Here is a 57,671-nt window from a genome sequence, read left to right on the forward strand (position 1 = left end):
CAACCTCGGCATCCAAAAAGGCTGGATCAAATAACCGCAACACGCCCGGAAAAGACACACTTTTCTTTACTTAACCCGACAAAGCAAAAATCCCGAGAGCTGCATTTACTGCAGTTCCTCGGGATTTATCTTGTGTCCGGAGGGGGACTTGAACCCCCACGCCCGTTAATAGGGCACTAGCACCTCAAGCTAGCGCGTCTGCCATTCCGCCACCCGGACCAGGTAGGAAGCACTTCCGTGCTGACCTGTGATACTGTATCCCGACTACATAATGAAACACAAATTGGCAGGTCAGAGGGGCATTAGCGCGCCAAACCTGGGTGTAATTACATCAGCGGTGTTAGCCCCGCATCCGCCTTGGATTCGCACTGAGAATCAGGCCCTGCAGATAGGGAGTCTTGTGAAGTCCCTGCAGCGCGCTCATAAAGTAGGCACACTGGTAGTTATGACTACGAATTCCAACGACACTACAAACGACACTGCAAATGCTCCGGTTTTCCCGGGACCAGATCCGTACGCACCGCTGAAGGATTTGCCAACCTTCGAGCTGTCCTCGCCAGATATCAAGGACGGCGAGAAGATTGCGGATGAATTCCGCGCTCCCTCGAATGTTTCCCCACAACTGGATTGGGCAAATCTGCCGGAGGGCACTAAGTCCATTGCCGTGACCTGCTTCGATCCGGATGCTCCGACCGCTTCGGGCTTCTGGCACTGGGCTGTCTTCAACATTCCAGCGACCGAAAAGGGTCTGCCACAGGGAGCTGGCTCCGAAGACGGCTCTAAGCTGCCAGAAGGAGCTATCCAGCTTGTCGGCGACTCGGGCATGCGTGGTCACTACGGAGCTAACCCACCAGCGCAGCATGCCCCACACCGTTACATGTATGCGGTGCATGCGGTCGACGTCGAGAAGCTTGAAGTTCCGGAAGATGCGACGCCGACCGTGCTTGGCTTCAACCTGTACTTCCACTCGATTGCGCGTGCCATTATCACGCCGTGGTGGGAGAACGTCGGGGAGTAGGGATACGGCGCCCACACGGGCAACTCAACCGACCGGGCACGCTACTCATACAGAAAACCCCGGGGCCAGCGCCTTCATGGCCGCAGGACCCGGGGTCACGTGTTTATTTTTGGGTTAGGAAGCCTCAACCGCTTTTCAGCAGTTAACCACGCCACGGCAGACCACAGCCGACAGCCTCCGAAATGGAATAGAAGCCCTGAGCTCGAATCTGGCGAGCCAACCCTTGGTGGATGTCACGAATCCAGTCTGGACCACCATAGATCAACGGTGTGTAGCCCTGCAGCAGGGAAGCGCCGTTGGCAATCCGCTCCCACGCCTGCTCAGCAGTTTCAATGCCGCCGACGCTGATGAGAACTAGTTTGTCTCCGACGCGCTCGTGCAGCAGCTTCAGCACCTCTAGTGACCGAGCTGCCACAGGAGCACCCGAGACTCCACCGGCTCCCATTTCCGCGACCTCATCCGCGGGCGTACGCAGGCCCTCGCGAGAAATGGTGGTGTTGGTAGCCACAATGCCTGCCAGCCCAAGGTCAACAGCCAGGTCAGCAACAGCGATGACATCATCGTCGGAAAGATCAGGAGCAATCTTGACCAGCACCGGCGAGTCGGTCTCCTCAGTCACCGCTGCCAGAATCGGGCGCAGTGACTCCACTGCCTGAAGGTCGCGCAGACCCGGCGTGTTCGGTGAGGAGACGTTAACAACAACGTAGTCCGCCAAGCCGCCGAGCTGGCTAGCCGATTCTCGATAGTCATCGACGGCCTCTTCCAGCGGAGTCACCTTGGTCTTACCAATGTTGATACCGATGACGTCGTCACTGCGACGCGCCCGCAAGTTCTCCGCTACAGCAGCGGCGCCGGGGTTGTTGAAACCCATGCGGTTCAAAATGGCGCGATCTTCCTTCAGACGGAACAGACGCGGGCGATCGTTGCCCGGCTGCGGCTTGGCAGTCACAGTTCCCAGTTCCGCGTAGCCAAAACCAATTGGCCCCCAGCAATCCGGGGCAATAGCAGCCTTGTCGAAGCCCGCGGCGAGCCCCAGCGGACGCGGGAAGTCCACACCGAACACGGTTTGACGCAGCACAGCATCGTCAACAACGAGTAGCTTGCTCACCGCCCGCTGTAGACTCTCCGACTTCTGCAGCCCCTTCAGGGTCTTCGAGATGGCCTCGTGAATCTGCTCCGGTGGGACCTGGAACATTGCCTTTAGCGCGAGTTGATAGGACTTGGCGCGAAGTTTCGAAGGCATCTACTTAGTCTCTCCCTCGGAGTCGTCTGCTCCCTTGGTGTCACCTGCACCGGTCGGTAGTTTATCGGCTGGTTCCCGAACCGACATCTCCTCACGGATCTTCTCTGCATCCTGCTTGAAATCAGCAATTGCCTTATCGACGTCCGCGGAGTCAAAAATCTGGGCCCCGTCACCGGTAGCCGAGAAGACGCCAATCTGGCCATCCTCGGTGGCAACAATCGACTGTGGATCTGCAACCGTGTTGATGTCCGCGACCTTGACTGGGGTACCCGAGCTGATGTCGTAGCCCGTGAGCTTGTTCACCTTCGTCGAAGTCACCCAGACAATTCCGCGCGATTCATCGACCGCTACCGCCCACGGAGCCTCCGGGGCCGGAGCTGCCTGGTGGAGGCGAATGACGTCAGTAGCAGTGTAAATAAGAAGCTGGTTGCCCTTGGTGTCTGCGGCAGCAATGACATGATCACCGGAAGCTACCTTGCCGACGCCGATGCCCGCACGCAGCGCAGAGCCAGCGCGGGACTCATCGAGCTTGAGCTCATGCACCGAAGTCTCCGGACGGTTGACCTCTAACAGCTTGACGTCCGCGTCATTGTCCGCTTTGGGAATCTCAACGAGCTGCGACCCGTTATTGGCAGCCTTGAAGTCACTGGCCAACTCGCCATCAGCGCCGAACACATCGACGACATTGCTATCCGCATGGGCACCGATGATGCGGCCGCCTTCCAGGCCAACTGCGGCGGAGTAGTTGGTGCCACGGCCGACAACGGCCGTTTCCGTAGCCTGGTCAGTAATGACGTGGATGCCATCTTCACACGGCAGCAGAGCGTTAGGGCCGCCCGGCGCGAGCTCACCACACTTCGCGTCCAGCTTCATTGATCGCTCAATTGGGTTATTCAGCGGACCGGCAAAGATCTTGTCCCCGGCCTTCAGGACAACTCGGTCGCCGACAAGCACGGCATCAGTAACGCCCTCATCAATCTTCTTGGCCTTCCCGATAGCAGTATCGGGAGCAGCGGGTGAAGCGGCCGGCACTGGCGTGGCGTTGCCCATTCCGGCATCGATGTCTCCTTCCACATCGGAGGAGCACCCTGCCAGGACCACTGCGCTAGCGGAAAGCCCCGCTAGAAGGGAGGTTATGACACGTCGACGACTGTTTTCACTCACGCTATAGAAACTACCACCCCGGCCTGATTACTTTGTGGACGCCTCCAGCCGTGGGAAGTTCTCGCATTCGTTGCGCCTTATAAGCCTTTATAAGAATGCGGTTACTGATTACAGCGTGACGTCGTCAAGCGCGTTGCAAATCTGCGGTGGCAGCGTGAGTTGTTCGGCGGTGAGGTTTTCGCGTAGCTGAGCGCGGTCTCGAGCGCCAACGAGAATCGAGGTGACGCCCGGCCGATCGCGTGCCCAGGAAATCGCTGCGACGGCAGCACTGACGCCGAGCCCCTTGGCTGCGGTGGTCAGCGCGCCTGCAACCGTGACGCCGCGTGTGTCGAGATAGTCCTGTACCTCTGCGTCGGCGTGTTCGGAAGCAGCGCGGGAGTCCTCGGGAATGATGTGCTGGTATTTGGCGGTCAAAACACCTTGGGCCAGTGGGGCGCCACCGATAAAGCCGAGCCCCAAATGCTCACAGGCGGGCAGCAGTTCTGCCTCAGGGCTTCGCTGGAGCAGCGAGTACTCATGCTGTGCGAACACCGGAGCGATTCGATCCGCGGCGGCATGCGTCACCGCTGCCTGCCATCCGCTGTATCCACGCAGTCCGGCGTAACGTACTTTCCCCGTGCGCACAGCCCATTCCAGGGTGTCGGCGACCTCTTCCGGTGGGGTCAGCCCATCCCAGTAGCCGGGCGACCACAGATCAATGTGTTCGACGCCGAGGCGTCCGAGCGTATCGTCGAGGTCCTTTTGCAGTGTCTTACGCGAGCAGTCCACGCGCCTGCCGACGGGCCGCTCGGGGTGTATGCCAGATGCGACCGAGAGAACCAATTCATCGGCGACACCGCGCTTTGCGATGACTGCACCCAGCATGTCGGCAACAGTGTCGCCGCCGTGGAGTGGGGAAGCGTCGACAAGGTTGCCTCCGGCGTCGAGGAAGTCCGTCAGGATGCGTCCGGCCTCGTCTTGCCTGGTACCCGCACCCCAGGTGGCCGTACCCAGCCCCAAGGCGGAGACGCGTAAACCGCTGTTGCCCAGAATTCGTTGTTGCACGATTTTTACTTTAGGACACCCGTGTGCGGTCGCGGGAAAAGTTCCGCGGGAGAGGTCTCGCTATCGCCGCACCGAAACCTCGCTATAGCCACAACACAAACCGGACGAGTAGCCTATACACCCGTGACTATCATGACGACACTAAGCGCCTCAGCGGATACCGCTGCCGATACCGCCGGCACCGGCATGACCTGGGCGCAGACGATCATCCTGTCCGTAGTGCAAGGTCTGACGGAATTTCTCCCGGTGAGTTCCTCGGGGCACCTTCGGATTGTCTCCGAGCTGCTGTGGGGCCAGGACGCCGGTGCATCCTTCACCGCTGTGGTGCAGCTTGGCACCGAATTGGCTGTGTTGGTGTTCTTCGCCAAGGACATCTGGCAGATCCTCACTGGCTGGTTTGCCGGTCTGTTCAATAAGGAAGCCCGCGGTTTCAACTACCGCATGGGTTGGATGGTGATTGTCGGTACGCTGCCGATTGCCATCATCGGTGTGCTGGGGAAGGACCTCATCCGCGATAACCTGCGCAATCTCTGGATTACAGCCGCTGTGTTGGTGCTTTTCTCCTTTGTCTTTATCGCCGCAGAGAAGTTCGGCCGTCGTGAGCGCAACTATGAAGAGCTGACCATGCGAGATGCCATCGTCATGGGTTTCGCGCAGTGCCTGGCGCTCATTCCGGGTGTGTCGCGCTCGGGCGGTACGGTGTCTGCCGGCCTGTTCTTGCACTTGGACCGAGAGGTTGCAACGCGCTTTTCCTTCCTGCTGGCTATCCCCGCTGTTTTCGCTGCTGGAATTTTTTCGCTTCCAGACGCGTTTGACCCTGCGGCGGGACAGGCCGCTAGTGGTGCGCAATTGGCCATCGGTACGCTGATTGCCTTCGTCGTCGGCTATGCGTCTATCGCATGGCTGCTGAAGTTTGTGTCGAACCACTCCTTCGCTTGGTTCGCCGCGTACCGCATCCCGGTCGGTTTGATTGTTATGGTGTTGCTCGGCTTCGGCACGATCAACGCTGTTTAGTGAGGTAGTGAGTATTTAATGCATTCGTGGCCCCAACCACAGGTTCCCAGTCTCGGCGATGCGCGTTTCGATGTGTTCAACCGCGCCAGCAATACAGGTAAGGCGCATTCGCTTGACGACGAAAACTCAACATCGGTACCCCTACGCCTCTACGACACCGCGGATCAGAAGGTCTCCCAGGTGGAAGCGGGACCGGAGGCGACCATGTACGTGTGTGGCATCACACCCTATGACGCCACGCACCTGGGGCACGCAGCAACCTACCTCACCTTTGATCTGATTTACCGTCAGCTGCTGGACAATGGACACTCGGTGCATTACGTGCAGAACATCACCGATGTCGATGACCCGTTGTTCGAACGTGCGGAGCGCGATGGGGTGGACTGGCGCGAGCTGGGCACCTCGCAGATTGATTTGTTTCGCTCGGATATGGAAAACCTGTCGGTGATTCCACCGCGCGACTATATCGGCGCCATTGAGTCCGTGGGCGAGGTCGTGGAAATGGTCGAGAAGCTGCTGGAGAATGGCTCGGCCTACCAGCTCACCGATGACGAGTACCCGGATGTGTACTTCCGCAAGAGTGCCACTGAGAACTTTGGTTACGAGTCCAATTACTCGGCAGAGCAGATGGCGGAGTTCTTTGCGGAGCGCGGTGGCGACCCGGATCGCCCGGGCAAGGAGGACCCACTGGACGCGCTGGTGTGGCGTGCCGCTCGCCCCGGGGAGCCAAGCTGGGAGGCTCCTTTTGGTGCGGGCCGGCCGGGTTGGCACATTGAGTGCTCGGCGATTGCCACCAACCGCTTGGGTAAGAGCTTCGACATTCAGGGCGGTGGCTCGGATCTCGCGTTCCCGCACCACGAGTTCTCGGCGGCTCACGCTGAAGCCGCTACTGGCTGTGCACGTATGGCGCGCCATTATGTTCACGCTGGCATGATTGCGCTCGATGGCGTGAAGATGTCCAAGTCGCTGGGTAACCTGGTGTTTGTCTCCAAGCTGGTGGCCGCCGGCGTCGACCCGAGTGCTATTCGTATTGGCGTGTTCGCCAGCCATTACCGCTCTGATCGCGATTGGTCGGACGAGGTGCTGGAGGCGGCCAAGGCACGTCACGAGGCCTGGCGTGCGGCTTGCACAGCTACAAAGACTGCCACCGATGAGAAGGCTGTGAGCGCAGCAGCGGCACTGGTTGCCGATGTGCGCGCAAGCCTGGCCAATGACCTGGATACGCCGGCTGCTCTGGCCGCTATCGATGCCTGGGCTGCGGAGTGGTCCTCGGATACCAGCAACAAGGCAGATGCTGGCACAGTAACCGGCGCAGCGGGTGCCGGAGAATTCGTTGCCGCCGCGCTGGACGCGCTGCTTGGCGTTAAAATTTGAGCATGAGCAACTCAGATCTGTCTGCTGTCGAAGTAACGCAAGAGAACATCGATAAGCTAGTTGCCGATTTGCGCATGTTTGCCACCGGCAGCTACCTGCAGCCCGAGGAACGCGAGTTCTGGGAGCCACTTTTTGACGAATCGGTAGCCGACCAGGTCGGGGAAGCCCTCCGTGAGGCCGCCGCTGGTATCGATCAGGCGGCGGAACTGGCCGTCGATAAGCGAGAAGAAGCCGCAACGCAGGCGGTAGAGAACTGCCTACAGCGCGTGACTGCGATTGAGCATGAGCACGGTGGCTCGATTTTTGATGAGGAGCTCGACGAGATTCTCGCGATTATCAATTCCGCAACGAAGGCTGTCGGTTTGGACCTGCCTGCGGTGAAGGCGGAAAGCTACTTTGAGATCGAATAACCAGCCCGATTAACGGCGCGGTTATGAAAGTAGACTAAGGTGTCTATTCATGACTGATCGCCACTCTTCCGAGTTCCTCACCGCACTGCACAGCCGTGTACTCATTGGCGATGGCGCCATGGGTACCCAGCTGCAGTCTTTTGACCTCGACGTTGACGCGGACTTCCTCGGCTACGAGGGCTGTAATGAGATTCTCAATGACACTCGTCCCGACATCATCGAGACGATTCACCGGCGTTATTTCGAGGCCGGCGCCGACCTGGTGGAAACCAATACCTTCGGCTGCAACTTCCCGAACCTCGCGGATTACGACATTGAAGACCGTATCCAGGAGCTAGCGCACAAGGGCACCGCAATCGCCCGCAAGGTCGCTGACGAAATGGGGCCGGGGCGCGAGGGTATGCGACGCTTTGTCCTCGGTTCGCTGGGCCCGGGCACGAAGCTGCCATCGTTGGGGCACGCTCCGTACGCTCAGCTTCGCGACGCATACACGGAGGCCGGACTCGGCATGATTTCCGGTGGCGCGGATGCGTTTTTGATTGAGACCTGTCAGGACTTGCTGCAGGTAAAGGCGGCCGTCAACGGTGTCAAGGCCGCCATGCGACAGGCTGACAAAAAGATTCCGATCGTCGTCCACGTGACCGTCGAGACCACAGGCACCATGCTGATGGGCTCGGAGATTGGTGCAGCCCTGGCAGCGCTGCAGCCGCTGGGGATCGACATGATTGGTCTGAACTGTGCAACGGGTCCGGACGAGATGAGCGAGCACCTGCGCTACCTGTCCAACTTCGCCTCCATTCCTGTATCGGTGATGCCGAATGCGGGCCTGCCAGTGCTGGGTAAGAACGGTGCGACCTACCCGCTGACCGCACCAGAGCTAGCCACAGCGCTGCGCGGCTTTGTTGAAGAGTTTGGCCTGGCGATGGTCGGTGGCTGCTGTGGTACCACACCGGAGCATGTTTCCGCTGTGCGCGATGCTATTACCGGTGCAGGCGCCTACGCCGAGCAGGGCCCTGCTGTTCAGGCAGCACGCCCATCGACGGATCCGAATGCAAAGCCAATCGATGAGGTCGCTTCTCTGTACTCGGCAACCCCGCTGACGCAGACAACCGGCATCACCATGATTGGTGAGCGCACCAACGCCAACGGTTCCAAGGCTTTCCGCGAGGCCATGCTGGCCGGCGACTGGGAGAAGTGCCTAAACACCGCCCGCGGTCAGGTCACCGATGGCGCACACATGATCGACCTGTGTGTGGACTACGTGGGGCGCGACGGTCGCGATGACATGGCAACCCTGGCATCGCAGATCGCCACCTCGGTGACGTTGCCGGTCATGCTGGACTCCACGGAACCGGAAGTTTTGAAGACTGGCCTGGAGCACCTCGGTGGTCGCTGCGCGGTCAACTCTGTGAACTTTGAAGACGGCGATGGCCCGGACTCGCGCTACCAGCGCATTATGCGCCAGGTTGTTGAGCACGGTGCTGCCGTGGTCGCTTTGACTATCGACGAAGAAGGTCAGGCGCGTACAAAGGACAAGAAGATTGAGATTGCCGAGCGTCTCATCGCCGACATCACCGGCACGTGGGGACTGCGCGAGCAGGACATTATTGTCGACTGTCTGACTTTCCCGATTTCCACTGGCCAGGAGGAAACTCGCCGCGACGGCATCGAAACCATCGAAGCCATCCGCGAACTTAAGCGTCGCCACCCGAACGTGCACACCACGCTCGGTCTGTCCAACATTTCCTTCGGTCTGAACCCGGCGGCTCGCCAGGTACTCAACTCGGTGTTCCTCAACGAGTGCATCGAGGCCGGTCTGGACTCCGCCATTGCCCACAGCTCCAAGATCTTGCCGATGAACAAGATCGACGACAAGCAGCGCGAAGTCGCTCTCGATATGGTGTACGACCGCCGTCGTGAAGCGGGGCACCCCGACGGGGAGTATGACCCACTGCAGGTATTCATGGAGCTCTTCGAAGGAGTCTCCGCCGCTGACGCGAAGGACGCCCGGGCCGAAAAGCTCGCCGCCATGCCGCTGTTCGACCGCCTGGCGCAGCGCATCATCGACGGTGAGCGCACGGGTATCGAGGCTGACCTCGATGAGGGCATGAAGGAAAAGGAACCGCTGGCGATTGTCAACGAGGACCTGCTGCGTGGCATGCAGACCGTTGGTGACCTGTTCGGTTCCGGCCAGATGCAGCTGCCATTCGTGCTGCAGTCGGCCGAGACGATGAAGGCCGCGGTGGGCTACCTCGAGGGCTTTATGGATGCCGAGGATGCCACGGGCTCCAAGGGCTCGATTGTGCTGGCCACGGTGAAGGGCGATGTCCACGACATCGGCAAGAACCTGGTGGAGATTATTCTTTCCAACAACGGCTACACCGTGCATAACCTGGGCATTAAGCAGCCAATCGCTACGATTCTGTCCGCCGCCAAGGAACTGGATGTCGACGCCATCGGCATGTCCGGCCTGCTGGTGAAGTCCACTGTGGTGATGAAGGACAACCTGCTGGAGATCAACTCCGCCGGCGATGCCACCCGCTTCCCAGTACTGCTCGGCGGCGCCGCGCTGACGCGTAGCTACGTGGAAGACGACCTGTCCGAGCTCTACCACGGCGATGTCTACTACGGCAGGGATGCCTTCGAAGGACTGCGCATCATGGACGAGCTGATGGCAGCTAAGAAGGGCCTCGGCCCAGACGAGAATTCGCCAGAGGCCATTGCTGCCCGCGAGAAGAAGGAAGCTCGCCGCGCCCGCCGTGAGCGCTCCAAGCGCATCGCCGCGCAGCGCGCCGCCAAGGCTGCTGCTGAAGCCCCCGAGGTGCCGGAGCGTTCCGATGTCGCCGCTGATGTCCCCGTTGCGACACCGCCGTTCTGGGGAACCCGCATTGTCAAGGGCCTGCCCCTCGACGACTACCTGACCACCCTCGACGAACGCGCTCTGTTCATGGGGCAGTGGGGACTGCGCGGCACCCGCGGCGACGAGGGGCCGAGTTACGAGGAACTGGTCGAATCCGATGGTCGTCCACGCCTGCGCGCATGGCTGCAGCGCCTGCGCGCCGAGAACATCCTCCAGCATGCGGCTGTCGTCTATGGCTACTTCCCAGCAGTTTCTGAGGGCGATACCGTACACGTACTGCCGCTACCTGCGGAAGGGGAGCAGCCCGACCCCGCGGCAGAGCCAGTGGTGTCCTGGACCTTCCCGCGCCAGCAGCGTGGTCGCTTCCTATGCATTGCTGACTTCATTCGCTCGCGCGAAGATGCCATCGCCGCAGGACAGACCGACGTCATGCCGTTCCAGCTGGTGACCATGGGACAGCCCATCGCTGACTTCGCCAACGATATTTACGCCAAGAACGAATACCGCGACTACCTGGAGGTTCACGGTATCGGCGTGCAGCTCACCGAGGCGCTGGCCGAGTACTGGCACCAGCGCATTCGCTCCGAGCTCGCGTTCTCCGACGGCACAAGTGTTGGCGCGGAAGACTCCGACGATACCCAGGACTTCTTTGACCTGAAGTACCGCGGCGCTCGTTACTCCTTCGGCTATGGTTCCTGTCCGGATCTGACCTTCCGTCAGGGCATGATTGACCTGCTGCAGCCGGAGCGCATCGGCGTGGAGCTCTCTGAGGAGCTCCAGCTGCACCCAGAGCAGTCCACCGATGCGTTCGTGCTCTACCACCCGGAAGCGAAGTACTTTAACGTGTAGCTTCGCGTTATCCCTGCGGTCGCACCAGCAAGGTCTGCATGCTGCGGCCGATGGGGCCGTGCACATCGTAGAGCTCGCCCGCGGTCATGCCGATTCCGTCCGGCCCAATGGAACCGCGGGCGGCGATGCCCACCCAGCCGCCGTCTTCCGACTGCAACTCCGATTCCGCCGACTTCTCCGAGGCGCCGAGCTGGGGGAGTCGGTGCAGGTGAACCACTAAGTCGGTATTCATAAACGCCCACTGGTGCGGGCTCAGCGTGGCCCCGATACCGTTGGCGGTATCAGCTACCTGCATGACTCGCTCCACCGCAGTCGGCTCCTCCCCGAGCACGATTGGGTACTGCGCGCGAACCCAGTGAATTTGCGTCTCGGCCAGCTCTTCCGTCGCGCCGGCGCGGGCTTCAATTGATTCGATGTAGCCGCCACTCCAATCGTCGGTAAGCGGAATGTACTCGGCGCTGCATTCCTCGGGCCCGGGCACCTGCTTGTCGAATGCACGCTCAATATCCCGCGTATCCGCAGTGGCCATCATCCATGCGGACGCGGTGGCAACTGGTCGCCAGGCACCCTTGACGTCGGCAAGCAATTCGGCTTCGACCTTGGCGATCTGCCGCCCCGGGCGCGAGACCCATGAGCGCGCGCGGAGCTCCGTGTAGGGTACAGCCGACAACAGATCCACGGCGATGCGAGTAATACGCATTCCCTCGCTTTCCAGACGCCGGCGCTCCAACATACGTGTCAGCAGCGCCGACGGCGGCGCACCGTGTTGAAACGGCCCCCACGCCCCGTAAGTGAAGCTGGTGGGCATGAAGCGCTCGTAGCTGAGCTCGCCTTCGGCGACCGCGCCTAACGGAATAAAGTATGCCTCGGGCTGGTCGATTGCCTGGGCGAGCGAATCTTCAGTGGTTGTCATAGCGAGTCGATGCCTTTCATTCGCGCGGGACACGTTCATGCGGTGGTTTCATGTAACACCGCAATATACTTTCCTTCCTGAAACTCTAAACCTTTATCCGACGGTTTTGCTGACATAATCGCTAAAAGCTTGCGTGCCTGGCATAGTCGCATGGTGTGAAAGCAATTTTGTGGGACATGGACGGCAGCCTCATCAACACGGAACCTCTGTGGGAGATTGCCACGTACGACCTCTCGGAATTCGTAGGCCGTCGCCTGACTCCGGAGTTGCGCATGCAGTGCGTCGGCAACACGCTCTGGGACACGCTGTCGATTTGTGCTGATCATGCGGGACGCACGCTTGACGACGAGCTGTTTGCCTCGGGCTCCCAATTCGTCGAAGGTCGCTTCACAGAATTGGTTCTAGAACATGGGGTGGAGTGGCGCCCGGGTGTGCCGGAGATTTTGGACCAGGCCCGGGCTGCTGACATTCCGGTGGTGTTGGTGACCAATACCCGTCGGCACGTGGCGCAACCCTGCATTGATGTCATGGGGGAGCAGCACTTCGCGGCGACAGTGTGTAGCGATGAGGTGGCCAACGGCAAACCGGCACCGGATCCGTACTTGCGTGGCGCAGAGCTAGCCGGATTTGCGCCAGAGGACTGCCTGGCTATCGAAGATTCCTCAACGGGGGTGCGCTCTGCACTCGCTGCGGGATGCACGGTGGTGTGGAATCCAATGCCGGATGTGAGCGTTTCGCAGGCTGATGTGGGGACGTTAGTACCCCCGGCGCGCTTCATTTCGGGCAATTTGGATACCTCGAATTTGGGCTTATTGCGGGCTGCTTTCGCGGGCGAGTAGACGACATGGAACAATAGACCGGGTGAAGAACTTTGATGACCTGTTTGCAGAGCTGAAGGAAAAAGCACAGTCGCGCCCCGAGGGATCGGGCACAGTCAAGGCGCTGGACGCTGGTGTGCATTTCCAGGGCAAGAAAATTGTCGAAGAGGCCGGTGAGGTCTGGCTTGCAGCTGAGCACGAATCTGACGAAGCCCTCGCAGAGGAGATTTCGCAGCTGTTGTACTGGCTGCAGGTGGTCATGGTCGGTCGCGGGCTGAGCCCCGAGGATGTTTACAAGTACCTGTAGGAGAAATCAACACCATGCTGCGTATTGCCGTGCCCAACAAGGGATCGCTGTCCGAGGCGGCAGTCGAAATCCTGAAGGAAGCTGGCTACCCGGGTCGAGGCGACTCCAAGAGCCTGACCATCCACGACGAAGCCAACGACATTGAGTTTTTCTTCCTCCGCCCGAAGGATATTCCTATCTACGTTGGCAACGGCCATCTGGATTTGGGCATCACCGGCCGCGACCTGGCCGCTGACTCGCTGGCTCCGGTCGATGAGGTTCTGAATCTGGGCTTCGGCGCCTCGACCTTCCGCTACGCCGCTCCGGCCGATGAGGAGTGGACCGTAGAAGCTCTGGAGGGCAAGCGCATTGCCACCTCGTACCCGAATCTGGTGCGCGAGGATCTGAAGGCTCGTGGCATTAACGCCACCGTCATTCGCCTTGATGGTGCAGTGGAGATTTCCATCCGCTTGGGAGTTGCCGACGTGATCGCCGATGTTGTCTCCACCGGTCGTACCCTGCGCAAGCAGGGATTGAAGCCATTCGGCGATGTTTTGGTCAGCTCTGAGGCAGTTGTTGTCGGACGCAAGGGTGTAGAGGTCACCGAGGAGCAGCAGGTGTTCCTGCGTCGCATGACCGGCATTCTGCATGCCAAGACGTACTTGATGATTGACTACAACATCCGTGCGTCCGCGCTGGAAGAGGCATCCAAGCTCACCCCGGGGCTGTCCGGCCCGACCGTGTCGCCGCTGGCTAACGAGGATTGGGTAGCAGTTCGCGCGCTAGTTCCGAAGGCAGAGGCCAACCCGCTCATGGACGCACTGGCAAAGATTGGTGCCGAGGCGATCTTGGCTTCGAATATCCGTATCGCGCGTATTTAGTGGAGACGTGACCTGCTCGAGGGGTGAGGGGGCGTGCCGTCTCAAGTAGGGGCCCATTTCGAGATGGATCCCCATCTCGAGCGGGGAACTGACCAATGCATTTTCACTCCCACCTACGTCGACGTAAGTAGTAGGCTTGGCACTGAGCATGCGCACGGCGTTAGCCGTACTGACATAGTCCCCTTATGCCGGAAAAGCGGCAGTTGCGCCAGCGCTGTAGTTTTGACGGTGTAACCGCAGCGCCACGAATTGTGGTTCATAAGACTGCGCCTACGAGAAGGGATTGCTTCCACATGTCCGCAACACGTACCGAGGTCGACCTGCTTGGCTCTATGGAGGTTCCGGCAGAGGCTTACTACGGCATCCACACCCTGCGCGCAATCGACAACTACCAAATCTCAGCCAAGACCATCAACGACGTGCCCGAATTCATTCGTGGCATGGTGATGGTAAAGAAGGCCACGGCCATTGCCAACCAGCGCGTCCACACGCTGCCCAGCGATGTTGCAGACATCATTGTCGCCGCATGTGATGAAATCCTGGAAAAGGGACGCTGCATGGATCAGTTTCCAATCGATGTCTTCCAGGGTGGCGCTGGCACCAGTCTCAACATGAACACCAACGAGGTCATCGCTAACCTCGCTCTGGAACTGCTCGGTCTGGAAAAGGGCCGATACGACGTCATTCACCCCAACGATGATGTCAACCAGTGCCAGTCAACCAACGATGCCTACCCAACAGGTTTCCGTCTTGCTATCCACATGTCGCTGCTGAGCTTGCAGAAGCACTTCGACTCCCTGGTTGAGGCTCTACACGCCAAGGGTGATGAATTCAACGACATCATCACAATGGGGCGCACGCAGCTGCAGGATGCCGTTCCAATGACCCTGGGACAGGCTTTCCACGCATTTGCCCACAACCTTGAGGAAGAGCAGGAGTCCATCGCAACTGCGTCGGCACGCCTGCTGCAAATCAACCTGGGAGCAACCGCTATCGGTACCGGTGTAAATGCGCCGGCAGGCTACCGCGAGGCCGTGACCCAGGCGCTGCGTGAGGTCAGTGGCTTTAAGGTGACCTCTGCGAAGGACCTAATCGAAGCCACCAGCGATACCGGCGCCTACGTCAGCGTGCATGCATCCCTGAAGCGCGCGGCCATGAAGATTTCCAAGATGTGCAACGACCTGCGCCTGCTGGCATCGGGTCCACGAGCCGGACTGAATGAAATCAACCTTCCGGAGCGCGCCGCTGGGTCTTCGATTATGCCGGCAAAGGTTAACCCGGTAATCCCAGAGGTCGCGAACCAGGCCTGCTTCAAGGTCTTCGGCAACGACGTGACCCTGACCTGGGCAGCCGAGGCTGGCCAGTTGCAGCTAAACGTGATGGAGCCTGTCATCGGCGCATGCCTCTTCGAGTCGATTGAACTGCTGCGCAGTGCTACCGACACTCTGCGCGACAAGTGCATTACCGGCATCACCGCTAACCCGGAAGTTTGCCGCGGCTATGTGGAAAACTCCATCGGTATCGTGACCTACCTGAATCCGGTCATTGGCCACCACGAGGGCGATATGATTGGCAAGGAAGCCGCTCGCACTGGCCGCTCCGTCCGGGACATTGTCCTCGAACGCGGGCTGATGGACGAGAAGGAGCTCAACCAGGTCCTGAGCACCGAGAACCTCATGCACCCGGAATACCGGGGGAAGCGCTACGTGGCAGGGGAGTCTCGCCTCGACGATTTGTCCTAAGCGGCAACAAGTCTAACGAGTGACTTTTCGGAGATACACATGTTAGTTGCCGTCCAAATCTCTATCGTTCTAGCAGCGATCCTCCTTGGCGCGCGTCTTGGTTCAATTGCTATCGGGTTCGCCGGTGGGCTGGGCGTTTTGGCGCTGGGCATCACCGGGGTTCCGGTCACCAAAGACGACATTCCGTTCGATGTCATCGGCATCATTATGTCGGTAATCGCGGCAATTGCCGCTATGCAGAAGGCCGGAGGCATGGACTATCTCGTCCACATTGCCGAACGGTTGCTGCGCAAGAATCCGCGTCACATCACCTACTGGGCCCCGGTTGTCACCTACCTGATGACACTGCTCGCCGGCACCGGCCACACCGCATTTTCCACCCTCCCAGTTATCGCCGAAGTATCCAAGGAGGGAGGCGTTCGCCCGTCCCGCCCGCTGTCCGTGGCGGTCATCGCATCTCAGTTGGCGATTACGGCATCACCCATTTCAGCGGCTGTGGTGCTGATGGCTTCGCTCATGGAACCCCGCGGCGTTGGTTATCTCACACTCCTGGCGATTGTCATTCCTTCGACGTTCCTCGCCATCCTTCCGACCGCCTTTGTCACGAATCACCTAGGCAAAGAGCTTGACGACGATCCGGAGTATCAAAGCCGCTTGGAAAAGGGGTTAGTCTCCAAGCCACGTGGCCAGATGAGCAAATACGTGCCAACCAAGTCGGCCAAGTGGTCCGTGGCGATTTTCCTACTCTCGATTCTCGCGGTGATGGTCTATGCGACCATCAGCACTGAACAGGTCGGCCTCATCGCTGACCCCACGCTCCCACGAAACGAGGCGATCATGTCAATCATGTTGACCGCTGCCACCGTTATCGTGCTGGCCTGCAAGTTGGACGCGGCAACCATTTTGAACACACCGGTGTTCAAATCGGGCATGTCCGCCAGCGTCTGCGTTCTCGGTGTGGCGTGGCTGGGAACCACAATTATCAACCACTACATCGACGACATTAAGGCCGCGTCCGGCAGCCTACTGACCACAATGCCGTGGATGCTGGCAATCGTGCTCTTCTTCGCGGCCGCTTTGCTGTACTCGCAGGCGGCCACGGCAAAGGCCATCATGCCCGCTGCACTCGCGGTGGGAGTTTCTCCCATCACTGCGATTGCTTCCTTTGCAGCGACTTCCGCGCTATTCGTACTGCCTACTTACCCGACGCTTCTTGCCGCGGTGGAGATGGACGACACTGGCACAACCCGAATTGGCAAATACGTGTTTAACCACTCGTTCATCATCCCAGGCATCTTATGTATTGCCCTGTCCGTCGCGTTTGGATTCGCCTTCGGCAGCGCACTGCTGTAGTGGTGGGCTACCTAAAACACCGCATAGAGAAACTGACTAGGTTTATGACAAAATCGAAGCTCTGAATTCCATTCACCTGTCATAAACCTAGTCAGTAACTTTTACTGGCACCGTTACCGCCGACGGTGGCACCCCGCGAAAGCTAAGTTCGCCGCGAGAGCCACCCCATCCGCAGCTTTTACTCAGTGCCGCCATCGCCGACAGCACCCGGCCAACCGGGGTACTCCGGTGTGACCCCGCCATAGGCAGGGCACATCTCCTGGAAAGAACACCACCCGCAGAGCTTGGACTTCTTCGGTACAAAGTCACCGTTTTCACCGTCGCGCACGATCGCCGACCACAAGTCGGCAATCTCCGCTTGGAAGGCCTCTAATTCTGTCGCGTTGGGACTCAGCACCAGATCATCGGCAACCTTCAGGTACATCAACCGCAGCTGTTCCGGGATACGACCGGTGAGCCGCCACCACACCAGCGCGTAAAACCGCATCTGGAAGAGTGCCTCATCCTGGAAGCGAGGAGAGGGCTTCTTGCCCGTCTTGTAGTCGACAATCCGAACCTCACCGGTCGGGGCAATATCGACGCGGTCGATAAAACCACGAAGTGGCACCGACAACGGCACAGTCTGATCTGCATCCGGATCGATAACCAGCTGAACGAATTTTTCCATCTCGGCCGCATCGAAGCCCATGGGGTTTTCCATCATGAAATAGCCCTTGAGCAGGCCGCGGCATTCGACCAGGAAGTCGTAGTAATCATCCTCCGGAACTAGCTCAATCAGTTCCTCGTCCTTTGCACGCATGTCCTCCCAGGTCGGCTTCAGCCGTTTCACCGCTGCGGGGTAAGTGCGTTCTTCACGGGGCCAGGCATGCATCTGTTCGAGCACAGCATGCACCAACGTGCCCTTGACCTGCGCGACAGTCGACGGCTCCGGAATCTTGTCAATCGCACGGAACCGGTACTTCAGCGGGCACTGGCGGTAGTCATTAGCTCTCGACGGCGACAGCGCCAACTTAGAGCGGCGGGAAGGTTGAACTGCTGACTTAGAACTTTGGGCATTGTCGGGCATACTAGCCAGGTTAGAGTACCGCCCGGATTTGGCTGCACCCGACATGACCCGACCCAACCAAACCGAACCAGACCCAACCCGACACAACCCGACCCAACCCGACCCAACCAAACCCCAAAAGGAGCCCACACACCTATGGCATTGAGCGGACCATTCCAAGTCGGCGACCGAGTCCAGCTGACTGACTCGAAGAATCGCCACTTCACCGTCATCCTCGAGGAGGGTGGCAAGTTCTTCACCCATCGCGGCACCATCCTCCACGACGACCTCATCGGCGCCAAGGAAGGCACCACCGTCACCTCCGGCGAAGGCACCGTCTACCTGGCGATGCGTCACTTGCTGGTCGATTACGTCCTGTCCATGCCGCGCGGTGCTGCGGTGATTTACCCGAAGGATGCTGCACAGATCATCGTCGAGGGCGACATCTTCCCAGGTGCGCGCGTGTTGGAGGCCGGCGCTGGCTCCGGCGCGCTCAGCCTCAACCTGCTCCGCGCCATCGGCGCTGACGGGCAGCTTATTTCCTACGAGGTCCGCGAGGATCACATCGAGCACGCGGAACGCAACGTTGTCGACTTCATGGGTCACAAGCCCGACAACTGGGACTTGCGCCTGGGCGATCTCAACGAGGCCTCCGTCGAGTCGCTCGGCGGCCCGGTCGACCGAGTCATTTTGGACATGCTCGCTCCATGGGAATGCCTGGACACCGTCTCGAAGGTGCTTCAGCCTGGCGGCGTGCTCATGGTCTATGTCGCCACCGTTCCGCAGCTAATGAAGGTCATGGAGGGCATCCGCGCGCAGAAGTGCTTCACCGAACCACGCGCCTGGGAATCCCTGGTCCGCGACTGGAATGTTCAGGATCTCTCCGTCCGCCCGGCGCACCGTATGCAGGCACATACCGCATTCCTGGTGTGGGCACGCAGGCTTGCCGACGGCACGGTGCCTCCGCGCCCACAGCGACGAAATCAAAAGAAACTCTAGACCCGCCGCTACGCGCTGGGAGGTGTAGCCGTCGTAAAGCGTGATGCGACACACGGTCTAAATCGACCAAGCAACAACGGCATCTGGCCCTATGGGTAATCTGGGATACATGACAACGCCGTCTGACAAAATCCGTGATCTTGAGCAGAAGAACTACAACCTCGGCATTCGAAATAATCGCCTGGTTGAGCTGTTGCGGGACTCCCGTAACAAGCTAGAGCTACTGCGCCAAGACATGGAGGACATGCTGGAGCCGCCTAGCACGTACGGTATTTTCCTTAAGCCGGGGCCGGAGAAAGGCACCGCAGAGGTTTTTACCGGAAATCGACGGATGCGCCTGCGGGTGCAGCCGGAGATTAATGAGCGGGCGCTTCGGCCGGGCGCACAGGTGCGTCTGAATGAGGGCTCGATAATCGTGGAGGACTGCGGTTATCCGGAAAGCGGCGACATCGCCAATGTTCGTGAGGTGCTGCCGGATCGGGAGCGCATTTTGGCCTCGGATACTCACGGCGAGGAATTCGTGGTGTCTCTGGCGGGGGATCTGTCGCCGAAGCCGGGGGACTCGGTGATGATTGACCGCAAGTCGGGCTATGCGTTTGAGGTCATTCCGAAGTCCGAGGTGGAAAACCTGGTGCTGGAAGAGGTACCGGATGTCACCTACACGGATATCGGTGGTTTGGACAGCCAGATTGAGCAGATTCACGACGCCGTGGAGATGCCGTTCCTGCAGCCAGAACTGTTTGAGCAGTACAACCTGCGTCCGCCGAAGGGTGTGCTGCTCTACGGCCCTCCCGGCAATGGTAAGACGCTGATTGCCAAGGCTGTGGCTAATTCGTTGGCACGCAAGATTGCGCTATCCCGAGGCAAGAGCGAGGCGGAGGCGCAGCGGGCGCAATCGTACTTCTTGAATGTCAAGGGCCCGGAGCTGCTGAACAAGTTCGTGGGTGAGACCGAGCGTCAGATTCGCCTGATTTTTGACCGCGCTCGCGACATTGCCGAGGATGGCAAACCGGTTATTGTCTTCTTCGATGAGATGGACTCGATTTTCCGCACTCGTGGTTCGGGTATCTCCTCGGATATGGAAAACACAGTGGTCCCGCAGCTGCTCAGTGAACTTGACGGTGTGGAGGGGCTGGAAAACGTCATCGTGATTGGTGCCACCAACCGCGAGGAGATGATTGACCCGGCAATTCTGCGCCCGGGACGCCTGGATGTGAAGATCCGCATTGAGCGCCCGAATGAGACTGCGGCGAAGGATATCTTCCGCAAGTACTTGACTCCAGAGCTGCCGTATAACGCAGCCGAGGTGGAAGCGCGCGGTGGGGCGGAGCAGAATGTCGCACACCTCATTGACCAGGTTGTTGAGCGGATGTACGCCAAGACGGAAGAAAACGAGTACGTGCGGATCCGCTATGCCGATGGCACCAGCGAGGTTATGTACTACCGCGATTTCAACTCCGGCGCGATGATTTCCAACATCGTCGACCGTGCGAAGAAGTCCGCCATCAAGTCGGTTATCGCTGGCGGCGAGGCTGGTATTAGCTTGGATCACCTGCTGTCCGCAGTGGCGGAGGAGTTCGCGCAGAACGAGGACCTGCCAAACACCTCGAACCCGGATGAGTGGGCTCGCATCTCCGGTCGTCCAGCGGCGCGCGTTGCCTCTGTCGAGGTGATTCGTCATGGCTAATTCCGCCGCCAGTTCTGCACAGCCGAACCGCTTCTTCGGCACTGAGATTGAGTACGGCATTTCCAGCCCGGACAACCCGGATGTCAGCCCGATTCTCACCTCCACGCAGGCCGTGCTGGCTTTCGCGCACGAGCAGGAGGAGGGCCTGTCGGGGCGCATCCGCTGGGACTACGCACCGGAGTCGCCACTGCGTGACAGCCGCGGCTTTGACCTGCGCCGCTACCACCAGCCGCCGATTGTTGACCCCAACGCCGTCGGCGCTGCAAACCTGCTGGTGCAAAATGGTGCTCGCTTCTACGTCGATCACGCGCACCCGGAGTACTCCTCACCGGAAACGGCAACTGCCCGCGAGGTGGTTATCGCTGACCGCGCAGGTGACAAGATTATGCTGCGCGCAGCTCAGCTTGCCGCCGAAGCCACCGATGCCGAGGGCAATCCAGGTCCGACGCTGAAGCTCTACCGCAACAACGTCGATGGCAAGGGCGCCTCGTATGGCGCCCACGAGAACTACCTTTTCTCCCGAGAAACTGAGTTCGATGACATTGTCGCCGGTCTGACGCCGTTTTTCGTCACTCGCCAGGTGTTCACGGGCGCTGGTCGCGTAGGTCTGGGGCAAACGGGGCAGGAGTCGGGTTTCCAGATTTCGCAGCGCGCGGACTACATCGAGACTGAGGTCTCGCTGGAGACCACTTTGAACCGCGGCATCATCAACACCCGCGATGAACCACACGCCGACTCCAATCGCTTCCGCCGCCTGCACGTCATCATCGGGGATGCCAACATGAGTGAGGTCGCCACCTTCCTCAAGCTGGGCACCACAGGTTTGGTCATCGACGCCATCGAGGACGGCGTGCGTTTCGACGACCTGCAGCTCCGCAACCCCGTCGAGGCCGTCCATAAGGTCTCCCGAGACCTGACTTGCACCGAGAAGCTGCAGCTGGCAGACCATGTCACGTGGATGTCCGCAGTGGAAATGCAGTACGAGTACCTGCGTCGCGTGGAGAGCTACGACCAGCAGGGCGACGTCGTCAAGCTCTGGCGTGAAGTGCTCGACGTGCTTTCCGACGACCCCCGCAAGGCAGCCCACCTGCTGGATTGGGTGGCGAAGTACAACCTCATGGAGGGCCTGCGTACCCGCCTGGGCGCGGGCTGGGACCACCCGAAGTTGGCGTTGATTGATATTCAGTACTCGGATATCGATCCGGCTCGTGGGCTGTACCATGCGCTGGTGCGCCGTGGTTCGATGCGCACGCTCGTGACAGAGGAAGAAGTCGACCGCGCGGTTGAATACGCGCCGGAATCCACACGTGCGTATGTGCGCGGTGGCATTCTGCGCCGCTTTGGCAAAGATGTCGTCGCGGGCAGTTGGACCAGCTTGGTGGTGGACACCGCGGGGGTGTATCGGCGCACTCGTGACGTGGAGTCGCCTGGAATTACGCTGGCCTACATTACGCTGGATGAAGTTGACCGTTTCACTGCCGCAGAATGCGGTGACGTGTTGGAGTCTGCGGAGACAGTGGCCGAGGTGGTCGAGCATCTGCGTACGCTCGGGGCTATCCGCGAACAATAGGCACGCATAGTGCAGCAATAGGCAGTAATACTCAATAGTTTTTCTTGAAGGAGCAATATCATGGCTGGTAACACTCAGGTTTTCGGCGGCGGTTCCGGCGGAGGCGACGAGGAAGAGTTCGGCGAGGTCGCTGGCGGCGGTCAGGCTCAGGAGCACGTTGCAGCTGCTGACGACCTGCTGGATGAAATTGATGGTCTGCTGGAGAACAACGCCGAGGAGTTCGTGCGCTCGTATGTACAGAAGGGTGGCCAGTAAAAAGTGACTGACCAGCAGGTAGGGCAGCAGGAGCCGGAAACAACGCCGACACCGGTACCGGCGCAGGCGTTGACCCGACGCATCACCGGCATTGAGACCGAGTTCGGCATCACTCTGACGCTGGATGGCTCGCGCCGCCTGGGGCCGGATGAGATTGCCCGCTACATGTTCCGCCCGGTGATCGCTAAGTACGGGGCAACCAACATTTTCACCCCCAATGCTGGTCGTATGTACCTCGATGTCGGAAGCCACCCGGAGTACGCCACTGCTGAGTGCGATTCGGTCTCGCAGCTGGTCGCGTACGACCGCTCGGGCGAGGTCATCTTGAACGAGCTCGCCGAGAAAGCCGAGGCAGAGCTTGCCGACGAGGGCATCGGTGGCAAGGTCTACCTGCTGAAGAACAACGTTGATACCGTCGGTAACTCCTACGGTTGTCACGAAAACTACCTGGTTGGTCGTGAACTGGGACTGAAGTCCCTGTCCAAGCTACTGTTACCTTTCTTGGTTACGCGACAGCTCATTTGTGGTGCGGGGAAGATTTTCCTGCCGTACCCAACCTCGCCGTATCACAACGATCCGATTCAGTACTGCTTCTCACAGCGCGCGGATCATGTGTGGGAGGGGGTCTCCAGTGCAACGACACGCTCCCGGCCGATTATTAACACTCGCGACGAGCCACACGCGGACTCCAACCGATTCCGCCGCCTGCACGTCATCGTGGGCGACTCCAACATGAGTGAGACGACGACTGCACTCAAAATTGGCTCCACTCAGCTGGTCCTGGAAATGATTGAAGCCGGCGTGAAGTTGCCGGACTTCGAGGTCGCCAACGAGATCAAGTCCATCCGTGCGGTGAGCCGCGATATGACTGGCAAGGCCGAGATTCCACTGCGCAGTGGCAAAACTGCCACCGCGCTGCAGATTCAGCGCGAGTTCCTGGACGCTGCGACGGAGTGGCTGAAGGTCCGCGAAGAAAACATGGTCAACGAGGACAAGGGCATTGCCGGTGCCGGCACGTCGAACGAAGAAATGAGCCGCATTGTCGAGCTGTGGGGTCGCGCGCTCGATGCCGTGGAAACCGGTGACTGGTCTCTCATTGAGCACGACATTGACTGGGCCATTAAGTACTCGCTCATGAAGCGCTACCTGGACCGCGGTCTAACGCTGGAGGACCCCAAGCTTCATCAGATCGACTTGGCCTACCACGACATCCGTCCCGGCCGCGGCATCTTCCGCGCGCTGGAAGCCCGTGGTATTGCCTCGCGGTGGATTACCGATGAGCAGGTCGCTGAGGCGGTCCGCATCGCACCGCCAACTACTCGTGCGAAGCTGCGCGGTGATTTCCTCGTTGCAGCTGAAGACTCCAGTTTGAAGACCGTAGCGGACTGGACACACCTGAAGATTTCCGGCGACGATCCCATCTCCACCATGCTCGGCGACCCCTTTGCCACGGAAAACGATGAGGTCAATGAGATGATCGAGATTCTGACGGCCGCGAAGAAGACCTCGGATACGGATCCGGAAAACTAGTTCCGCCCCCGGAAACTGCCCCAGGAAAAGGAGCCCCACAGTCGTGTCTGTCCCACCGGTATCGGAAAGCCCCGGATCCGCTGCAATCAGTGAGAACCAACGCCAGGTTCAACTGCTGTTGGCGCTTGCCGACGACACCGGGTGGGTCAGCGAGTCGTGGATCTCCAAACATGTCGAGGGTTACTCCCGTGTTTCCGAGGATTCCCGGGCTCGTTATTTACGTGCGGACACCGCAGCACTCCTGGCAGCCGGGGTCCCGGTGGAGGTTTCGTCGTCAAGCGCGGGCGATAAGGTCAAGCGTCTGCGACTGAATAGACTACGGTGGCCCCAGCACGACCCCGAGTTCACTGAAGCGGAGGCTTCGGTGGTTTTCCAGGCGGCGAATGCGGCGTTTGGTTCGGAGGAGCTGAGCTCGACGGCTGTGGCGGCGTGGCGGAAGCTCGCATCGTTTGCGCAGCGCAGCGCCATTGCGAAGCCGGATGAGTCGGTGGTGGTGGCCGATGCGGTGGATATGAGTCGAGTGGATTTCAGCACACTGCTGACTGCAATGACCTCGCCGCGCCGGACAGTGGAGATGTGGTACTCCCGCCAGTACGGCGTGGATGATGAACTGCGCATGCTGGAGCCGTGGGGTCTGATTAACCTGCGCGGGCGCTTTTATGTGTTGGGCTTTGATCCGCAGCGTGAGGCGGCGCGTATGTTCCGGCTCAGCCGTATCCGCGATGTGTCGGATACAGGGACGTCGGCGACCCAGCCAATGCCCGATGGTGACTTGCAACAGATTGCGGAAAACATGTTGCACCGCGGTGGCAAGACCTATCAGGCGGTTGTTCGTATCGCTCCGAATACCTGCGCTGATGTGGTGATGAAAGCGACCGCGTTGGGGGATGGGCGCTACGAGCTGCCAGCGGCACCTGTGAGTGAGATTGTGTCCACAGGTTTGAGTTACGCACCGGATTTGATTGTGGAATCACCTGAAGAGGCACGGTCGGAGATTATTGCTCGGTTGGAGCAGGTACTCGCTCGCCATGGCGGATCGAATGGTGCGAAGAACGCTTTGGAGGGCAACTAATGACAGTGCATGCAGCCCGGGAACTTGACGCGAATGTCAGTGTCGACGAGTTGTTGGCGGTCGTACCGTATTTTTCGCAGCACCGTTCAATGACAGAGGCCGCTACCGAGCTGGCCATTCCTTTCGCCCGAATTCGGGCAATAGTGGAGCAGATTGCCGACATCGACCAGCCGGGACTCCTCGGAGTGCGGGCTTTTGAAGTTGATTACCGCAACAGCTTTGACGTCCGCATTCGCCCTCAGGCAACGGTGCTCAGCCAGCCACGTGCGCTCACAGCCGAAGAGACCGCGACCTTGCTGCTCATCCTGGAAACCATCGAGGACTCCGCGGCCGCCATTTCCTCCGAGGCCGCGCAGACGGCTGCGACGAAACTACGCAGTGCTCTGGGAACAAACGTCCCCATTATTGACTCGACCGCCGCGGAGGATGGCAAGGCCTTTTCCTTTTCTGAGCAGATTTACTCCGCGCTGCATCAGCGCAAGGTGTTGAAGGTGCGCTACCGGAATGCCTCGGGGCAAGTTACAGTCCGTGAGCTTGACTGTGTCAACGTTTATACAGTTGAATCCACTACGTACCTCCGCGCTGTGGACCGTGCGCAGGAAGACCGTCGCCAGAAGAGCTTCCGCGTCGACCGCCTGGAGGCCGCCGAGGTCCTCGACACTCCCGCCGGTTTCCACCGCCCAGAGCCTGTCGATATCCGTGATCCCCACGCCTTTGGTGCGGAAACGGGAACGTCCGAATGGGCAAGTGTGCTTATCGACGCCGACGCCACCTGGATCGCAGACTATGAACCGGTCTTCTTTACTGAAGATGAGGGAGAAGAAGAGGATACCGAACTGGTCTCTGACCAAGGCTTAGGGCAGTCGGAATTTGTCGCTGACGTGCCGATGTCCGACTTGGCCGCAACAGTCTCCTTTGTGCTCCGCCGTTCACCGAGCGTAACGGTCGCTGAGCCCTTAAAATTGAAAAACGCCGTTGTTGCGCGAGCCCGCGAAGCTTTGGCAGAGTATGGTCGAAACGACAAGGCTTAAATCAAAGCTTAAATCGCGCACGATGTGGCAACTTGCCACTTGTATTTGTATTCATTTGAAAGGTCTCTAAGCGGATGCCGAACCTAGGTCCCTGGGAAATCATCATTATCCTGGTCGTTCTTGTCTTGCTCTTTGGTGCAAAGAAGTTGCCAGATGCCGCTCGTTCGCTCGGCCGCTCCATGCGTATCTTCAAGTCCGAGGTCAAGGAAATGCGCAACGATGACGCGCAGCAGGAGCAGGCTGCAATCCAGCAGGCTCCGCAGGCCCAGCCACAGCAGCCGTACCAGCCGCAGCAGCAGTACCAGCAGCCGGCACCTCAGGCTCAGCCGCAGCAGCAGTACCAGCCGCAGCCTGGCCAGAACAACCCTGGCCAGCCGCAGCAGTAGTAGAAGGCCGGTTGAAGCGTGACTTCAGCTACATCCACATCACGTCCTCGGAAGCGCCAGCGTAAGCGCAATCCCGAGGGCGTGATGACTATTGTCGAGCACATTCAAGAGCTCCGGCGTCGCCTCGTTCTCGCCCTCGCTGGTATTGCCGTCGGCACTGTTGTGGGCTTTATCTGGTATCAGACCGCCTTTACCATTGGCCAGTTCCGCATACCGTTTACCTCGGTCAATGTTGGCCCTGTGCACTTTAAGTCCCTGGGTGAGTTGCTCAAGGATCCGTACTGTCAGCTTCCACCCGAGATGCGTCTCGGCGGCGGCGAAGGTGCGGAGTGTCGTCTGCTGGCGACCAGCCCGTTTGAAATGTTCATGCTGCGTCTGAAGGTCGGTGCGCTGGCCGGTCTGGTGATGTCGTCGCCATGGTGGCTCTACCAGATTTGGGCCTACATCACTCCCGGCTTGGTTCGGAAGGAACGCCGCACCACGCGCAGAGTTGTGACTGCCGCCGCGCTGCTGTTTGTCATGGGTTCCGTCCTGGCCTACTACGTTGTCGCCATCGGTCTGGAGTTCTTGCTCCAGATTGGTGAAGAGACGCAAATTTCTGCACTCACCGGTTCGCAATACTTCGGTTTCCTCTTGGCGCTCATCGTCTGCTTTGGCGTGAGCTTTGAGGTTCCGCTTTTCCTGGTCATGTTGAACATGGCCGGTGTCGTTACCTACGAGAGCATCAAGGACAAGCGCAGCATCATCATTATGTCGCTGTTCATCTTTGCGGCTTTCATGACTCCGGGGCAGGAACCAATATCTATGGTCGCAATGGCGACGTCACTGACATTGTTGGTGGAAATCGCAATCCAGATTTGTCGTCTCCATGACCGTCGTAAAGCAAATGAGCGACCTGATTGGTTGGACGTCGATGACGAGCAAGGCTCCGGACCCATTACAGCGTCCGGCCCGATTGGCTCCGCCGGCGGTATCGGTGATGTGGGCGGCATTGACGCCCCGACTTCAGTAAGTGTGCCGACGTCGATTCAGCCGGGCGGCATGCCGACGGCATCAGCGGCCCCGACGACCTCCCCGGTCTCTGGCCCGACGCCAGTGAACGCGCCGACGCCGACGCGGGCATCCCAGGTGCGCCCGACTCGCAATTCTCGTCCACCACGGCCACGGGGCATGATTCCGGAGACTCCGATGCCGACGCAGGACTTGCGAAATCGTCCGACGAGCGACTTTGATGATGTTCTCTAGCGCGGTTTATGACACTCTAGAGGCATGACTCTTCTCGGCGATTTCGTCAGCCAACAGGATTTCGATCTTGACGACTTTCAGCTCCGCGCCTGCCAATCAATTGAGGCAGGGCGGGGCGTTGTCGTCTGTGCACCCACCGGCGCGGGCAAGACTATTGTTGGCGAATTCGCTATTTATGCAGCTCTTGAGCGTGGCGGCAAGTGCTTTTACACCACACCTATCAAGGCGTTGAGCAACCAGAAGTACCACGACCTAGTCGAGGACTACGGCGAAGACCGCGTGGGCCTGCTCACTGGCGACACTTCGATTAACGGCGACGCAGACATCGTGGTGATGACCACCGAGGTGCTGCGCAATATGATTTACGCGATCTCGCCGACGCTGAAGAAGCTCACGCATGTGGTTATGGATGAGATTCACTACCTCGCTGACCGCGAGCGCGGCGCTGTCTGGGAAGAGGTTATTTTGAACCTCGACCAATCCGTGGCCGTCATCGGTTTGTCGGCGACGGTGTCCAACTCCGAGGAGTTCGGTCGCTGGCTTTCCACGGTGCGCGGGCACACGGACGTTATTGTCACGGACCTGCGCCCGGTTCCGCTGCATCAGCACATGCTGGTGGGAAACCGGCTCTATCCACTCTTCGAGGCGAAGTCGGACAAGGTCAATCAGGACCTGCTGGAGGCGTGCCGTCGTGCCGAGTTCGGCTACGGGGACGCCGGCTCCAGGGAGCGTTACCAGTACAAAAAGCACAAGGGGGGTGGCCGCTCGTATAGCTGGGGTGATAAGGGGCAGCGCAAATTCCGCCCGCCGAAGCGCGGCGATGTTATCCGCATGCTCGGCTCCATGAACATGCTGCCCGCGATCGTTTTCATCTTCTCCCGCGCGGGCTGCGAAGGCGCGCTGGCGCAGGTCGGTGCTACGCGCGCAGAGCTCACCGACCGGGATGAGCAGGAGCGCATCGCCAAGATTATCGATGACGGTGTTGCACACATTCCGAAGGAAGATCTGCAGGTTCTCGGTTTCCTGCGCTGGCGCCGCATTCTCATCCGTGGTTTTGCGGCGCACCATGCGGGCATGCTGCCGGCGTTCCGGCACATTGTGGAAGAGCTCTTTAACGAAGGCCTGGTCAAGGTTGTCTTCGCCACCGAGACGCTTGCGCTGGGCATCAACATGCCTGCCCGCACGGTCGTGCTGGAGAAGCTGGTCAAGTTCAACGGCGAAGCACATGTGGATCTCACGCCGGGGCAGTACACGCAGATGACCGGTCGCGCTGGCCGCCGCGGTATCGACACTGTCGGCAACGCAGTGGTGCAGTGGGCCCCGGCAATGGATCCGAAGGCTGTCGCAGGGCTGGCATCTACGCGCACATATCCGCTGATTTCCACCTTCGCGCCGAGCTACAACATGAGCGTCAACCTCCTGCAGACGCTCGGCTACGAAGGCTCGAAGCGCGTCATGGAGCGCTCATTCGCCCAGTTCCAGGCGGATGGCGACATTGTCGGAGTCGCCGCCGAACTGTCCAAGGCCAAGCAGGAAGCCGCGGCCCTGCGTGCGGAATTGCTCGGCAGGGGAGCCGATGCGCACGCTGAAGGGGCGGAGGCTGAGGGGTCGTCGTCAAGCGAGGAAGGCAGTTCGCGTGACGACGAGCGCCTAACCCAGATGCTTGAATACCTGGATTTGCGCGCGAAGCTGACCCAGGAGGAGAAGAACGCCAAGCGTCGCAATATTGAAGACCGCCACACAGAAACAGTGACCGCGCTGCGCAGACTCCGTCGAGGCGAGGTTATTCCGCTGCCGAAGGGTAAGAAGGTGCAGTTGGCGGTGGTGTACCGGGAGGACCATTCGAAGTCGAATCCACGTCCCGGTGTCATCAGTGTCGGCGGGTTCGTGGGGCGTGTGGAGCCGCATATCTTCCCAGCGGCGCCGCAGACGGTCGGCGCGATTAAGCTGCCTCGGGATGCGGACCGGCATCCGCGACGTGCGCTCGGAATTGTGCGCGCAGAGATTGGCCGCAAGGGGCTAAAGGGACCAAAGAGGCTGAAGCGTCGCACTGGTGGCAACTCGCCGGCGGTGAGGAAGTTGCGCCAGGAGCTGCGCGAGCATCCGCTACATGGCGATCCTGCGGTGGAGACGATGGCTCGTCACGCCGATACGCTGCGGCAGGCCGAGGCGCATGTGGCCAAGCTGCAAAAGCGCGTCGATTCCGCCTCGGATACATTGGCGCGCACATTCGACCGCATGCTGCAGTTGCTAACACAAATGGACTACGTGGAATGGCCGGAGGGCGCGGAGCCGACAATTACCGAGGAAGGCCTTCGGCTGGCGCAGATTCACAACGGCTCGGATTTGCTGGTGGCCACGTGTCTGCGCCGCGGTATTTGGGATGACCTGGACCCCGCGGAACTGGCCGGTGCGGTGTCGAGCTTGGTCTTTGAAAACCGCAAGGCCAGTCAAGGCAGTGACGAGGTGCCTACCGAGCCGCTGGCCAAGGCGCTGGGGAACACCTACCGCATCTGGGAGGAACTGTCGGAGGATGAGCGCCGTTACCGGCTGCCGGTAACGGACTTGCCGGATATGGCTTTTGCTACGGCAATTCATCAGTGGACTGCGGGTGCACCGCTGGGGTACTGCCTGCAAGCCGCCGCCGAGAGTGGCGCGGAGCTGACCCCGGGCGACTTTGTCCGCTGGTGCCGTCAGGTCATTGACCTGCTGCAGCAGATCAAGAAGACGGGCTACTCCACGGACATTCGCGACAAGTCCGCCGAGGCTATTCAGGCAATTCGCAGGGGCGTAGTGGCGCTGAACAATTAGTTGCCGGTTACGTTGGTCAGCCGAAGCCTCGTCGCCCCGAGGCCACTCAACCGGCGACGGGCACAGGCCGACGGGTACAGTTGGCAACTATGAGCAACGGTATCTTTAGCTTTGGCATCTATCAGCAGCGTCTGGATCGCACTGCGGAGCTACTCCGCAGCCGCGATGCGGACGCTGCAGTCTTTGGAACCGGCGCTGACCTGCAGTATCTCATTGGTTCTGCGGTCACTTCGCATGAACGCCTGACGGCGCTGGTGGTCACTGCATCCGGCACTACCACACTGGTACTGCCCGCCGTGGAGCGCGGGGATCTGCCGCTGTGCGCTATCGGTGATCTCAACGCCGATGTGGTGTTGTGGGAAGACGGAGAGAATCCGCACCGCATTGTCGCCGACTTGGTGGGCCACGTGGGCACCCTCGCAGTGGGCGCTTCGTTGACCGCTGACCACTTGATTCCCATTCAGGATCTCACTGGAGCCAAGACTGTATTGGCCGGAGACCTTCTGAAGGAACTGTTCATGCGCAAGGACGCCGCTGAGATTGATCAGCTGCGCGAGGCCGGCGCCGCTATTGACCGCGTTCACGCTCGTGTGCCGGGTATGCTGCGCGCAGGTCGCACTGAGCGCGAGGTCGCCGATGAGATTTCGGCTGCCATCCTGGAGGAGGGGCACGTCGCCATTGACTTCGTCATCGTCGGCTCCGCTGAAAATGGTGCGAATCCGCACCACGATTTCTCCGACCGCGTCATCGAGGAAGGCGACGTGGTGGTCGTCGATATCGGAGGCACCTTGCCGCTTGGCTACCACTCCGATTGCACGCGCACCTATGTCGTCGGCAAGCCGGGGGAGAAGGAAGCTGCAGCGTGGGCGGCTCTGCGCAAGGCGCAGGAAGCTGCCGTGGCGGCGGTGCGCCCCGGTGTGACGGCTGCAGAGATCGATGCGATTGCGCGTAATAGCCTCACCGCTGCGGGCTACGGCGAGTACTTCATTCACCGCACTGGTCATGGCATTGGCCTGTCCACGCATGAAGAGCCGTTCATTATGGCTGGCAATGAGCTCAAGCTCGAGCCTGGCATGGCGTTTTCGGTGGAGCCGGGTGTGTACCTGCCGGGTGAGTTCGGTATGCGGCTGGAAGACATCATCGTTGTCACCGAAGACGGCGGAGAATCGGTCAATAATGGTCCGCACGATTTAATTACCGTCTAATCGAGGTTTAGAGGAAAGGTATTTTCTAGCGCATGGGACACGTACTCGTTCTTGGTGCCACCAGCGAGATCGGCGGGGAAGTTGCCGCGCGACTGGCCAACCACAACACCTTCACGCTCGCTGCGCGCCGCACTGAGGCGCTCGACGGCATTGCCGGTCGGCTCATCGACTCCGGTGCCGTCGCGGTGCACCGCATCCACTTTGATGCCGATGACATCGCGGCACACCGCCAGTTCGTCGAGCACGCCTGGCAGCACGGTCCCATCGACACGGTGATTGTCGCGTTCGGTATCCTCGGTGATCAACGGAAGTGTGAGGAGTCCGGCGAGGCTGCTGCGGCAGTCATTCATACCGACTTCACAGCACAGGCATCGATTCTCACTGAGATTGTCGCGCGCATGGAGTCCGACATCGCCTCCGGCACGCTGCCTGTGCGCGATAAGGTCGCGGGCCGCATCATGGCCTTTTCCTCTATCGCAGGTGCCCGCGTGCGCCGCGCCAACTACGTCTACGGTTCGGCGAAGGCCGGTCTCGATGGTTTCCTCCAGGGCATGCAGGACCGCCTGCACGGGAGCCATATTCAGCTGACGATTGTCCGGCCGGGCTTCGTCATCGGCCGCATGACCGAAGGCATGAGGCCAGCGCCGATGTCCTCGCGCCCCGCCGAGGTCGCGGAGGCCGCCGTCACTGCTTTCGACGGTCGGAAGCCCCACGTCTGGGTGCCGCGTAAATTGGCATTGCTCGCACGCGCCACACATCTGACTCCGCGCTGGATTTGGCGCAAGATGCCCCGATGAGCCCAAAGCTTCGCGTCGTCGGCATCGGCTGCGACGGGTACCCTGGCCTATCCGCCCGCGCTGTCGAGGCGTTGTCGTCGGCTCGCCGCATCATTGGCTCTCCCCGTCAGCTCCATTTGCTTGCCGACGTCAACCTGGACGCCGACCTCTCACCTTGGCCAGGTGGCTTCTGGAAGGATTGGCGGGCCACCCTGGCAGATATTGACCCCGCAGTCGATGTCATCCTCGCCAGTGGCGATCCCATGTTCCACGGTGTCGGCGCGTCCCTGGTCCGGGAGCTCGGCCGTGGCGCCGTGGAGGTTATTCCAGCGCCATCGTCAGCCTCGTTGGCCTGCGCCTACCTCGGCTGGCCCTTGCATGACACTCCGGTGATTTCGCTGGTGACAGGGAAACCGGGGCTACCTGGTGCCGCGCGTGTGGTACCGGTAGCGGATTCGATGCGGCCCTTCCTGGTGCTGTGCCGAAACGCGGACTCAGTAAAAGAGGTCGCTACGGTTTTAGCCGACCGCCCAGACACCAAGCTCACCGCGCTGACCAATCTCGGCGGCACGGAAGCTACAGGGCTGCCGGAGTCCGTTTCCGAAGGCACGGTGGCGAACCCACCGGTTGCAGCTGGCAACCTCACGGTGCTGGCGGTGGAGCCGTCGGGAAGCGCGCGCGGCTGGCTGCGCGACGGTGACTTTGATTCGGACGGTCAGCTGACGAAGGCGCCGATTCGCCAAATGACGGTCGCTGCGTTGGATCCGCGGCCGGGAGCTCTGCTGTGGGATGTCGGCGGTGGCACGGGGTCGATTGGCATTGAGTGGGCTCGGCACGGCGGACGTGCGGAAATTTTCGAGCGCGATGCTGTTCGTGCAGAGCGAATTGCTAAGAATGTGGCGGCTCTGTCTGGCAATGTGACCGTCCACCACGGAGCGGCACCAGCGGTGTTGGCAGACTCGAATCTTCGCCCAGATGCCATTTTCATCGGCGGAGGTCTCACTGCTGACGGAATGATTGAAACCTGTTGGCAACGCCTTGCCCCGGGAGGCACCATCGTCGCAAACACCGTGACGCTGGAGTCGGAGGCTCTGCTGTGGCAGGCACGTCGCGACTATGGCGGGGATGTCACCCGGATTTCCGTGGAGCGCGCAGGTGCAGTCGGCAGTTTCACTGCGTGGCGCCCTGCGTTGCCGGTGGTGCAGTGGGTGGCGGAGAAGCCAGTAGAGCCTGCGCTACCATAGACGTAATTTCTCTGTCTAGAAAATATTGAGGACTCTGTAACTCACAATGACTGTGTATTTCATCGGTGCAGGCCCGGGGGCAGCGGATTTGCTGACGCTGCGCGCGGACCGGCTTATTCGTTCCTGCCCAGTGTGCCTTTACGCGGGATCGATTGTCCCGCCTGAGGTGCTGGAACACTGCCCCGAAGGCGCAGAGATCATCAACACCGCGCGAATGCCGCTGGATACCATCATCGAAACCATTCAGGCAGCGCATGCGGCGGGCAAGGATGTCGCACGCCTGCAGTCCGGCGACCCGTCGGTGTGGTCGGCGCTGGCAGAACAGGTCCGTCGTCTCAGCGAGCTCGGCATTGACTACGAAATCGTTCCGGGTGTGCCGGCATTTTCCGCGGCTGCGGCCGCTCTCGGCCACGAGCTCACGGTGCCAACTGTTGGCCAGTCGGTGGTGCTGACTCGTATCTCCGGGCGCGCTTCCAAGATGCCGGAGGGCGAGACCCTGGAGAACTTCGGCCGCACGGGCGCAACTCTGTGCATTCACTTGGCCGCCCACGACATCGATCGTGTGGTCGAGGAGCTCACCCCGCATTATGGTGAGCACGGTCCGGTGGCAGTCGTGGCTTTCGCATCCCGTCCGGAACAGGTTATTCTCCGCGGCACGCTGTCTGATATCGCGCAGCAGGTCAAGGATGCAGGTGTGACTCGTACCGCTGTCATCATTGTCGGCAAGGTGCTCACCGCCGAGGCGTTCCCGGATAGCTACCTCTACAGCGATGATCGTCCACGCGATGAGCACGGACGGACCATCCCATGCGTGCACTAATTCTGGGTGGGACTGCTGAAGCCCGCGCCCTGGCCAAGCGCCTAGTGGGCGAGGGCTGGTTTGTCACCTCTTCACTGGCCGGTCGCGTTTCCAACCCCAAGCTGCCCGTCGGCAATGTCCGTATCGGCGGTTTTGGCGGTCCCGCAGGACTGACTCGATGGCTAATCTCCGATGCCACGGAAGTCATCATCGATGCCACGCATCCGTATGCAGAACAGATCAGCGAATCTGCTGCTGAAGCTGCCCGCGCTACCGGTCTTCCGCTTGTTGCGCTGCATCGCCCTGCGTGGGAGAAGCAGCCAGGCGACAACTGGATTGAGGTGTCCTCCATGCAGGAGGCCGCGGACGTTGTTGCCGACCGTTTCTACAGCCCGTTTCTCACTATTGGCCGTCAGCAGCTTGCTCCATTTGCCGGTGACTCCAACGGCCGTTACCTCATTCGCTGTGTGGAACAGCCCGCGCCGCCGCTGCCGAAGAATCGGAAGATTATTCTCAGCCGTGGGCCTTACGATGTCGCAGCGGAGCGCAAGCTCATGCGGGATTACGCCGTGGACTGCGTAGTGACCAAAAACTCCGGTGGTGCTGCTACCTACGCCAAGATTGAGGCCGCCCGCGACCTGAAGAAGCCGGTCGTTATCGTGCAGCGCCCACAGCTGCCCGGCGCGGATATCGCCACCGTCGCCACAACGGTGGATGAGGCGTACAACGCCGTCATCCGCCGGGCGTAGCGGCTAATTCTAGTGTGAACTAACTTATCGCACCGGCTGCCACTCTGTTTGCTCAGTGGGTACCTGCTCGATTCCACCAGAAGGACTCAATATCAGCCATGCGATAAACATAGCGATTGTCAGAAAAACAGAAATTAATGTGAAAGTAATCCACCGTCGACGATATTCATCCTCGGCTTTTTTGGCCTCGAACAGGCCATAAATTCCAGTTAGAAATGGAATTGGAAACGCGATATAAACGCCAGCCACAAACAGAATGACTGCAAGAATCTGAAATCCCCAGTCAATCAATCCCGGCGCTCTTTTATTATTAGCACCTTTCGCTTGCATTATATTCTCCAGATGGTCGAATAGTCGCTGAGATACAGACCGTCCTTTGACCTGCCCCAATGCCGTCAACCACAATGGACTGCTCAAAGTTCTCCGAAGTTCGCACGAACCAACCTGCCCCTACAGCATACGAAGCTGGATTCGAGGCCGAACCCCTATACGACCATGTAGGAGTACTGGTTTCCCCACCGTGATCGAGAACTTTGACATTCTTAATCTTTTTACCTGGGGTTCCGCAGATTTCAACAGTCTGCCAGTAAGTATATAGGGTGTTACCCATAACAGCCTTTTGCTCAAACCGGGCACCATCCTTTCGGCAGTAGTCAGCCCCTCCCTGTGCAAAAGGCTTCGTTGAAAGATTCGACGGCTGTGGCAATCGTTTTACAATCAACTCACCCGGAGTTGTATAGGCTCTCAGAAGGCTTTTTTGGTGGTTATCTAACTCCGCCATCGTAAGGCGGCCTTCATCAATCGCCCTATAAAGTGATTCAGCCTGAGCTGCCACGGGACGTGCAGGTTCCTCAGCGCTAGCAACGGGTGAAAAGATGATACCCGCTAAAATAAGGGCAGATTCCACTAGAAGAACTTTTTTCCTATCACCTAAACCTCCTTTTATGTCTGTGATCGCCCCGAGCATAACACTGTAATTGAGCTACGCTCAGAAATATCATCCGATTAAATAAGCAATCTCCGCCGAGAAAGGGGTAGACAAAAGTGGTAGGAATTTGGGCCAAAGGAACCATATTTGCGACTGGATACTAAATCTCGATTCAGCAATTCCACTTTTCAAATTGCCGCGGCCAGCGTAAATAATCTTCCTTTCAATTCACGCACCGGTATCTAATAGCGACGATGTGCGCTGGAAAACGCCAAAACTAACGCAGCAACTCGCCAGTTCCACTGGTGCCGCCCTCACCGTAGTGACGTGCGGTGTAGACCCGAGTGGTCTTGCCGGCCCGATACGCCTTCGTCGACGACGAACCAATAATCACCATGGTCCGCATATCGACGACATCCGGGTCGAACTCCGCCAACGTGGTCACGGTAACGTTTTCCTGCTCCGAGCCGACTGCCCGCGCGACAATCACAGGCGTTGTCGGCTCGCGGTATTCCAAAGCCAAGGCACGCAGCTCTCGGATCTGCCATCTCCGCGACTTGGATGCCGGGTTGTAGACAGCAAACGCCATGTCTGCTCCCGCTACGGCACGCACTCGCTTAACGACGACCTCCCAGGGCTTCAACCTGTCGGAGAGACTAAGCATCGCAAAGTCATGGCCAAGGGGAGCACCCACTCGACCTGCGACAGCCTGAGCCGCAGTCATGCCTGGCACGACTCGAACTGGAATGTCTCGCCACATATCGTCGTCAGCGACTTCCAGTACTGCGGCCGCCATGGCGAAGACTCCCGGGTCACCGGAGCTGACAACCGCGACGCGGCCGCCACGTTTGGCAATATCCAGGGCCATAGTGGCTCGTTCTGCCTCTACGCGGTTGTCAGAGAGGTGGCGGTGTTGCCCGGCGCGCTCGGGGACTCGGTTGATGTAGGTGGAGTAGCCCACCAGATCCGTGGCCCGGGCCAGTTCCTCGGTGACTTCTGGGGTGGTCCAGCGCTCCGCACCCGGGCCAAGGCCGACGACCACAACTTCGCCGACAGCTGGGATGGCCGGTTCAGTTGCCGTAACGGTGACTGCATCGGCCGCCGCATCATCAGCTGGCGAAGGCAACCCAGAAACACTGCGCTCGGTGCCGTAGACAGCGGAAGGCACGACGGCTACTGCAAAGTACGGAACTTTCTCCGGGTCTGCATCGGCCAGCGGGTAGCTGGTGTGCTCATTCATGGTGGCTCGCTCGACAACATAGGCGCGCTCGAGCATGCCAGCGGCCTGCAACGCTGTACGAACCTTCTCAACGTTTTTCCCCAGCTTCATAATGACTACACAGTCTGAGGCGTCAAGAACCGCAGCGATGCGCTCGGAATCTGCGGTGGCCGGGACAACGCTGACGATTTCGGTAGCCTCGCCGAGCGGCTGGCCAATCTCTGCTGCCGCCGCAGTAATGCTGGCCACTCCGGGGACAATCTCAGTGGGGAAGTCCTCGCTGAGGGCGTGATGCAGATGCTGGTACGAGCTATAGAGCATCGGGTCACCGAGCGAAAGCACCGCAACGCTTCGTCCCTCGGCCAAGTGCTTGTGCAGGCGAGCAGTGGCCTCTGCATAGAAACCGGCGAGCTGCTCGCGGTAGTCGGCCGGGCGCCCGGTGGTCACCGGGTATTGCAATTGCTCTTCCACGGCAGCGTCGTCACGCGCGTCAATCAGTTCGGCGGCGATTGAACGCGCCGTGGAACGTCCGTGAGTGCCGGCATGGTAGGCGATGACATCAGCTGTGCGGATGATGTCGGCACCGCGGAGTGTTATGAGACCTGCGTCGCCGGGGCCGAGTCCGACGCCGTAGAGATGACCAGGCTGAGCGCTGTAGGAGCCGGACATGATTTAGATGATCTCCTTTGCGGTGGCGATGGCATTGAGGGCAGCACAGGTGATAGCCGAGCCACCGCGACGGCCGGTGACGGTGATGTACTTCAGCTCCGGGTTTTCTGCACCGGAGTCGATAGTGGCCTGCTTGGATTCCGCGGCACCGACGAAGCCGACCGGCATGGCCAAAATTGCAGCCGGCATGGGGAAGGAGCCTTCATTGATGCGGTTGAGCAGGTGAAAGAGAGCGGTGGGAGCGTTGCCGATGGCGACGACCGCGCCCTCTAGGCGAGGCTTCCACAGTTCCACGGCAGCAGCAGTACGAGTAGTGCCGAGTTCTTGAGCCAGCTCGGGGACGCGCTCATCACGCAGCAGGCAGATGACTTCGTTGTCAGCAGGTAGGCGCTTGCGGGTAATGCCCGAGGCGATCATGTTGACATCGGTGAAGATAGGAGCGCCTTCCTCGAGAGCCTGGCGAGCTGCGCGCACAGCTCCCGTGGAAAAGACGATGTCCTTGGCCAGGTCGGTCTGACCTGCTGCGTGAATCATTCGGACAGCGACGGTTTCCTCATCGGCGTCGAAGCGGGAAAGATCACTTTCTTCGCGAATGATGGCAAATGAGTTGCGGTAAATATCCGCACCATCAGTGTTGTACTCAAAGCGCTTCATAGGCTTAAAGCCTAGTCCACAGCAGTGACTTCGTATTCTCCGTCCCCGGTGGCGAGATAGTCGAAGTAACCGCCCTTGGGCTTGCCGCAGCGGCGCTCACAACCGGAGAAGTGCACGCGCCCTTCCGGAAGACGACCATCAGCAATTGCATGAGCAGCATCGCCGCGGGTGTCGGCCAGTGACTTCTCGCACCCAGGGCGACCGGTACACGCACTGACACGCAACCATGTGGACTTACGATCGAAGATCAGACCATTCGGCGCCAGTACCTTGACAACCTGCTCGGCGACTTCCTCCTCCAAATCGTGGAGGATTAGTGAGTACCACGGCGTGATGTGAACTGGAACCTGCGTATGCGAAATCGCACGGGCCAGACGCGCCGGAAGGACACCAAAACGCAGGCCCGCAGCCAAGCTGACCAGTCCATCCGGCTGGTCAATCCAACCAATCTGGCGAGATAGCCCCGCGGTGGCATCAAAGTTCTCAGCCGGAGTCGGCTGCTGGCGACGGACTCGCGCGCCCAATTCCTCGATTACGGCATCAGCAACGAGCTCGGCCGCATTGGCTTCGGCGATGCGCCAGGCTGAACCACGGCTGTCATTCCACACTTTCGCTGTGGTGATGAGAGCCTCCACGACGTCGTCACGCGAGACGACAATCCCCGAGGTCGCGCCACCAATGATGAGTTCGAACGTGCTCTCATCGTGTGCGACAACGCCGAAGTCGGGGCGCTCACCGAGCACGTCACCGCGGCCGTCGTCGAAAGCCATGAGTGTGCGACCTGGCAGTGTTGCCAGCGACGGCTCCGCGATGAGAGCCTTGTCGAACTCTTGAACCAGGTCACGCACATCAGCTTTACCGCCGACGCGACCGGACAGCGGCGACTGAAGAACGTTGCGTACGCGGTCGTGGCTGGTGGAGGGAACCAGCTTCTCTTCTTCCGCGGCATCGGCGAATGCGCCGGTGTTGGTGATGCCACGGATCTGAACATTGCCGCGGGAGGTGAAGTGAATATCACCGTCGCCGAAATTCTCGGCCAAATCGGCGAGTACGGCGAAGCCCGGCGCGGGGAGAAAGCCTCCGGGGAAGCGCAGACGACCAATTGCGCCATCAGCTGCGATATGAACCTTGCGGCTGCCGGGGCAACCGTCCTGACGAGTGCGGGTTCCTTGATCAGATGCAGTCATACTCTCAAGAATACGCAAACACACACAGAGCTGAGCCCCCGAAAACAGGGGCACATTATCCAGCCCCTTTCCAGCCCAACGAAACCATCCTGAAGTGGAGTTTTCATACCCCTCCGCGAAAAACATACAAATTCTTCACTGAAAATCCACCGATTTACCTTTTTAAAACCTTATTGTTTTCATAACCTAACTTCCTCTGAATTAAGGGAAGTTTTCATTGGGTTTTCAATCTGGGGTTATTCAGGAGATTTCATGCCACATCACGACGCTGAAGCACTCACACACGAGGCACACGACACCGTCGGCACCGGCCGTGCCTCGACACAGACACGCTCTGCTTCACGACGAAACCGTCGCACAATCCGAACGGGAATCGGGGTAGCGCTAGCAGGTCTTATGACCATCGGCCTGGCTACACCTGCAAACGCACAACCACTAAACATCCCGAGCCTATCGGATAGTGGGCTGGCGGATAAGGTCTCGTCGTCAAGCGCAAACCGCGAACTGCCTGGTTTCGGCCATGTACCGAACCCGAATATGGAGAGGCTACTCGGCATCGAGAAAGACGATGAGGAGTCTGGTCGCGAGGGCGCAGGCAGGCAGCTGACCCCGGAACAGGCTCGCGTGGCCGCAGCCTCTCCGCTGAATTCTCTGCCGCTGACCCCGTCGCGCACGGCAAATGCCGGCACGCTGGTCAGCAGCGAGGATGCCGAGATGATGGTGAACGACAAGCTGTGGAATGTGGATGCCAAGCGTATTCACTACAACTCCACGGATTCCCTCGGCAATCCCAGTGTGGACACAGCCCTTGTGGTGACGCCGAAGTCGGAGTGGAAGGGCAGCGGTCCGCGTCCGGTCGTCGCAATCGCGCCGGGCACGCAGGGTGGCGCGGAAAAGTGCGACCCCTCGGTATCCTCGCAGACCGGCCTAAAGATTGAGTTCGGTCCGTTGGACATTATTGCTCCATACGAGACGATCCCGATGGTCGCGAACTTGAAGCGAGGCGCGACTGTGGTGATGATCGACCACCACCGCAATGCCCAGGGTAATCAGGACTATGTCGACAACATTGCCTCGGCACAGTCGCTGTTTGATGCCGTGTCTGCCTCACATGAGCTCGGCGTGGATAAGAATGCCCCCGTGGGAATCTATGGCTACTCCCAGGGTGGCTCCGCAGCCGCTGCAGCTGCTGAACGTGCAAGTGTCTACGCTCCTGAGCTCAACGTCGCCGCATCTGCCGCCGGCGGCCCGCCGTCCGATCTCGCAAACGTCCTCGACCAGATTGATGGCACTACGCTGACCGCCGCGATTGCACTGGCAATCAATTCTGTCCTGGATAAGGACCCTGAGCTGCGCCGAGTCCTCAAGGAAGAAATCAGCCCCGAAGGCAAAGAACTGCTGGACAACGTGGGCAACTACTGCGCGGGTGGCTTGGGGTTCCATCACTCCTTTGAAACCACTGACCAGTACACGACTAGCGGTGAGTCACTCAGCGAGATGATTAAGCGCTACGAGCCGGTACAGAAGGAACTCGCACGCCAGCGCGTCGGCAACTTCGTCCCCAATGCGCCGGTGTACCTCTACTCGGGTGAGCATGATGACATCATCCCCATCAACCAGGTTCGCAAGCTGCGCGATGCCTGGCTGAATCTCGGCTTCACCGACCTGGAGTACGTCGAAAACACGACTTCACCGGTGCTACCGAAGACGGGCATTAACCATATCGTTCCGATGCTCGCGGAACTGACTAATGCCACGGACTTCCTCTGGTCTCACTTCCCAGATCAGCCGGCGGAGCAGTCGCTGGAACTCTAGCAATAGACGCTGCAGTAGAGTGATGGAGAAATCCACTGCCATGCCGCTGACGAGAAGCTCGGTGAAAATCCGCACGGTCGCGCCACTGTCACAGTCAGACCTCGTCATCGGTTAGAAGGCAGACTCCCGCCGACCGGGGACGCGTTGCTCCCCAGGAAGTGAATGACTACACCGTGATTCTGCTGCTGTCGACCTCGGATACCGACCTTCTGTCCGCCCGCGCGGCCGCTCAGGCCAACCCGGAGGTGTCCTACCGTTGGGCAAACCCGGCGCGTCTGCTCGACGATGATTTGCCCACGCTTGCCGACGGCGCCGATGTCGTCATCATCCGACTTCTCGGTGGCCGCCGCGCCTGGGAATCCGGCATTGACTACTTTGTGAACTCCGGTATTCCCACCGTCCTCGTCTCGGGCGAGCAGGCACCCGATGCCGAACTCACCGAGTACTCGACAGTTCCCGCAAACGTCGCCACGCAAACGCACATCTACCTGGCGGAAGGCGGCGCGAAAAACCTCGCACAGCTGCACAATTTCCTGTCGGACACGCTGCTTCTGACCGGTCTTGGCTTTGAAGAGCCCACTCGCACGCCGGCCTGGGGTTTCCTGGAGCGCGACTCCAAGGTGGCCACGGAAGATTCGCGTGGCACCGTCGGCATTATCTATTACCGCGCCCAGCACCTGGCGGGAAATACGCACTACATTGAGGCGCTCGCTGACGCAGTCGAGGCTCGTGGCTACGTCGCCAAGCCCATCTTCGCCGCGTCCCTGCGCACCGCCAGCGATGAACTGCTGGCAGAGTTGGCTTCCTGCGACGCGCTTATCACCACGGTGCTCGCCGCTGGCGGCAACCGCCCGGCGCTCGCGCAGGCCGGTCAGGACGACGACGGTTGGGATGTCGCCGCACTCGCAGACCTGAACATCCCCATCATCCAGGGGTTGGCTCTGACATCCTCCAAGGCGGCGTGGGAAGACAACGACGAGGGCCTGTCACCGCTGGACGTCGCAACGCAGGTCGCCGTCCCCGAATTCGACGGCCGCATCATCTCGGTCGCGTTCTCGTTTAAGGAAATCGACTCCGACGAGCTCATTTCCTACGTTCCAGATCTCGAGCGTTGCGACCGCCTCGCCGGCATCGCCACCCGTTACGCCGCACTTCGCCACATCGACAACGCTGACAAGCGCGTCGCCGTCATGCTCTCTGCGTACCCGACCAAGCACGCCCGCATCGGCAACGCCGTCGGCCTGGACACACCAGCATCCACGTTAAAGGTGCTACACGCGCTTGCCGACGCCGGATACAACCTCGGCGACACCACCAAAATCCCCGGATACGCCACCGCCGAGGATGGCGCCGATGAACCAGATGCGTTCATGCACGCCATCATCGAGGCCGGCGGCCAGGACCCGGACTGGCTGACCGAAGAGGTTATGGAGGCAGCCGAACTCCGCCTGCCCGCTGCCACCTACGAGAAGTTCTTCGCTACCTTGCCGGAAGAACTTCGCTCCGACATGCAGGACAAGTGGGGTGCCGCGCCGGGCACCCTGTACGTCCACCCGGATACCCAGGACATCTACATTGCGGGCCTGACCTTCGGCAATGTCGTGGTCATGGTGCAGCCACCGCGCGGTTTCGGTGACAACCCGGTGGGTATCTACCACGACCCGGATCTGCCGCCGACGCACCATTATCTGGCTTGCTACCGCTTCCTGTCGCTGTCGCAGGCGCAGGGCGGTTTCGGCGCTGATGCCGTGGTTCACATGGGCAAGCACGGCAACCTGGAGTGGCTGCCGGGCAAGACCGTCGGCCTTTCCGCTTCTTGCGGCCCGGATGCTGCCATCGGCGAGCTGCCAATGATCTACCCCTTCTTGGTCAACGACCCGGGCGAAGGCACACAGGCCAAACGCCGTGCTCACGCCACGCTTGTCGACCACCTCATTCCGCCGATGGCCCGCGCCGAATCCTACGGCGACATCACCCGTCTGGAACAGCTTCTCGACGAGCACCAGAACATCTCCGCCATGGATCCGGCCAAGCTGCCGGCCATCCGCCAGGAGATTTGGACGCTGCTGACTGCCGCGAAGATGGACCGCGACCTCGGCTGGGACGAGCGCCCGGACGAGGAGGTCTTCGATGACATGCTCATGCATGTCGACGGCTGGCTCTGCGAGATTAAGGATGTCGCCATCCGCGGTGGCCTCCACGTGCTCAGCCAGGCCCCGGAAGACGAATCCCTGATCGGCACTGTGACCACCATGTTGCGCGCCCGCCAGCTGTGGGGCGGCAAGCAGACCCTGCCGGGCCTGCGCGAAGCTCTCGGCCTGGCCGAGGACGGCACCGATGAACGCCACGCTGTGGACTCTATCGATGCACTGGCTACGGCACTGGTAACCGCCGTGGTGAAGAATTCAGACCAACCAGTGGCACAGATCGCGGCTGATGTGCTCGGCTCCGAGGAATTTGTCGATATCGCGGCACCTAATGGCCTGGATCAGGTTGTCGAGCTACTGCAGTTCACCCGCGACGAAATTCTCCCGCGCCTGGCCGCTACCAGCGAGGAGATCCCGCGTATTCTTTCCGCTCTCGATGGCGAATTTGTTCCAGCTGGCCCCTCCGGTTCACCACTGCGTGGCCTGGTCAATGTACTGCCGACTGCCCGCAACTTCTACTCGGTTGACCCCAAGGCGGTGCCGTCGCGCCTGGCTTGGGAAACCGGTGTCAACCTCGCCGATGGCCTGATTGAACGCTACCGCGCCGACCACGGCGAGTACCCGAAGTCGGTTGGCTTGTCGGTATGGGGCACTTCCGCCATGCGTACCTCGGGCGATGACATCGCCGAGGTGCTCGCGTTGATTGGTGTGCATCCGGTGTGGGATGACGCATCTCGCCGTATTGTCGGCCTTGAGCCGATTCCGCTGGAGGAGCTGGGCCGACCGCGCATTGACGTGACCGTCCGTATTTCCGGCTTCTTCCGTGATGCGTTTCCGCATGTTATCGACCTTTTGGATGACGCGTTTCAGCTCGTCGTCAAGCTTGATGAATCCGATGAAGACAACTACGTGCGCGCCCATGCGAAGGCCGACCAGCAGGAGCGCCCGCGCCGTATCTTCGGTTCCAAGCCGGGCACCTATGGAGCTGGCCTGCTGCAACTTATCGATTCCGGTTCCTGGCGCGATGACGCGGACCTGGCGAAGGTCTACACAACCTGGGGCGGCTACGCCTATGGCCGCGGCGTCGACGGGGAAGAGGCCGCTGACGACATGAAGACGGCCTACCGCCGTATTCAGGTTGCCGCGAAGAATGCCGATACCCGTGAGCACGATATCGCCGACTCCGATGACTACTTCCAGTTCCACGGCGGCATGATCGCCACGGTCCGTGCACTGACGGGTTCCGCTCCAGAAGCGTATGTGGGAGATTCCACGCGCCCGGACGCCGTGCGCACCCGCACCCTGCACGAGGAGACGCGACGCGTCTTCCGTGCCCGCGTGGTCAACCCACGCTGGATGCAGGCAATGCGTAACCACGGCTACAAGGGTGCCTTCGAAATGGCCGCAACCGTCGACTACCTCTTCGGTTACGACGCGACGGCGCAGGTCATGGATGACTGGATGTACGAAACGCTTACCGACGAGTACGTTGCGAACCCGGAAAACCGCGAGTTCTTTGAACAGTCGAATCCGTGGGCTTTGCACGATATTTCCGAGCGCCTGATGGAGGCCGCCGAGCGCGGTATGTGGGAAAACCCCGACCAGGAACGCATGGATCTGCTGCGCCAGACCTACCTGGATACAGAGGGCGACTTGGAGGAGCGCGCTGACCGGTAGGCGAATGATAGGCGACCGCTAGTTGTACTGACCGGGGACGTTAGTTGACTTGCGTGGCATCGCCCGGGCTCTGTATCCTCGGCCGCATGTACTCAGGCATCGCCTCGATGAAGCTGCGTTCCGTCCGCTGACGGCGGCGGGACCCCTTATGACCTCTCGTCTGCCGTCCTGGCCATCTGCCGGGCGGCCGCTTCGTGGTGCCCGGCTCCATGACGAGCTGAAAGTACGCAATGCCAACCACAGAACCTTTACGATCATGTGCCTGGATCGGGACATCCCAAGGGCCCGCTGCACACATCCGCGCTGAATCACTCCACCTGACACTCGGCGACAGGCCGCTGCTGAGTGGGACTGACGTCACCGTCTCCACCGGGTCGCGACTGGCGATCGTCGGCGACAACGGCCGGGGCAAGACCACCTTGCTCCATATACTGGCGGGGATCTTGAAACCCGACTCGGGAGTGGTGACCCGGGTGGGTTCCCTCGTCCTGGTCAAGCAGGACATGGCCACCGAGGGCGATCGCACGGTCGGTGACCTCATTGCCGAGGCGACCGCCCCATCCAGGGCCGCTCTGCAGGCCCTCGACGTGGCTACCGCGGCGCTGGCCGCGGGCGATGACGCGGCCGACGCTTATTCCGCCGCACTCGAGGCGGCCACGCGGCTGGACGCCTGGGATGCAGACCGCCGTGTTGACATCGCCCTGGCGGGCCTGAACGCCTGTAGCGACCGCGATCGGGTCCTGTCGACCTTGTCGGTCGGCCAGCGGTACCGGGTACGGCTGGCGGTCGCCCTCGGATCGACCCCTGACCTGTTGCTGCTGGACGAGCCCACCAACCACCTGGACGCTGCAGGGCTGTCCTTCCTGACTGAGCGCCTGCGGGACCACCCCGGTGGCCTGGCCTTAGTCAGCCACGACCGCGCCCTGCTGCGCGACGTGGCGACCAGCTTCCTGGACCTCGACCCGACCCGCGATGGCCTTCCGCGCACCTACGCGGGCGGTTACGAGGGCTGGATCGAAGGGCGGCAACGAGAACGGGCCGCCTGGGAGCAAGACCATGCCGCCCAGGTCGCCCGGCATCAGGAACTGACCCGCGCCGCCGCCGACGCACGCTCCCGCCTGTCCCAGGGTGGATGGAGACCTGAAAAGGGCACAGGCAAGCACCAACGTGCCACACGCGCTGCTGGAGTGGTCCAAGCCTTCAACCGACGTATCGAAGACCTGAAAAGTCATGAAATCGGCGTCCCGGCGCCGCCACTGCGTCTTGCGTGGCCCGCCTCGGCAACCCGTGCCGGACAGAGCATCATGAACGCCACCCAGGTTACTGTGAAGGGCCGATTGGACGCTCCGGTTTCGGTCGACGTGAACGGCGGTGACCGGTTGGTGGTCACCGGACCGAACGGCGCGGGAAAATCCACCCTGTTGGCACTTCTCGCAGGGCGGCTGGCCCCCACCACGGGACATGTGCGAGTTAATCCGAGAGCGCGCATCGCTCTGCTGTCCCAAGAGGTCCCCGACTGGGACCGCTCCAGCCCCGCACACGAGGTCTATGAGGCCTACCTGGCGAAGCTAGGCCGTCGAGCTCAGGCGCCGTCCCTCGGCTCGCTCGGGCTGCTCGAAGCCTCCGCAACCGGCACGCCGGTGGGGCGCTTGTCGCAAGGACAGCAACGCCGTCTCCACCTGGCCATGTGTCTGGCCCAGGATCCAGACCTGCTGCTCCTGGACGAGCCCACCAACCATCTGTCATCGAGCCTCGTCGACGACATCACCACCGAGCTGCTGCAGACCTCCTGCGCGGTGATCGTTGCCACGCATGACCGTCAGATGCTCCACGACCTGGCCGACTGGCCCCACCTGAACCTTGACCTGAAGGACATGCCATGAACCCGCTTCACCCCTTGACCATCCCCACGTACCGTCAGCTGTTCGCAGCGATGGTGCTGACCATCTTCGCCCAGGGTGCCTGGGCCCTCTACCTTGCCATGCAGACCCTCGACCTGGGCGCCACGCCAGCCGCCCTGTCGGGTGTCGTAGTCTGGAGCGGCATTGGCCTGCTTGCAGGATCCCTCCCAGCTGGCGTAATCGCAGACCGGTTCCCCAATAAGTCCGTCATCGTGAGCGTGCTCACCCTGAACCTCACCATCGCGACCGCGACGTCCACGGCAGCAATCCTCGACATTGTCACCTTCTGGATGCTCGCGGTCTCCGCGTTCATCATTGGCACTTCAACCGCATTCTTCTTCCCCGCCTACACGGCGCTGGTGCCAGTCCTGGTGGACGGCGACGACTTAATGGCCGTCAACGGCCTCGAAGGCGCCGCCCGCCCGTTGGTCGGACAGGCAATTGCGCCCGCCGCCGTCGGAGCGGTCATCGGTGCCAGCATGCCCGCCGCGGGCGGGTACCTCATCGCCGGCGCGCTCGGACTCGCCCTGATCGCCGCCCTGCGGCTTCCTGCCCCTTGCTCAGCCGAGACCGACGCCGAAGCTCCGGCCACCTCTGCGCTGCGGGACCTGCTCGACGGGTTCGGCTACGTCGCCCGCACGCGCTGGGTTCGCTCCAGCGTGCTGTTGGCGGCCGCCATGGGCCTGGCCGTGACCGGTCCGCTGGAAGTTCTCCTGCCCGCGGTCATACGCTCGACCCATGACAACGGTCCGGCTGTGTACGGAGTCGTCCTCGGAGTTCTGGGCGTCGGCGGCCTGGTGGGTTCCCTCGTCGCCGGCTCATGGCCCACCCCCTCACACTTCCTGCCCGTAATGGTCGGCGCATGGGTACTCGGCTGCCTTCCACTGGCCATCCCCGCACTCACCAACAATCCGTGGATCATCAGCGCCGGACTGGCGGTCTACGGTGCGTCGATCGGAGTCGGGATGGTCATCTGGGGCACGGTCCTGCAGGAACACGTACCGCTGGAGATGCTCGGCCGAGTCGCCAGCCTCGACTTCTTCATCTCCATCGCCTTCATGCCACTGTCCATCGCACTCACCGGACTCCTCAGCCGACACATCGCCGCTGCCAGCTTGTTCATCGCCGCCGGACTCGTGCCGCTCGCCACGACGATCCTCCTTGCAGTCCTGGGGCAACTCCGAACGCCGCGGACGACGCCCGTCGCAGCAGGTGAGGAGTGATGCACGCCAACGCCACCCTGACACCTCGCCACCGGCTCAAGGTGGCCCAGCTCGTCGTCGACGACGGTTGGCCCATCAGCGAAGTCGCCGCCCGCTTCCAGGTCTCCTGGCCGACCGTGAAGAGGTGGGTCGACCGCTATCGCGCCGGCGAGTCGATGCAGGATCGCTCGTCCCGGCCGAAGACCTCACCGAACAAGACGGACAAGGCGACGACGAAGCGGTGCGTCAGCCTGCGGATACGGCTGCGTGAGGGCCCCGTGCAGCTCGCCGCCCGACTCGGCATCGCGCCCTCGACCGTCCACCGCATCTTGGCCGGTGCCCGACTGAACCGGCTCTCCTACATGGACCGCGAGACTGGCGAACCGATCCGCCGGTACGAACACCCCCACCCCGGCTCCCTGGTCCACGTGGACGTGAAGAAGCTCGGGAACATCCCCGACGGCGGCGGCTGGCGCTACGTCGGCCGCCGCCAGGGCGACCACAACCGAACGGCGACACCGGGTAAGCCGAAGAGCAAGTGGCACAACCCCAGGCTCGGGTACGCGTTCGTGCACACCGTCATTGACGACCACTCCCGCGTCGCGTACACCGAGGTCCACGACGACGAGACCGCCGTCACCGCGGTCGGGGTCCTGCATCGGGCTGTGGCGTGGTTTGCCGATCGCGGCGTCGCCGTGGAGCGGGTGCTGTCCGACAACGGTGGCGCCTATCGCTCGCACCTGTGGCGGGACACCTGCGAGGCCCTCTCGATCACCCCGAAGCGGACGCGTCCGTACCGGCCGCAGACCAACGGCAAGGTAGAGCGCTTCCACCGGACCATGGCCGACGGGTGGGCCTACGCCCGCTGCTACACCAGCGAGCAAGAACGACGCGACGCCCTGCCGGATTGGCTGCACCAGTACAACCAGCACCGCCCGCACACGGCCTGCGACAACCAGCCGCCGTTCTCACGATTGATCAACGTCCCCGAGCAGTACAGCTAGTCGTCGTCTAACCGGCCGATAGCCGTAACCACTTGCTCATCTAGTGGCGGTTACACTGGGGAACTATGAGCAAGTGGTTCACAATTATTTACCTCATCGCCGAGATTGCGGCCTTTATCGCACTCGGTGAATGGATCGGCTACGGCTGGACCGTCCTATTGGTTTTGGGCCTGTTCATTGTGGGGTTGGTCTTCGCCGCCATCGAGTTCAAGCGCATCTACCAGAAGTTATTGCTGGATACTTCTCGTACTCTTACCGAGTACGGACAGAAGCATCCAGAGGAGGCAATCAAGCGCTCGGCAAAGGGCGCGGGACACTTTGTGGCTGACTCGGCAATTCTGTTGGTTGGCTCTTGGCTGATTGCCCTGCCGGGCGTCGTCACCACCGTTGTTGGTTTCCTCATGGTGCTACCGCCGACTCGCTGGCTGATTCGTAAGAGCGGATCGGTGGCGCTGCTCAACGGACTCCGCAACTTCAGTGACCGCAGCATGATGGTGGTCTCTCAGTACGGCATGAACCCCGGTGCTCCAGGAACTGGCGCTGGTGCTGGCGGTTTTTCGGGTTTCCCTGGATTCTCTGGTGGTTTCCCGGGTGCGGATGGCAAGGCTTTCCCACAGGATAAAATCGTCCCACCGGCACCGGACAACGCCTGGGATGATGACCAGGACGACAGCGACAAGCGCTAACTCAAAAACTCGCAAACGTAGAGAGTTCTCTTATACAAGTGCACACTAACCGCCAAGCGCGCTCCAGCGAGCACGGGAACGTCGCTCAGAAAGACGCTTCGAAAGACATTCCGGAGAATCCGAATCGCTGGCAGGCGCGCTTTCGCGCGCTTACCCCACTAAAGCAGCGCCTCGTTCTCGCCTTCATTGCAATCCTCGCTGGTGGATTGCAGTTCTTAAGCTATGCGCCCATGAGCTGGTGGTGGACGGCCTGGATCGGCCTCGCCCTGCTCATTTTTGCCTACTTCTGCGCGGCCGATTGGAAATCCAGCGTAGTGGTGGGCTTCAGCTGGGCAACAGCGACGGCACTTTTCTCACTGCCGTGGATCGGCTCCTTCGTCGGCATTGGCCCCTACGTGGCGCTCTCAATTGTGCTGGGCCTGCTCACAATTCCGGCGGCGCTTGCGATGTGGCTGATTGCGCAATCCAGTTTCCCCCTCGCGCTGAAGCTCCCTGGCATGGCCGCTGCGCTCGTGGCAGGGGAGGCGCTGCTAGCCCGCTGGCCTTTCGGAGGCTTCCCCTGGCTCCGCGTTGCCTGGGGGCAGGTCGACGGCCCGCTGGCCCCAGCAGTGGCAATCGGCAGCACTGCATTGGTCACTTTCCTCGCTGCTTGCGTTGGTGCGGGACTGGTCGCGCTCACGCTACGTTCCTATGCAACCTCCGCTGCGCTTTTGGTGGGAGCGTTATTCGTCGGCTGGGTTCTTCCTGCGTGGACTCAACCGCTGCCTGAGCCTACGGCCGCTGACAACACCCGTGTCGCTGTAATCCAAGGCAATGTTCCGCGCCTCGGTTTAGAGTTCAATGCCCAGCGCCGCGCAGTCCTGCAAAACCACGCCGATGCCACCAATGAGCTGGCCCGACGTGTCCACCAAGGTAAGGAACAGCAACCGGATATCGTCATCTGGCCCGAAAACTCCTCCGATGTCAGCCCGTTTACGGATGGGGAAGCGGCACGCATTATCGAAAATGCCGCGATGAATATTGGCGCTCCCATCGTGGTCGGCACCTTTACCTACACCAATGGGGTGCAAAACACCATGGTGGTCTGGGATCCGCAGACCGGCCCCGGCGACCAGCACGAGAAAATCTATCTCCAGCCCTTCGGCGAAACTATGCCATTCCGCGAGCTACTACGCCACTTTTCCGACATGGTCGCTCACGCCGGAGACATGACTCCGGGCAACGGCGATGCCGTGGTCACAACGCCAGGCACAGATGGTTTAAAGAAGGTCAATCTAGGCGTGGCCACCTGTTACGAAGTGGTCTTCGATGGCGCCTTCCGCAACGCGGTCAACCACGGCGCAACCATGCTGGCCACGCCCACAAATAACGCCACCTTCGGTTTCACCGACATGACCTACCAACAGCTGGCCATGAGCCGCATGCGAGCCATGGAGTTCCAACGCTCCACGGCCGTCGCCGCAACCAGCGGTGTGAGCGCGATTGTGGATGCGCACGGAGACGTCGTAAAGCAGAGCAAAATCTTCGAGCAGAAGGTACTCACTGAAACTCTGCCTCAGTACGCCCACCTGACTTTTGCAGCCCGCTTCGGGACGTGGATTGAAGGTCTACTGACTGCATTCGGTATTCTTTGTGTGGTTGGTGCCGTCCTGCGTCGCCGTGGCGGAGATGCCAGGGCAGGCGCAGATGAAGTTGATGGCCGGGATACTGAGCAGAACATGCACTAAGGAGAATCACGAGTGACTGCCCTAAATGAGTCGACGCTGGTTGTCATTCCCACTTTCAACGAGCGGGAAAACCTGCCGGGCGTGATTGCACGCCTGCGCGCAGCGGAGCCTCGCGTCGACATTTTGGTTGTCGATGACTCTTCACCAGACGGCACCGGTGAGCTCGCCGATGAAATCGCTGCCGCTGACAAGTCGGACAACGGCGAAGAGCACATCTACGTCCTGCACCGCGAGGGCAAGGGCGGTCTCTGGGGTGCGTACCGCGCGGGCTTCGCTTGGGGTCTCGAGCGCGACTACGAGGTTCTCTGCGAGATGGATGCCGACGGCTCCCACGCACCAGAGCAGTTCCATCTGCTGCTGGAGAAGCTCGAGGACGGTGCCGATGTCGTCATCGGTTCCCGCTACATTCCGGGCGGCAAGACCGTCAACTGGCCAATGAGCCGTCAGGTTCTCTCCCGCGGCGGCAACCTCTACATCTCGCTGGCGCTCGGCGCGGGCATCTCGGATATCACCGCTGGCTACCGTGCTTATCGACGGGAAGTTCTCGAAACCCTTGACCTCGAGAACATTGGCAAGGCTGCGTACCTGTTCCAGACCGAGCTCGCTTTTGAGGCTGTACAGGCGGGCTTCTTGGTGGAGGAGGTTCCGATCACCTTTACTGAGCGCGAGTACGGCGAGTCCAAGATGGATGGCAGCTTTGTGAAGCAGTCTCTGCTGCAGGTCACCAAGTGGGGATTCAAGCACCGCTCGCAGCAGGTAAAAAACCTGGGGTCGGAGATTGGTCGCCTGGCTGGTCACGAGTTTAAGCAGCGATTCCGCAAGTAGGGCTAGGGCAGCCCCAAAGATTGCGGCCTACCTGTGTGGAGACGGGCTGCCTGTATGACTGCGGGCTGCAAATGTGAATACGGGCTGCCTGTATGAATGGGGGCTGCAAATGTGAAACTGTCTTAGTTTATGACAGTTTCAAGCCATTTTTCAGGCCATTTTTGTCATAAACGCAGTCAGTAACTCGGATCGGCCCGCCGCAGCCAGGCACCAACAAAAAACGGGCCCGAATAAGGAGCAAAACCTTATCCGGACCCATTTTGCAGCATGTAATTCACAGCTGCAGCGCCCTAAAGCTCACTAGCGCAAGCCAGCTCAAACCTTAAGCGTTCTTCTCTGCTTCTTCGGCTTCCTTCTGAGCCTTCAGCAGGCGAGCGGCGTTACGACGACGCTTGCGCAGCAAGTCAACACGCTCATCCAGCAGCACGTCGAGCTCCTCGATGGAGCGGCGCTCACGGAGCATGTCCCAGTGAGTCCTCGGCGGCTTCACCGGCTTGGCTTCAGTGCCTTCGCCTTCAACCAGCTCACCAATTTGGCCATTCTTGCACAGCCATTCACCTGGAATTTCCGCGTCATCCGCGAATGGGACCTCGAAGATCTCACCGGATTCAGTGCGGTAGCGGACCATCATTCGCGGCGCGAGGTCATGATCGCGATCGGTCTCATACGAAACGGCGCCCATGCGACTGCCACGAAGAACTCGATCTGCCATGTGGAACGTGCCCCCTTTGGTAGAAATACTAGACCACACATTATAACGCCTTAATCTGTATTCATGCCATAATTGACTTCTGTGTCAGATCAAAAGCCGAGCACAACTACTGCCAATTGCCAGTGGTGTGGCCGCGAAATGGAGGTCGCCATCCGCGGTCGCCGTCGCAAGTTCTGCAGCCAAGCCTGCCGGCAGCGCGCGTACGAAAAACGCACTGGCGTAGCAAAAGGCGCTTCCAGGCCGATTGCCGAGCGAATCAATTCGGATCTCACGCTAAAGACCGCCACCGATGCCACGAGCAGGCCGGCGGGCGATGACGTCGTAAAGCGAATAGGGGACGGGCTCTTCGAAGTACGTTGTCTCGCCGAAGACTTGCGCACCGCGCTTGACGACGGCATGGAGACTGCCGTCCTGCAGGAGATTACGCAGGAATTGATTATGAAAACGCGCGAGGTGGAACGGTTTATCCCATAGCGGATTAAAAGGATAGGATGAGCACTATGAATTCTGGTGTCCGTAAGTCAATTATTACTTTGATAGCCGTTGCAGTTGTTGCGCTCGCAATTGTTATTGTGGGGCCAGTTTTGTATCGCGTTTTCACGCATGAAGGGGTGCGTACAGAGGATTTCGAGGCCACGGAGCTGCCTGCAGCAACAACTGATGCGAATGGCACCTGGAAGATTATCGGTGGCGATAACTCACAGAACACTTCCGTTGGCTTTACTTTTAACGAGGTACTGCCGGGCAGCAGGCGTACGACGTCCGGTTCCACCCACGATGTCACCGGCGAGCTGAAGGTTGCTAACAACAATCTTGAGGATGCATCCATTGTTGTTGACATGGCAACTCTGACTAGCGATATTGAACGTCGTGACATCAATGTCCGCAACAATATTTTCAGCGTTGAGCAGTACCCAGAAGCTAAGTTTGAGCTTGCAGAACCACTCGATATTTCGAGCATTCCAGATAACGGCCAGTGGGCGAATATCGAGATTCCGGGACGCCTGACCATCCGCGGTGTCACCAATGATGTCACCGTACCAATGAAGGCCGCTCGTACCGAAAACTTGGTTTTGTTGTCGGGCACTTTGCCAATCAACCGCCTGGATTACAACGTGCGCCTGCCACAGTTTGTAGCCGCATCCATCGAGGAGAACGGCGAGCTGAACCTGCGCATTGTCGCGGAGAAGCAGGACGCGTAGGAGGCGTAGGTTTCTCGGCTGGCAGACACAGCCATCTAAAGAGAATCGCAGTAGCGCTAATCCAAAGAGGCTTATAGCCAGCGAAAATACACCTCGATTCGTCACTGTGACGCAATAAAGCCATTTAGCCACACACCACAGAAGTCCTGCCAAAAACAATTTTGGTAGGCCAGTTGGGAGTCACAACGATATGAACACCTACGAAGCAATGTTGCTCGCACGAAAGGTGCGAATGGTACTTCTGATTATCTTCATTGCATTCGTGGCCTACAAGGGCGTGTGGTGGCTCGTGGCTGTCGGCATACTCCTGATTGGCATGACGCTATGGCAGAACAAGCGGCTGCGGGAAGAGATCGCCGTCCGCAACGCGGATGAGCTTGCAGCGAACGCCAAGGACAATGAGCAATAATCCCGACGGCATAGATCAAGCGCCAAGATAGAACACGGCAGCAGAAAAAGCGGCGGCGAAAAAGGCGACAGTCCTGGAAATTCAGAAAACCCCAGGGCCAACCACTTTCATTATTTGTCCGATAATATACATTATGACATTTTGGCCTAAGGATCCCGTCCTCCCCATTGCCACCGATGCGCCATTGCCGTCAGACCTAAGGAATTTTTAGTAACATTTCTCGCATGCCTGAACTCTCAGACACATCCAGCAGCTCAGACAGACCCAATGCGTCCGACACATCAGATAGATCTGGCTCGTCCGACGACCCAGAGCCTCGCGCCAACGTTGGCGGGCTCTCTGTAGCCGCAGTAAGCGCAATCACCGCAGCAACCGCCGCAGCATCCCCAGCGAACGCAGCGAACACTTCAGGTGATGCCGCGTGATTGTATCCGCACTCATCGTCTTAGCGGTCTTTCTATTCCTCGTTTTCGCCAACGCAATTTTCGTTGCTGTCGAGTTTTCCTACCTCACGGTTAACAGGAACGATGTCAAGAAGGCCGCAAACGCCGGCTCAAAGTCCGCATACTTAGTAGACCGTGCTCTATCACGCACCTCTACAAACCTCTCCGGCGCACAGCTGGGAATTACGGTCACCAGCCTCGTCGCTGGTTTCCTTACCGGGCCTTCCCTCGGCGTGCTCCTCGAAGCCGCATTTGGTGGCACTAGCATCTCTCCCGCCACCGTCACTGCAATCAGCACTACGGGCGCTTTCATTATCGCGACTTTCACTCAAATGGTCTTTGGCGAACTCGTCCCCAAAAACTGGGCCATCGCCGAGCCCGCTAAAGTCGCAAACCTGGTGGTCAGGCCACAAAATGCCTTTATGTTCGCATTCGGCTGGCTGGTCTGGCTACTCAACAGCGCGGCTAATTGGGTGCTAAAACGGCTCGGCTTCTCCCCTGAGGAAGAGGTCGCCAGTGCCAGGACCGCGGAGGAACTCCGTGCCGTCGTCACGCGCTCTAGCGATGAAGGAAAGATTAACCCGCAGACCGCCGAGTTGGTGGCGCGATCGATTGAGTTCGGCGAGCGCACGGCGGCTGATGTGATGACGCCACGCACGCAGATTATCTTTATCGAAAATCAGAGCGTCGCAGAGATGCTGACGGTCGTCGCAGATTCCGGGCACGCCCGCTTCCCCGTCGTCGGCAACAGCGTCGACGACATTCGCGGCGTGGTGCATTACACCGACCTGCTCAGCGTGCCACACGCACAACGCTTGACGACGTCGGCTGCGAGTCTGGCCAAAGATGTACTCGTGGTGAACGACTCGACCACACTTGATCCGCTGATGCGGCAACTGCGTGAGGACGCATACCAGTTCGCGGTGGTTGTCGATGAGTACGGCGGCACGGACGGCATTGTGACGTTGGAGGATCTCGTCGAGGAAATCGTCGGTGAAATTGACGATGAACAGGACGATCGTTCGTTGCTCTACAGCCGGATTAGCCCCAATACGGTGATTGTTTCCGGTCTCATGCGCCCTGATGAGTTGGGAGAGATTCTAAACCTGGTCCTGCCGGAGGGCGAAGAATCCGACACTATTGGTGGATTTATCACCGAACGCTTGGATCGCATGCCTCGCTTCGGCGACACGATTACGGTCGAAGCCACCGACCACGAAAACCTCGATGAGGAGAACTTGCCTACCACCGCTGAAGTTGCTTTTCGAGTCGAGCGCATGGCGCGTCACCGCGTTGGCCGTATTCGTGTCCAGGTGGACCGCGCCGGCAACAAGGTCACGCGCACGGATGAAGGCGCTCACCAGGACGGCACCAGTCACAACCACGTCGAGCACAACAGCGAAAAGGAGGGCTAGAACATGCCACTACTTACTCTTATTTTGCTGTTGGCCCTCAATGCCTGGTTTGTCGCCGCTGAATTTGCGATGGTCTCGGCTCGCCGCGATCAAATTGAACCGGATGCCGTCAGCGGATCTACCAGCGCAAAGTACGCGCTGCGCGGTATCGAAAACGTGTCGGTCTCCCTGGCGGCAACACAGCTGGGCATTACCGCCTGTTCCCTGCTCATCGGTGCCGTCGGCGAGCCTGCGATTGCGCACTTCTTCGAGCCCTACATGACAGCGCTGGGACTCCCCACGGGCACCGCCCACGTGGTGGCACTAGTGTTGGCGCTGCTGATTGTCACTTTCTTACACATGGTTGTCGGCGAAATGGTGCCGAAGAACATCGCTATTGCGGCTCCCAGCCCGACGGCGAAGTTCGTGGCTATTCCGCTGTATGTGATTGTGCGGGTACTCAATCCGGTTATCTGGGCGATGAATACGACGGCGAA

49 protein-coding genes and 1 tRNA gene (1 of these 50 running past the window's edge) are annotated in these 57,671 nt (G+C 60.1%); 38 read left to right on the forward strand and 12 right to left on the reverse strand.

The genetic code is table 11. The features are described from left to right. Positions 1–133 precede the first annotated feature (133 nt). Positions 134–219: transfer RNA gene (locus QP981_RS04905), tRNA-Leu, on the reverse strand. Between the two features lie 226 nt (positions 220–445). Here QP981_RS04905 and QP981_RS04910 point away from each other — a divergent pair. Next, complete coding sequence (locus tag QP981_RS04910) at positions 446–1,018, forward strand: YbhB/YbcL family Raf kinase inhibitor-like protein (RefSeq protein WP_284857550.1); 573 nt, start codon at positions 446–448, stop codon at positions 1,016–1,018. Between the two features lie 142 nt (positions 1,019–1,160). Here QP981_RS04910 and QP981_RS04915 read toward each other — a convergent pair whose 3' ends face one another. The 3 genes from QP981_RS04915 to QP981_RS04925 form a co-directional block, all read right to left on the reverse strand. After that, positions 1,161–2,261 (reverse strand): quinone-dependent dihydroorotate dehydrogenase, encoded by a 1,101-nt coding sequence (locus QP981_RS04915; RefSeq protein WP_016422783.1) that lies wholly within the window; start codon positions 2,259–2,261, stop codon positions 1,161–1,163. After that, positions 2,262–3,425: a hypothetical protein gene (locus QP981_RS04920; protein ID WP_284857551.1), complete on the reverse strand. Its 1,164-nt coding sequence runs from the start codon at positions 3,423–3,425 to the stop codon at positions 2,262–2,264. A gap of 108 nt (positions 3,426–3,533) precedes the next feature. Next, positions 3,534–4,469 (reverse strand): aldo/keto reductase, encoded by a 936-nt coding sequence (locus tag QP981_RS04925; protein WP_070602622.1) that lies wholly within the window; start codon positions 4,467–4,469, stop codon positions 3,534–3,536. Positions 4,470–4,601: 132 nt separating this feature from the next. Between QP981_RS04925 and QP981_RS04930 the strand changes: the two genes are divergently transcribed. Genes QP981_RS04930 through metH form a run of 4 tightly spaced genes read left to right on the forward strand, consistent with a single transcriptional unit; the run spans position 4,602 to position 10,976 of the window. Continuing rightward, complete coding sequence (locus QP981_RS04930; RefSeq protein WP_040361409.1) at positions 4,602–5,483, forward strand: undecaprenyl-diphosphate phosphatase; 882 nt, start codon at positions 4,602–4,604, stop codon at positions 5,481–5,483. Between the two features lie 18 nt (positions 5,484–5,501). Then, entirely contained in the window at positions 5,502–6,857 is a 1,356-nt protein-coding gene (gene mshC, locus QP981_RS04935) for a cysteine--1-D-myo-inosityl 2-amino-2-deoxy-alpha-D-glucopyranoside ligase (protein WP_070437471.1), read from the forward strand. Between the two features lie 2 nt (positions 6,858–6,859). Then, positions 6,860–7,267, forward strand: coding sequence for a hypothetical protein (locus QP981_RS04940; RefSeq protein WP_284857553.1), 408 nt, complete (start codon positions 6,860–6,862; stop codon positions 7,265–7,267). Positions 7,268–7,316: 49 nt separating this feature from the next. Continuing rightward, positions 7,317–10,976 carry a methionine synthase gene (gene metH, locus QP981_RS04945; RefSeq protein ID WP_070607768.1) on the forward strand — a complete coding sequence of 1,220 codons (3,660 nt, stop codon included), beginning with the start codon at positions 7,317–7,319 and terminating at the stop codon, positions 10,974–10,976. A gap of 7 nt (positions 10,977–10,983) precedes the next feature. Here the strand turns inward: metH and QP981_RS04950 are convergent, their stop codons facing one another. Further along, positions 10,984–11,889 carry a thioesterase family protein gene (locus QP981_RS04950; RefSeq protein WP_070607764.1) on the reverse strand — a complete coding sequence of 302 codons (906 nt, stop codon included), beginning with the start codon at positions 11,887–11,889 and terminating at the stop codon, positions 10,984–10,986. A gap of 155 nt (positions 11,890–12,044) precedes the next feature. Between QP981_RS04950 and QP981_RS04955 the strand changes: the two genes are divergently transcribed. The 5 genes from QP981_RS04955 to QP981_RS04975 all read left to right on the forward strand — a co-directional run bounded on the left by QP981_RS04955 (position 12,045) and on the right by QP981_RS04975 (position 16,969). After that, positions 12,045–12,728 carry an HAD family hydrolase gene (locus tag QP981_RS04955; protein ID WP_284857555.1) on the forward strand — a complete coding sequence of 228 codons (684 nt, stop codon included), beginning with the start codon at positions 12,045–12,047 and terminating at the stop codon, positions 12,726–12,728. Between the two features lie 22 nt (positions 12,729–12,750). Next, complete coding sequence (locus QP981_RS04960) at positions 12,751–13,014, forward strand: phosphoribosyl-ATP diphosphatase (protein ID WP_005510825.1); 264 nt, start codon at positions 12,751–12,753, stop codon at positions 13,012–13,014. 14 nt (positions 13,015–13,028) lie between these two features. Continuing rightward, on the forward strand, positions 13,029–13,874 hold the full coding sequence (gene hisG, locus QP981_RS04965) for an ATP phosphoribosyltransferase (protein WP_016422792.1): 846 nt from the start codon (positions 13,029–13,031) through the stop codon (positions 13,872–13,874). Between the two features lie 293 nt (positions 13,875–14,167). After that, a complete protein-coding gene (gene aspA / locus QP981_RS04970; protein ID WP_016422793.1) occupies positions 14,168–15,616 on the forward strand; it encodes an aspartate ammonia-lyase in 1,449 nt (482 codons plus the stop codon). A 39-nt stretch (positions 15,617–15,655) separates the two neighbouring features. After that, entirely contained in the window at positions 15,656–16,969 is a 1,314-nt protein-coding gene (locus QP981_RS04975; protein ID WP_284857557.1) for an anaerobic C4-dicarboxylate transporter, read from the forward strand. A 178-nt stretch (positions 16,970–17,147) separates the two neighbouring features. On the opposite strand, the gene QP981_RS04980 is transcribed toward QP981_RS04975, so the two are convergent. Continuing rightward, positions 17,148–18,035, reverse strand: a complete 888-nt coding sequence (locus QP981_RS04980; protein ID WP_049170646.1) for a RecB family exonuclease — start codon at positions 18,033–18,035, stop codon at positions 17,148–17,150. A gap of 135 nt (positions 18,036–18,170) precedes the next feature. Here QP981_RS04980 and QP981_RS04985 point away from each other — a divergent pair, with 135 nt between their 5' ends. The 15 genes from QP981_RS04985 to QP981_RS05055 all read left to right on the forward strand — a co-directional run bounded on the left by QP981_RS04985 (position 18,171) and on the right by QP981_RS05055 (position 35,373). Then, complete coding sequence (locus QP981_RS04985) at positions 18,171–19,013, forward strand: tRNA (adenine-N1)-methyltransferase (protein WP_005510776.1); 843 nt, start codon at positions 18,171–18,173, stop codon at positions 19,011–19,013. 109 nt (positions 19,014–19,122) lie between these two features. Further along, a complete protein-coding gene (arc, locus tag QP981_RS04990; RefSeq protein ID WP_284857559.1) occupies positions 19,123–20,700 on the forward strand; it encodes a proteasome ATPase in 1,578 nt (525 codons plus the stop codon). Continuing rightward, complete coding sequence (gene dop / locus QP981_RS04995; protein WP_070858581.1) at positions 20,693–22,270, forward strand: depupylase/deamidase Dop; 1,578 nt, start codon at positions 20,693–20,695, stop codon at positions 22,268–22,270. Before arc ends, dop begins: the two co-directional genes overlap by 8 nt. A 60-nt stretch (positions 22,271–22,330) precedes the next feature. Next, positions 22,331–22,525 carry a ubiquitin-like protein Pup gene (locus tag QP981_RS05000; RefSeq protein WP_005510795.1) on the forward strand — a complete coding sequence of 65 codons (195 nt, stop codon included), beginning with the start codon at positions 22,331–22,333 and terminating at the stop codon, positions 22,523–22,525. 69 nt (positions 22,526–22,594) lie between these two features. After that, complete coding sequence (pafA, locus tag QP981_RS05005) at positions 22,595–24,055, forward strand: Pup--protein ligase (RefSeq protein WP_284857591.1); 1,461 nt, start codon at positions 22,595–22,597, stop codon at positions 24,053–24,055. Between the two features lie 43 nt (positions 24,056–24,098). Then, a complete protein-coding gene (locus tag QP981_RS05010; RefSeq protein ID WP_284857561.1) occupies positions 24,099–25,127 on the forward strand; it encodes a helix-turn-helix transcriptional regulator in 1,029 nt (342 codons plus the stop codon). Continuing rightward, positions 25,127–26,158, forward strand: coding sequence for a helix-turn-helix transcriptional regulator (locus tag QP981_RS05015; protein ID WP_284857563.1), 1,032 nt, complete (start codon positions 25,127–25,129; stop codon positions 26,156–26,158). The genes QP981_RS05010 and QP981_RS05015 overlap by 1 nt, the downstream gene beginning before the upstream one ends. Before the next feature lie 74 nt (positions 26,159–26,232). Then, positions 26,233–26,544 carry a Sec-independent protein translocase subunit TatA gene (tatA, locus tag QP981_RS05020; RefSeq protein WP_284857564.1) on the forward strand — a complete coding sequence of 104 codons (312 nt, stop codon included), beginning with the start codon at positions 26,233–26,235 and terminating at the stop codon, positions 26,542–26,544. Positions 26,545–26,562: 18 nt separating this feature from the next. Next, on the forward strand, positions 26,563–27,789 hold the full coding sequence (tatC, locus tag QP981_RS05025; protein WP_284857565.1) for a twin-arginine translocase subunit TatC: 1,227 nt from the start codon (positions 26,563–26,565) through the stop codon (positions 27,787–27,789). A 24-nt stretch (positions 27,790–27,813) separates the two neighbouring features. Beyond that, the gene (locus tag QP981_RS05030; protein WP_284857566.1) at positions 27,814–30,600 is read left to right on the forward strand and encodes a DEAD/DEAH box helicase; all 2,787 of its coding nucleotides are present in this window, start codon (positions 27,814–27,816) and stop codon (positions 30,598–30,600) included. Between the two features lie 89 nt (positions 30,601–30,689). Then, positions 30,690–31,805, forward strand: a complete 1,116-nt coding sequence (locus QP981_RS05035) for a M24 family metallopeptidase (RefSeq protein ID WP_069359532.1) — start codon at positions 30,690–30,692, stop codon at positions 31,803–31,805. Between the two features lie 32 nt (positions 31,806–31,837). Beyond that, positions 31,838–32,602: an SDR family NAD(P)-dependent oxidoreductase gene (locus QP981_RS05040; RefSeq protein ID WP_224433489.1), complete on the forward strand. Its 765-nt coding sequence runs from the start codon at positions 31,838–31,840 to the stop codon at positions 32,600–32,602. Then, positions 32,599–33,825 (forward strand): precorrin-6y C5,15-methyltransferase (decarboxylating) subunit CbiE, encoded by a 1,227-nt coding sequence (gene cbiE / locus QP981_RS05045; RefSeq protein ID WP_284857567.1) that lies wholly within the window; start codon positions 32,599–32,601, stop codon positions 33,823–33,825. Before QP981_RS05040 ends, cbiE begins: the two co-directional genes overlap by 4 nt. A gap of 46 nt (positions 33,826–33,871) precedes the next feature. Continuing rightward, positions 33,872–34,645 (forward strand): precorrin-4 C(11)-methyltransferase, encoded by a 774-nt coding sequence (cobM, locus tag QP981_RS05050; protein WP_016422807.1) that lies wholly within the window; start codon positions 33,872–33,874, stop codon positions 34,643–34,645. Further along, entirely contained in the window at positions 34,633–35,373 is a 741-nt protein-coding gene (locus QP981_RS05055) for a cobalt-precorrin-6A reductase (protein ID WP_272715521.1), read from the forward strand. Before cobM ends, QP981_RS05055 begins: the two co-directional genes overlap by 13 nt. Before the next feature lie 24 nt (positions 35,374–35,397). Here the strand turns inward: QP981_RS05055 and QP981_RS05060 are convergent, their stop codons facing one another. From QP981_RS05060 to cobG, 5 genes are all read right to left on the reverse strand, one after another. Then, positions 35,398–35,703: a hypothetical protein gene (locus tag QP981_RS05060; RefSeq protein ID WP_284857568.1), complete on the reverse strand. Its 306-nt coding sequence runs from the start codon at positions 35,701–35,703 to the stop codon at positions 35,398–35,400. Then, entirely contained in the window at positions 35,684–36,280 is a 597-nt protein-coding gene (locus QP981_RS05065) for a hypothetical protein (RefSeq protein WP_284857569.1), read from the reverse strand. The genes QP981_RS05060 and QP981_RS05065 overlap by 20 nt, the downstream gene beginning before the upstream one ends. Before the next feature lie 298 nt (positions 36,281–36,578). Continuing rightward, entirely contained in the window at positions 36,579–38,189 is a 1,611-nt protein-coding gene (gene cobJ, locus QP981_RS05070) for a precorrin-3B C(17)-methyltransferase (RefSeq protein WP_284857571.1), read from the reverse strand. A 3-nt stretch (positions 38,190–38,192) separates the two neighbouring features. After that, positions 38,193–38,843 (reverse strand): precorrin-8X methylmutase, encoded by a 651-nt coding sequence (locus QP981_RS05075; RefSeq protein WP_070602648.1) that lies wholly within the window; start codon positions 38,841–38,843, stop codon positions 38,193–38,195. Between the two features lie 11 nt (positions 38,844–38,854). Then, entirely contained in the window at positions 38,855–40,030 is a 1,176-nt protein-coding gene (gene cobG / locus QP981_RS05080) for a precorrin-3B synthase (protein ID WP_284857572.1), read from the reverse strand. A gap of 252 nt (positions 40,031–40,282) precedes the next feature. Here cobG and QP981_RS05085 point away from each other — a divergent pair, with 252 nt between their 5' ends. From QP981_RS05085 to QP981_RS05120, 8 genes are all read left to right on the forward strand, one after another. Continuing rightward, positions 40,283–41,845, forward strand: coding sequence for a lipase family protein (locus QP981_RS05085; RefSeq protein WP_284857573.1), 1,563 nt, complete (start codon positions 40,283–40,285; stop codon positions 41,843–41,845). Between the two features lie 173 nt (positions 41,846–42,018). Next, on the forward strand, positions 42,019–45,669 hold the full coding sequence (gene cobN / locus QP981_RS05090) for a cobaltochelatase subunit CobN (RefSeq protein WP_284857592.1): 3,651 nt from the start codon (positions 42,019–42,021) through the stop codon (positions 45,667–45,669). Positions 45,670–45,899: 230 nt separating this feature from the next. After that, positions 45,900–47,552 (forward strand): ABC-F family ATP-binding cassette domain-containing protein, encoded by a 1,653-nt coding sequence (locus tag QP981_RS05095; RefSeq protein WP_049193109.1) that lies wholly within the window; start codon positions 45,900–45,902, stop codon positions 47,550–47,552. Beyond that, a complete protein-coding gene (locus QP981_RS05100; protein WP_049193110.1) occupies positions 47,549–48,793 on the forward strand; it encodes an MFS transporter in 1,245 nt (414 codons plus the stop codon). The genes QP981_RS05095 and QP981_RS05100 overlap by 4 nt, the downstream gene beginning before the upstream one ends. Continuing rightward, complete coding sequence (locus tag QP981_RS05105; RefSeq protein WP_165765420.1) at positions 48,790–49,776, forward strand: IS481 family transposase; 987 nt, start codon at positions 48,790–48,792, stop codon at positions 49,774–49,776. The genes QP981_RS05100 and QP981_RS05105 overlap by 4 nt, the downstream gene beginning before the upstream one ends. A 65-nt stretch (positions 49,777–49,841) precedes the next feature. Then, on the forward strand, positions 49,842–50,462 hold the full coding sequence (locus QP981_RS05110) for an FxsA family protein (protein ID WP_049189912.1): 621 nt from the start codon (positions 49,842–49,844) through the stop codon (positions 50,460–50,462). A gap of 38 nt (positions 50,463–50,500) precedes the next feature. Beyond that, positions 50,501–52,189, forward strand: coding sequence for an apolipoprotein N-acyltransferase (gene lnt / locus QP981_RS05115; RefSeq protein WP_284857574.1), 1,689 nt, complete (start codon positions 50,501–50,503; stop codon positions 52,187–52,189). 12 nt (positions 52,190–52,201) lie between these two features. After that, a complete protein-coding gene (locus tag QP981_RS05120) occupies positions 52,202–53,014 on the forward strand; it encodes a polyprenol monophosphomannose synthase (protein ID WP_016422816.1) in 813 nt (270 codons plus the stop codon). A gap of 322 nt (positions 53,015–53,336) precedes the next feature. On the opposite strand, the gene QP981_RS05125 is transcribed toward QP981_RS05120, so the two are convergent. Then, complete coding sequence (locus QP981_RS05125) at positions 53,337–53,726, reverse strand: RNA polymerase-binding protein RbpA (protein WP_005511311.1); 390 nt, start codon at positions 53,724–53,726, stop codon at positions 53,337–53,339. An 81-nt stretch (positions 53,727–53,807) separates the two neighbouring features. Between QP981_RS05125 and QP981_RS05130 the strand changes: the two genes are divergently transcribed. From QP981_RS05130 to QP981_RS05150, 5 genes are all read left to right on the forward strand, one after another. Beyond that, positions 53,808–54,200 (forward strand): hypothetical protein, encoded by a 393-nt coding sequence (locus QP981_RS05130; protein WP_224783748.1) that lies wholly within the window; start codon positions 53,808–53,810, stop codon positions 54,198–54,200. Between the two features lie 17 nt (positions 54,201–54,217). Beyond that, complete coding sequence (locus tag QP981_RS05135) at positions 54,218–54,928, forward strand: YceI family protein (protein WP_284857575.1); 711 nt, start codon at positions 54,218–54,220, stop codon at positions 54,926–54,928. Positions 54,929–55,118: 190 nt separating this feature from the next. Continuing rightward, complete coding sequence (locus tag QP981_RS05140) at positions 55,119–55,337, forward strand: hypothetical protein (protein ID WP_016422819.1); 219 nt, start codon at positions 55,119–55,121, stop codon at positions 55,335–55,337. A 421-nt stretch (positions 55,338–55,758) separates the two neighbouring features. Further along, complete coding sequence (locus tag QP981_RS05145; protein ID WP_088611553.1) at positions 55,759–57,195, forward strand: hemolysin family protein; 1,437 nt, start codon at positions 55,759–55,761, stop codon at positions 57,193–57,195. A 3-nt stretch (positions 57,196–57,198) separates the two neighbouring features. Continuing rightward, positions 57,199–57,671: the 5' end (the start) of a hemolysin family protein gene (locus QP981_RS05150; RefSeq protein ID WP_284857576.1), read on the forward strand. Its footprint extends 565 nt past the window's final position; 473 of the gene's 1,038 nt are visible here — the first part of the coding sequence; its start codon is at positions 57,199–57,201; its stop codon lies off the right edge, out of view.

Origin of the sequence: Corynebacterium sp. MSK047 (assembly GCF_030232285.1) — a bacterium.
GTDB lineage: Bacteria > Actinomycetota > Actinomycetes > Mycobacteriales > Mycobacteriaceae > Corynebacterium > Corynebacterium jeikeium_D.

Excerpts from the sequence above, each read along its gene's own strand:
- cobM (WP_016422807.1), top strand. The coding sequence starts at position 33,872 with ATGACTGTGTATTTCATCGGTGCAGGCCCGGGGGCAGCGGATTTGCTG.
- QP981_RS05110 (WP_049189912.1), top strand. The coding sequence starts at position 49,842 with ATGAGCAAGTGGTTCACAATTATTTACCTCATCGCCGAGATTGCGGCC.
- QP981_RS05135 (WP_284857575.1), top strand. The coding sequence starts at position 54,218 with ATGAGCACTATGAATTCTGGTGTCCGTAAGTCAATTATTACTTTGATA.
- QP981_RS04950 (WP_070607764.1), bottom strand. The coding sequence starts at position 11,889 with ATGACAACCACTGAAGATTCGCTCGCCCAGGCAATCGACCAGCCCGAG.
- QP981_RS05100 (WP_049193110.1), top strand. The coding sequence starts at position 47,549 with ATGAACCCGCTTCACCCCTTGACCATCCCCACGTACCGTCAGCTGTTC.
- QP981_RS04985 (WP_005510776.1), top strand. The coding sequence starts at position 18,171 with ATGGCATTGAGCGGACCATTCCAAGTCGGCGACCGAGTCCAGCTGACT.
- QP981_RS05085 (WP_284857573.1), top strand. The coding sequence starts at position 40,283 with ATGCCACATCACGACGCTGAAGCACTCACACACGAGGCACACGACACC.
- QP981_RS05030 (WP_284857566.1), top strand. The coding sequence starts at position 27,814 with ATGACTCTTCTCGGCGATTTCGTCAGCCAACAGGATTTCGATCTTGAC.
- QP981_RS05075 (WP_070602648.1), bottom strand. The coding sequence starts at position 38,843 with ATGAAGCGCTTTGAGTACAACACTGATGGTGCGGATATTTACCGCAAC.
- QP981_RS05060 (WP_284857568.1), bottom strand. The coding sequence starts at position 35,703 with ATGCAAGCGAAAGGTGCTAATAATAAAAGAGCGCCGGGATTGATTGAC.
- cbiE (WP_284857567.1), top strand. The coding sequence starts at position 32,599 with ATGAGCCCAAAGCTTCGCGTCGTCGGCATCGGCTGCGACGGGTACCCT.
- QP981_RS04975 (WP_284857557.1), top strand. The coding sequence starts at position 15,656 with ATGTTAGTTGCCGTCCAAATCTCTATCGTTCTAGCAGCGATCCTCCTT.
- metH (WP_070607768.1), top strand. The coding sequence starts at position 7,317 with ATGACTGATCGCCACTCTTCCGAGTTCCTCACCGCACTGCACAGCCGT.
- QP981_RS05040 (WP_224433489.1), top strand. The coding sequence starts at position 31,838 with ATGGGACACGTACTCGTTCTTGGTGCCACCAGCGAGATCGGCGGGGAA.
- aspA (WP_016422793.1), top strand. The coding sequence starts at position 14,168 with ATGTCCGCAACACGTACCGAGGTCGACCTGCTTGGCTCTATGGAGGTT.
- QP981_RS05035 (WP_069359532.1), top strand. The coding sequence starts at position 30,690 with ATGAGCAACGGTATCTTTAGCTTTGGCATCTATCAGCAGCGTCTGGAT.
- dop (WP_070858581.1), top strand. The coding sequence starts at position 20,693 with ATGGCTAATTCCGCCGCCAGTTCTGCACAGCCGAACCGCTTCTTCGGC.
- QP981_RS05140 (WP_016422819.1), top strand. The coding sequence starts at position 55,119 with ATGAACACCTACGAAGCAATGTTGCTCGCACGAAAGGTGCGAATGGTA.
- QP981_RS04915 (WP_016422783.1), bottom strand. The coding sequence starts at position 2,261 with ATGCCTTCGAAACTTCGCGCCAAGTCCTATCAACTCGCGCTAAAGGCA.
- QP981_RS04910 (WP_284857550.1), top strand. The coding sequence starts at position 446 with ATGACTACGAATTCCAACGACACTACAAACGACACTGCAAATGCTCCG.
- QP981_RS05055 (WP_272715521.1), top strand. The coding sequence starts at position 34,633 with ATGCGTGCACTAATTCTGGGTGGGACTGCTGAAGCCCGCGCCCTGGCC.
- QP981_RS05015 (WP_284857563.1), top strand. The coding sequence starts at position 25,127 with ATGACAGTGCATGCAGCCCGGGAACTTGACGCGAATGTCAGTGTCGAC.
- QP981_RS04940 (WP_284857553.1), top strand. The coding sequence starts at position 6,860 with ATGAGCAACTCAGATCTGTCTGCTGTCGAAGTAACGCAAGAGAACATC.
- QP981_RS05125 (WP_005511311.1), bottom strand. The coding sequence starts at position 53,726 with ATGGCAGATCGAGTTCTTCGTGGCAGTCGCATGGGCGCCGTTTCGTAT.
- QP981_RS04930 (WP_040361409.1), top strand. The coding sequence starts at position 4,602 with ATGACGACACTAAGCGCCTCAGCGGATACCGCTGCCGATACCGCCGGC.
- QP981_RS05095 (WP_049193109.1), top strand. The coding sequence starts at position 45,900 with ATGCCAACCACAGAACCTTTACGATCATGTGCCTGGATCGGGACATCC.
- cobJ (WP_284857571.1), bottom strand. The coding sequence starts at position 38,189 with ATGTCCGGCTCCTACAGCGCTCAGCCTGGTCATCTCTACGGCGTCGGA.
- cobG (WP_284857572.1), bottom strand. The coding sequence starts at position 40,030 with ATGACTGCATCTGATCAAGGAACCCGCACTCGTCAGGACGGTTGCCCC.
- hisG (WP_016422792.1), top strand. The coding sequence starts at position 13,029 with ATGCTGCGTATTGCCGTGCCCAACAAGGGATCGCTGTCCGAGGCGGCA.
- arc (WP_284857559.1), top strand. The coding sequence starts at position 19,123 with ATGACAACGCCGTCTGACAAAATCCGTGATCTTGAGCAGAAGAACTAC.
- tatA (WP_284857564.1), top strand. The coding sequence starts at position 26,233 with ATGCCGAACCTAGGTCCCTGGGAAATCATCATTATCCTGGTCGTTCTT.
- QP981_RS05000 (WP_005510795.1), top strand. The coding sequence starts at position 22,331 with ATGGCTGGTAACACTCAGGTTTTCGGCGGCGGTTCCGGCGGAGGCGAC.
- QP981_RS04980 (WP_049170646.1), bottom strand. The coding sequence starts at position 18,035 with ATGCCCGACAATGCCCAAAGTTCTAAGTCAGCAGTTCAACCTTCCCGC.
- mshC (WP_070437471.1), top strand. The coding sequence starts at position 5,502 with ATGCATTCGTGGCCCCAACCACAGGTTCCCAGTCTCGGCGATGCGCGT.